The organism is Cricetibacter osteomyelitidis (assembly GCF_004340985.1).
GTDB lineage: Bacteria > Pseudomonadota > Gammaproteobacteria > Enterobacterales > Pasteurellaceae > Cricetibacter > Cricetibacter osteomyelitidis.
Genome location: NZ_SLYB01000002.1, coordinates 115344 through 167775, shown reverse-complemented (window position 1 = coordinate 167775; position 52432 = coordinate 115344). Strand labels below are relative to the sequence as shown.

At 40.7% G+C, this 52432-nt stretch carries 52 protein-coding genes and 3 pseudogenes (1 of these 55 running past the window's edge); 21 read left to right on the top strand and 34 right to left on the bottom strand.

Features of this window, described 5'->3' with window-relative positions; genetic code table 11:
- The 18 genes and pseudogenes from EDC44_RS01950 to EDC44_RS01865 form a co-directional block, all read right to left on the bottom strand.
- Positions 1–708: 1-deoxy-D-xylulose-5-phosphate synthase N-terminal domain-containing protein (locus EDC44_RS01950; protein WP_243647877.1), on the bottom strand; the 708-nt coding region annotated here is incomplete at its 3' end.
- 16 nt (positions 709–724) lie between these two features.
- Positions 725–784 (bottom strand): annotated as a pseudogene (locus EDC44_RS13135) (hypothetical protein); the annotation flags it as partial.
- Positions 785–789: 5 nt separating this feature from the next.
- Positions 790–1590: a triose-phosphate isomerase gene (tpiA, locus tag EDC44_RS01940; RefSeq protein WP_131974834.1), complete on the bottom strand. Its 801-nt coding sequence runs from the start codon at positions 1588–1590 to the stop codon at positions 790–792.
- 13 nt (positions 1591–1603) lie between these two features.
- On the bottom strand, positions 1604–2278 hold the full coding sequence (locus EDC44_RS01935; protein WP_131974832.1) for a cyclase family protein: 675 nt from the start codon (positions 2276–2278) through the stop codon (positions 1604–1606).
- 10 nt (positions 2279–2288) lie between these two features.
- Positions 2289–3581, bottom strand: a complete 1293-nt coding sequence (locus EDC44_RS01930) for a TRAP transporter large permease (RefSeq protein ID WP_131974830.1) — start codon at positions 3579–3581, stop codon at positions 2289–2291.
- The gene (locus EDC44_RS01925) at positions 3581–4057 is read right to left on the bottom strand and encodes a TRAP transporter small permease (RefSeq protein WP_131974828.1); all 477 of its coding nucleotides are present in this window, start codon (positions 4055–4057) and stop codon (positions 3581–3583) included. Before EDC44_RS01925 ends, EDC44_RS01930 begins: the two co-directional genes overlap by 1 nt.
- Before the next feature lie 35 nt (positions 4058–4092).
- Complete coding sequence (locus tag EDC44_RS01920; protein ID WP_131974826.1) at positions 4093–5070, bottom strand: TRAP transporter substrate-binding protein; 978 nt, start codon at positions 5068–5070, stop codon at positions 4093–4095.
- A gap of 35 nt (positions 5071–5105) precedes the next feature.
- The gene (gene rpiB / locus EDC44_RS01915) at positions 5106–5543 is read right to left on the bottom strand and encodes a ribose 5-phosphate isomerase B (RefSeq protein WP_131974846.1); all 438 of its coding nucleotides are present in this window, start codon (positions 5541–5543) and stop codon (positions 5106–5108) included.
- A gap of 26 nt (positions 5544–5569) precedes the next feature.
- Positions 5570–6523 carry a sugar-binding transcriptional regulator gene (locus EDC44_RS01910; RefSeq protein WP_131974824.1) on the bottom strand — a complete coding sequence of 318 codons (954 nt, stop codon included), beginning with the start codon at positions 6521–6523 and terminating at the stop codon, positions 5570–5572.
- 16 nt (positions 6524–6539) lie between these two features.
- On the bottom strand, positions 6540–7376 hold the full coding sequence (locus EDC44_RS01905; protein WP_131974822.1) for a sugar phosphate isomerase/epimerase family protein: 837 nt from the start codon (positions 7374–7376) through the stop codon (positions 6540–6542).
- 28 nt (positions 7377–7404) lie between these two features.
- Positions 7405–8325 (bottom strand): amidohydrolase family protein, encoded by a 921-nt coding sequence (locus EDC44_RS01900; RefSeq protein ID WP_131974820.1) that lies wholly within the window; start codon positions 8323–8325, stop codon positions 7405–7407.
- Between the two features lie 10 nt (positions 8326–8335).
- Complete coding sequence (locus EDC44_RS01895; protein WP_131974818.1) at positions 8336–9598, bottom strand: MFS transporter; 1263 nt, start codon at positions 9596–9598, stop codon at positions 8336–8338.
- A 62-nt stretch (positions 9599–9660) separates the two neighbouring features.
- Positions 9661–10293 (bottom strand): dihydroxyacetone kinase subunit DhaL, encoded by a 633-nt coding sequence (gene dhaL / locus EDC44_RS01890; protein WP_131974816.1) that lies wholly within the window; start codon positions 10291–10293, stop codon positions 9661–9663.
- Between the two features lies 1 nt (position 10294).
- Positions 10295–11299: a dihydroxyacetone kinase subunit DhaK gene (locus tag EDC44_RS01885; protein ID WP_131974814.1), complete on the bottom strand. Its 1005-nt coding sequence runs from the start codon at positions 11297–11299 to the stop codon at positions 10295–10297.
- A 3-nt stretch (positions 11300–11302) separates the two neighbouring features.
- On the bottom strand, positions 11303–12325 hold the full coding sequence (locus EDC44_RS01880; protein WP_131974812.1) for a 4-hydroxythreonine-4-phosphate dehydrogenase PdxA: 1023 nt from the start codon (positions 12323–12325) through the stop codon (positions 11303–11305).
- 327 nt (positions 12326–12652) lie between these two features.
- Positions 12653–13933, bottom strand: a complete 1281-nt coding sequence (locus EDC44_RS01875; RefSeq protein WP_131974810.1) for a TRAP transporter large permease — start codon at positions 13931–13933, stop codon at positions 12653–12655.
- Positions 13930–14490 carry a TRAP transporter small permease gene (locus EDC44_RS01870; RefSeq protein WP_131974809.1) on the bottom strand — a complete coding sequence of 187 codons (561 nt, stop codon included), beginning with the start codon at positions 14488–14490 and terminating at the stop codon, positions 13930–13932. Before EDC44_RS01870 ends, EDC44_RS01875 begins: the two co-directional genes overlap by 4 nt.
- A 29-nt stretch (positions 14491–14519) precedes the next feature.
- A complete protein-coding gene (locus tag EDC44_RS01865) occupies positions 14520–15512 on the bottom strand; it encodes a TRAP transporter substrate-binding protein (protein ID WP_131974807.1) in 993 nt (330 codons plus the stop codon).
- Between the two features lie 365 nt (positions 15513–15877).
- On the opposite strand from EDC44_RS01865, the pseudogene EDC44_RS01860 reads away from it, so the two are divergent.
- From EDC44_RS01860 to EDC44_RS01835, 6 genes and pseudogenes are all read left to right on the top strand, one after another.
- Positions 15878–16098: pseudogene (locus tag EDC44_RS01860) on the top strand (transposase); the annotation flags it as partial.
- 35 nt (positions 16099–16133) lie between these two features.
- Positions 16134–16236 (top strand): annotated as a pseudogene (locus EDC44_RS01855) (IS3 family transposase); the annotation flags it as partial.
- 170 nt (positions 16237–16406) lie between these two features.
- Positions 16407–16859, top strand: a complete 453-nt coding sequence (gene rpiB, locus EDC44_RS01850; RefSeq protein ID WP_131974805.1) for a ribose 5-phosphate isomerase B — start codon at positions 16407–16409, stop codon at positions 16857–16859.
- Positions 16860–17109: 250 nt separating this feature from the next.
- Positions 17110–17751: a YagU family protein gene (locus tag EDC44_RS01845; RefSeq protein WP_131974803.1), complete on the top strand. Its 642-nt coding sequence runs from the start codon at positions 17110–17112 to the stop codon at positions 17749–17751.
- Between the two features lie 113 nt (positions 17752–17864).
- A complete protein-coding gene (locus EDC44_RS01840; RefSeq protein WP_131974801.1) occupies positions 17865–18500 on the top strand; it encodes a hypothetical protein in 636 nt (211 codons plus the stop codon).
- A 101-nt stretch (positions 18501–18601) separates the two neighbouring features.
- Complete coding sequence (locus EDC44_RS01835; protein ID WP_131974799.1) at positions 18602–20206, top strand: DNA recombination protein RmuC; 1605 nt, start codon at positions 18602–18604, stop codon at positions 20204–20206.
- Positions 20207–20242: 36 nt separating this feature from the next.
- Here EDC44_RS01835 and ruvX read toward each other — a convergent pair whose 3' ends face one another.
- The 4 genes from ruvX to EDC44_RS01815 form a co-directional block, all read right to left on the bottom strand.
- Complete coding sequence (gene ruvX / locus EDC44_RS01830) at positions 20243–20668, bottom strand: Holliday junction resolvase RuvX (protein ID WP_131974797.1); 426 nt, start codon at positions 20666–20668, stop codon at positions 20243–20245.
- The gene (locus EDC44_RS01825; protein ID WP_131974844.1) at positions 20668–21228 is read right to left on the bottom strand and encodes a YqgE/AlgH family protein; all 561 of its coding nucleotides are present in this window, start codon (positions 21226–21228) and stop codon (positions 20668–20670) included. Before EDC44_RS01825 ends, ruvX begins: the two co-directional genes overlap by 1 nt.
- 30 nt (positions 21229–21258) lie before the next feature.
- Complete coding sequence (gene rsmE, locus EDC44_RS01820) at positions 21259–21993, bottom strand: 16S rRNA (uracil(1498)-N(3))-methyltransferase (protein ID WP_131974795.1); 735 nt, start codon at positions 21991–21993, stop codon at positions 21259–21261.
- 105 nt (positions 21994–22098) lie between these two features.
- Positions 22099–22959, bottom strand: a complete 861-nt coding sequence (locus EDC44_RS01815) for a rhomboid family intramembrane serine protease (protein WP_131974793.1) — start codon at positions 22957–22959, stop codon at positions 22099–22101.
- A gap of 56 nt (positions 22960–23015) precedes the next feature.
- Here EDC44_RS01815 and EDC44_RS01810 point away from each other — a divergent pair, with 56 nt between their 5' ends.
- Entirely contained in the window at positions 23016–23327 is a 312-nt protein-coding gene (locus tag EDC44_RS01810; protein ID WP_131974791.1) for a DUF5389 family protein, read from the top strand.
- Here the strand turns inward: EDC44_RS01810 and EDC44_RS01805 are convergent.
- Positions 23324–24862 (bottom strand): YifB family Mg chelatase-like AAA ATPase, encoded by a 1539-nt coding sequence (locus tag EDC44_RS01805; RefSeq protein ID WP_131974789.1) that lies wholly within the window; start codon positions 24860–24862, stop codon positions 23324–23326. The genes EDC44_RS01810 and EDC44_RS01805 overlap by 4 nt on opposite strands.
- A gap of 208 nt (positions 24863–25070) precedes the next feature.
- On the opposite strand from EDC44_RS01805, the gene EDC44_RS01800 reads away from it, so the two are divergent.
- A complete protein-coding gene (locus EDC44_RS01800; RefSeq protein WP_131974787.1) occupies positions 25071–25715 on the top strand; it encodes a TfoX/Sxy family protein in 645 nt (214 codons plus the stop codon).
- A gap of 91 nt (positions 25716–25806) precedes the next feature.
- Here the strand turns inward: EDC44_RS01800 and mutS are convergent, their stop codons facing one another.
- The 3 genes from mutS to zapB form a co-directional block, all read right to left on the bottom strand.
- On the bottom strand, positions 25807–28386 hold the full coding sequence (mutS, locus tag EDC44_RS01795) for a DNA mismatch repair protein MutS (protein ID WP_131974785.1): 2580 nt from the start codon (positions 28384–28386) through the stop codon (positions 25807–25809).
- Positions 28387–28483: 97 nt separating this feature from the next.
- Entirely contained in the window at positions 28484–29362 is an 879-nt protein-coding gene (gene ilvY / locus EDC44_RS01790) for an HTH-type transcriptional activator IlvY (RefSeq protein ID WP_131974783.1), read from the bottom strand.
- Between the two features lie 68 nt (positions 29363–29430).
- Positions 29431–29670 carry a cell division protein ZapB gene (gene zapB / locus EDC44_RS01785; protein WP_131974781.1) on the bottom strand — a complete coding sequence of 80 codons (240 nt, stop codon included), beginning with the start codon at positions 29668–29670 and terminating at the stop codon, positions 29431–29433.
- Positions 29671–29855: 185 nt separating this feature from the next.
- Here zapB and glpX point away from each other — a divergent pair, with 185 nt between their 5' ends.
- A complete protein-coding gene (glpX, locus tag EDC44_RS01780) occupies positions 29856–30881 on the top strand; it encodes a class II fructose-bisphosphatase (protein ID WP_131974779.1) in 1026 nt (341 codons plus the stop codon).
- A gap of 56 nt (positions 30882–30937) precedes the next feature.
- On the opposite strand, the gene EDC44_RS01775 is transcribed toward glpX, so the two are convergent.
- Positions 30938–31444 (bottom strand): DUF2301 domain-containing membrane protein, encoded by a 507-nt coding sequence (locus EDC44_RS01775; protein ID WP_131974777.1) that lies wholly within the window; start codon positions 31442–31444, stop codon positions 30938–30940.
- A gap of 238 nt (positions 31445–31682) precedes the next feature.
- Between EDC44_RS01775 and asd the strand changes: the two genes are divergently transcribed.
- The 3 genes from asd (at position 31683) to menH (ending at position 36176) form a co-directional block, all read left to right on the top strand.
- Positions 31683–32795: an aspartate-semialdehyde dehydrogenase gene (gene asd, locus EDC44_RS01770; RefSeq protein WP_131974775.1), complete on the top strand. Its 1113-nt coding sequence runs from the start codon at positions 31683–31685 to the stop codon at positions 32793–32795.
- Between the two features lie 162 nt (positions 32796–32957).
- On the top strand, positions 32958–35387 hold the full coding sequence (gene gyrB / locus EDC44_RS01765; RefSeq protein ID WP_131974773.1) for a DNA topoisomerase (ATP-hydrolyzing) subunit B: 2430 nt from the start codon (positions 32958–32960) through the stop codon (positions 35385–35387).
- 51 nt (positions 35388–35438) lie between these two features.
- Entirely contained in the window at positions 35439–36176 is a 738-nt protein-coding gene (menH, locus tag EDC44_RS01760) for a 2-succinyl-6-hydroxy-2,4-cyclohexadiene-1-carboxylate synthase (protein ID WP_131974771.1), read from the top strand.
- Here the strand turns inward: menH and yihA are convergent.
- Entirely contained in the window at positions 36151–36762 is a 612-nt protein-coding gene (yihA, locus tag EDC44_RS01755; protein ID WP_131974770.1) for a ribosome biogenesis GTP-binding protein YihA/YsxC, read from the bottom strand. The genes menH and yihA overlap by 26 nt on opposite strands.
- A gap of 98 nt (positions 36763–36860) precedes the next feature.
- Between yihA and EDC44_RS01750 the strand changes: the two genes are divergently transcribed.
- Together EDC44_RS01750 and EDC44_RS01745 are read left to right on the top strand one after the other, a co-directional pair.
- Positions 36861–39596, top strand: a complete 2736-nt coding sequence (locus EDC44_RS01750) for a M16 family metallopeptidase (protein ID WP_243647876.1) — start codon at positions 36861–36863, stop codon at positions 39594–39596.
- Between the two features lie 263 nt (positions 39597–39859).
- Positions 39860–42481: a TonB-dependent receptor plug domain-containing protein gene (locus EDC44_RS01745; RefSeq protein WP_165870212.1), complete on the top strand. Its 2622-nt coding sequence runs from the start codon at positions 39860–39862 to the stop codon at positions 42479–42481.
- A gap of 200 nt (positions 42482–42681) precedes the next feature.
- On the opposite strand, the gene EDC44_RS01740 is transcribed toward EDC44_RS01745, so the two are convergent.
- The gene (locus EDC44_RS01740; RefSeq protein WP_131974766.1) at positions 42682–43299 is read right to left on the bottom strand and encodes a cation efflux transmembrane domain-containing protein; all 618 of its coding nucleotides are present in this window, start codon (positions 43297–43299) and stop codon (positions 42682–42684) included.
- Positions 43300–43369: 70 nt separating this feature from the next.
- Here EDC44_RS01740 and EDC44_RS01735 point away from each other — a divergent pair, with 70 nt between their 5' ends.
- On the top strand, positions 43370–43765 hold the full coding sequence (locus tag EDC44_RS01735; protein ID WP_131974764.1) for a MerR family DNA-binding protein: 396 nt from the start codon (positions 43370–43372) through the stop codon (positions 43763–43765).
- A gap of 69 nt (positions 43766–43834) precedes the next feature.
- On the opposite strand, the gene EDC44_RS01730 is transcribed toward EDC44_RS01735, so the two are convergent.
- The 3 genes from EDC44_RS01730 to EDC44_RS01720 form a co-directional block, all read right to left on the bottom strand.
- The gene (locus EDC44_RS01730) at positions 43835–44581 is read right to left on the bottom strand and encodes an SDR family NAD(P)-dependent oxidoreductase (RefSeq protein WP_131974762.1); all 747 of its coding nucleotides are present in this window, start codon (positions 44579–44581) and stop codon (positions 43835–43837) included.
- Between the two features lie 15 nt (positions 44582–44596).
- A complete protein-coding gene (locus EDC44_RS01725; protein ID WP_131974760.1) occupies positions 44597–44884 on the bottom strand; it encodes a YciI family protein in 288 nt (95 codons plus the stop codon).
- 65 nt (positions 44885–44949) lie between these two features.
- Positions 44950–45504 carry an NAD(P)H-dependent oxidoreductase gene (locus EDC44_RS01720; protein WP_131974758.1) on the bottom strand — a complete coding sequence of 185 codons (555 nt, stop codon included), beginning with the start codon at positions 45502–45504 and terminating at the stop codon, positions 44950–44952.
- Between the two features lie 122 nt (positions 45505–45626).
- Between EDC44_RS01720 and EDC44_RS13130 the strand changes: the two genes are divergently transcribed.
- Complete coding sequence (locus EDC44_RS13130) at positions 45627–45920, top strand: LysR family transcriptional regulator (protein WP_243647875.1); 294 nt, start codon at positions 45627–45629, stop codon at positions 45918–45920.
- Positions 45911–46531 carry a LysR substrate-binding domain-containing protein gene (locus EDC44_RS01715; protein WP_243647874.1) on the top strand — a complete coding sequence of 207 codons (621 nt, stop codon included), beginning with the start codon at positions 45911–45913 and terminating at the stop codon, positions 46529–46531. The genes EDC44_RS13130 and EDC44_RS01715 overlap by 10 nt, the downstream gene beginning before the upstream one ends.
- Positions 46532–46566: 35 nt before the next feature.
- On the opposite strand, the gene EDC44_RS01710 is transcribed toward EDC44_RS01715, so the two are convergent.
- A complete protein-coding gene (locus EDC44_RS01710) occupies positions 46567–47187 on the bottom strand; it encodes a LysE family translocator (RefSeq protein WP_131974756.1) in 621 nt (206 codons plus the stop codon).
- A 111-nt stretch (positions 47188–47298) separates the two neighbouring features.
- On the opposite strand from EDC44_RS01710, the gene EDC44_RS01705 reads away from it, so the two are divergent.
- The gene (locus EDC44_RS01705) at positions 47299–47754 is read left to right on the top strand and encodes an Lrp/AsnC family transcriptional regulator (RefSeq protein ID WP_131974754.1); all 456 of its coding nucleotides are present in this window, start codon (positions 47299–47301) and stop codon (positions 47752–47754) included.
- Positions 47755–47867: 113 nt separating this feature from the next.
- On the opposite strand, the gene EDC44_RS01700 is transcribed toward EDC44_RS01705, so the two are convergent.
- Complete coding sequence (locus tag EDC44_RS01700; protein WP_131974752.1) at positions 47868–48947, bottom strand: alkene reductase; 1080 nt, start codon at positions 48945–48947, stop codon at positions 47868–47870.
- Positions 48948–49083: 136 nt separating this feature from the next.
- On the opposite strand from EDC44_RS01700, the gene EDC44_RS01695 reads away from it, so the two are divergent.
- From EDC44_RS01695 to EDC44_RS01685, 3 genes are all read left to right on the top strand, one after another.
- Entirely contained in the window at positions 49084–49953 is an 870-nt protein-coding gene (locus tag EDC44_RS01695; RefSeq protein WP_131974750.1) for a LysR family transcriptional regulator, read from the top strand.
- 132 nt (positions 49954–50085) lie between these two features.
- Positions 50086–51087, top strand: a complete 1002-nt coding sequence (locus EDC44_RS01690; RefSeq protein ID WP_131974748.1) for a virulence RhuM family protein — start codon at positions 50086–50088, stop codon at positions 51085–51087.
- Between the two features lie 25 nt (positions 51088–51112).
- A protein-coding gene (locus EDC44_RS01685) for an MFS transporter (RefSeq protein ID WP_131974746.1) crosses the window boundary here: on the top strand, positions 51113–52432 show its 5' portion. 102 nt of this gene lie beyond the right edge of the window; the window shows 1320 of its 1422 coding nt (coding positions 1–1320); it begins with the start codon at positions 51113–51115; the stop codon falls past the right edge of the window.

Genomic DNA, 52432 nt, shown 5'->3' with positions numbered 1-52432 from the left:
CGGTGAACCGAAACCGATAATGGTTTTGCAGATAATTAAGGTCGGTTTATTGGTTTCTGCCTGCGCTTGTTTTACCGCGGCTTCAATAGCTGTACTGTCGTGACCGTCAATTGCCGGAATCACCTGCCAGCCGTAGGCTTCAAAGCGTTTTTGCGTATCATCGGTAAACCAACCATCTACATGACCGTCAATTGAAATGTTGTTGTCATCGTAGAATGCGATTAATTTGCCTAAACTTAAGGTTCCCGCCAATGAGCAGGCTTCGTGAGAAACGCCTTCCATTAAACAGCCGTCACCCAAGAACACATAAGTGTAATGGTCAACAATATCGTGACCCGGGCGATTAAATTGTGCAGCCAAGGTTTTTTCTGCAATGGCCATCCCCACAGCGTTCGTGATTCCCTGACCCAAGGGACCTGTCGTAGTTTCCACACCCGGTGCATAACCGTATTCCGGATGGCCCGGCGTTTTGGAATGAAGTTGACGGAACTGTTTTAAATCTTCGATAGACAAATCATAGCCGGTTAGATGTAACAAGCTATAAATTAACATTGAGCCATGACCGTTTGAAAGCACAAAGCGGTCACGGTCCGCCCATTTCGGGTTGGTTGGATTATGTTTTAAAAAAACGCGCCATAACACTTCGGCGATATCCGCCATGCCCATAGGCGCACCCGGGTGTCCTGATTTTGCTTTTACGAGTTGCACAGTGAGTTAACGCATTAATATTATTCTTACCTCCTAATTTTTCAATTAGTTGGCTCGCTATAATAGAATAATCCATGGTATTTATTTTCCTATATTCTCAGCTACTTGTAATGCATCTGTAATTAGTAAATGAAAATTACTTGCATCCCAAGCACTACGTCCTACAAATAATCCATCAATACACTCTTTAGAAATTAATTCATTTGAATTATCCCGGTTAACACTCCCTCCATATAGAACCGGTATTTTCTTACTCTCTTCACCGAATAATTCAAATAAGCACTCTTTAATTACTGCGTGTTTTTCATTCGCATAGTCTGCTGTTGCAGGAATACCTCCAGTTCCAATAGCCCAAACCGGCTCATATGCAATTCGTAGCAATGGCAATTGCTCAGGTCGCACATCAAATAGACCTATTTTCAACTGCATTCTCAAGATTTCATCTGAAATATTGTAATTCTTCTGCTCTAATGTTTCACCGATACATAATAATGTAATAAATTTATGTTGTAGGGAAGATAAAACCTTAGCATTTTCTTCTTGATCTGTTTCTTTCATAATATGACGCCGCTCAGAATGACCAATCATCACTAACTGAACACCTAATTCTTTTAGCATTAAGGGGGATATTTCACCTGTAAATTGCCCACTATCATTCGGATTCATATTTTGTGCGCCGATTTTAATAGATGGGATACTTGCTTTGGTTTCAGCAAGTTCAATTGCATCTTTTAATGTAGTATAAGAAGGGATTACAAACAACTCTATATCATATTGAGACTTAAATTTATTAGCAAAGCTACTAAGTTCAGTAAGATACTTAGTTACATCAGAATTTCCTTTATACATCTTCAAATTTGTACCAAAATAAATCTTCTTCATTATTTTTTCCTTATTATTTGTTTTTAATTAAGACCCTGCATGGAGAACCATCAGTATTTTCTATTGCAATAGGAACCATTACGGCTTCAATAATAGAACTAGTAATCTTATTCGTATTACAAATATATTCGACTAAAGTAACTCCCTTCATTAATAAATGTTGATGCGTAACATGTTTACTTAGCGGTTTTTCCATTGTGTTTGTGAGCCAACCTCGGATAGGATAATCTTGTGGAAAATCAAAGGCTATAATGTCAATATGTTGTGATGCTAAATAAGCAGCCCCATCATCCGTGATATAAGGCGAATTACCCCAAAATTCTTGAGAGTTATAGCTATAATGAGTATCCCAACATGTTTTAAAAATGAATTTGGTATATTGTTGCTGTTTAGGCCAAATTATTTTAAGCACTTCTGCACTAATAGCAAAATTATCGGTGACAATATCAGCTAAATCCAACACATGAAAATCACCGATAAAGACTTCCGGTGCAATATCTAATATGTTATATGCGCCTTTCTGAATATGGCTCAATGCATCCATATGTGTAAAAGCATGACAGGAAACTTGCAGCTGCGTCGCTTCAAATAAATCTCCATCATCAAAATTACCTTTTTTTTCTACCGCACTTTTCCAACGAACATGGTTTGTTGAAATAGGCATAGATAAATCAATCCATTTACTCATTATTCAGCTCCTATTGAAAAAGAAGATTTGGTAGGAATGTACTGAATGCCGGCACCATAATTAGTAAAATTAACAATGCAAAGAGAGAAAGCAAAAATGGTACGCTATCTTTAAGCACTCTCATCGGTTCGCATTCAGCAATATTAGCTGACAGAAATATTAGGTAGCCTACCGGAGGCGTAACCAACCCAATCATTAAATTTAAAATAATTACTAAGCCAAAATGAATAGGATCAATACCGAACTGATTGACAATCGGCATAAATACAGGAACCAAAATTGTCAATGCCGCTGTCGGATCCATAACCATACCGATAAACAGGACAATAATATTAATCAATATCAATGCTTCAATAGGACTGTCGCATACTGAAGATATCCAAGCCGCAACCTGATGGCTGATTTGCAAGCGGGCGATCATCCATGCGAAGATAGAAGATGCTCCTACAATCAGCATAACGGTAATTGTTCCTTTGAGAGATGAAATTAATGCTTTTTTCAATCGCTCGATACTGAGTTCTTTATAAATAAAAGTACCGACTAAATAAGCATATACGACAGATACCGCACCAGCTTCCGTTGCCGTAAATACACCCGAGATAATACCGTAGAGAATAATAATCGGACAAAGTAATGCCCAAACAGCATCTTTTGCACTGTCTTTAACTTCTTTTAAATTAAAAGCAACTGATTTATTGCCGTATTTATAAATTTTGCTCAAAATAAATGTAACTAAAATTAATACCAAGGCAATCATAATGCCCGGAATAATACCCGACATAAACATCTTGCCTACTGAAACTCCGGCACCGGCTAAAGCCGCAAATACGATCATAGGAACACTGGGCGGAATAATAGGCCCAATAATTGAAGCTGATTGTGTCAGTGCTGCGGCAAATGGAGCCGGGTATCCATTCTTTTTCATTTCAGGAATTAAAGAACTGCCGATAGCGGCTGTTGATGCAACTGCAGATCCGCTAATAGAACCGAAAAACAAACTGGAAAAAATATTAATATATGCCAATGATCCTTTCCATCTGCCGATTAATGAAGTAACAAAACGGATAATTCTGACTGTAATACCTCCGACACTCATCAGTTCTCCGGCTAAAAAAAAGAATGCCAATGCCTGTAAGGCATTTGTATCTAATCCCTGCATAACTTGTTGTGCCACAATAGTTACTGGTACATAAGGTAAAAATGTAAATAATGTTACGATAGAAGCAAAGATAATGCTGTAAAATAGTGGCAGTCCTAATACAGTGAAAATAAACATGACACCGAGCAATACGATAAATGACATTATAACTCCCTCACTTTTCTTGTTTTAGCTAAAGATACAAATGCAATAACTATTCTTATCATTTCAAGAGTAAGGCAAAGAATAAATGGAACATAGACCCATGAAATAGAAATCTTAAATGCAGAATAATAACTATTTATATTCATCTCATAGAGTTTAAGACCACCTTTTACTAATAAAAACAAGCAAAACAACATGATAATATATAATACAGATGATAACAGCCAACCGTATTTGAATTTTTCAAATATCATTATTCTCAATAAAGGAACCTGTATCTGAGTAGTTGTCAGTATTCCGAATAAAATCATCCATGTGTAGCAGAAGCGCAAAAATTCTTCTGCCCATGGAAAAGATATATTGATAACATATCTTGTGATTACTTGAACAAATGTCATGATGACAATAATAAGAAAAAAGAGACATCCTAAGGATAAAAACGTCTTACTAATAAATTTTTCATAATTATCGACCATAAATTTGTCTCCTTTTTCTTATATGTCAATATTAGCTACTTGATATCAATAACTTTATTGATGATATCATTGCCGAATTTTTTAGCGTAATCGTCCCACGCTTTTTTTGCACCTGCTTTAAATGAAGCTGTATCTGGATTTTCTTCAACCTCCATACCTTGTTCTTTTAATTTGCCAAGGTAGATTTTATTTTCTTCCATATTGAGTTTTTTCTCTAATTCAGCACCTTCTTTTGCAGCCTGTAATAGAATCTCCTGATCTTCTTTATCCATATAATTGAAACGATCTAAATTCATTGTCATTGGTGCGGCTGTATATGCATGGTTGGTCAGAGATAAATATTTTTGTACTTCCTGCAAATTATTATTATAAATATGATGAACGGGGTTTTCTTGCCCATCAATAACGCCTGTTTTTAAAGAAAAATAAACTTCATTAAACGGCATTGGAGTCGGATTTGCTCCCCATTCTTTAAATGCGGCAATATGTGCTGGATTTGGCGTGGTTCGCAATTTTAAACCGGATAAATCAGCAACAGTTTTTATTTGTTTTTTACTATTTGTAATATCTCTAAATCCAATTTCATAAAACGCCAATCCCTTCAATCCTGATTTTTCTAAGGATCTTAGAAGATTATCACCCACATCACTGTTCAATACGTTTTCTACATGAGATTCATCTCTAAATAAAAATGGTAAATCCAGCAAATTCAATTCTTCATTAAAAGTGGTGTAATAAGGGTTTCCTACAACGACAATATCGATTGTTCCCATCCGAGTTCCGTCAATTTGCGTGCCTGATGGACCCAATTCGCTATTAGGATGCAATTTAATAGTAATTCGACCATTAGAAAGTTCGCTGGCTCGTTTGGCCATAAACTCCGTTGCTTTAGTCACTGTATCACTCGGAGAACCGTAATGGCTGAGAGCTAAAGTATGTTCCCCTGCTGCAAAAACAGTTCCTGAAATTATTGTGAGTAAAATTGTCGTTGAAATAACATTTAGTTTCTTCATAATTACACCTCTTTGAAAATTATAGGGTTAATAAATTATTTATGATATTTAGCCTCTATTTCATTAATTCTGGCTACTTTTCGGGTAGATCCGCCGCCAGAAAAATCTGAGTTTAACCATACATTTAAAATAGATTTCGCTAATTCAACACCAATAACACGTTCTCCAAAACAAAGAATCTGAGCATCATTACTTTTTCTGGCACGTTCCGCTGAAAAGACATCATGGCAAACTGCCGCTCGGATGCCAGGTATTTTATTGGCCGTGATACACATTCCAATACCGGTACCGCACATTAAAATCCCACGATCATATTTACCTTCGGCAATAGCCTCAGCAATAGGTGCGGCAACATCCGGATATAATTCAACATTACCAAAATCATCATATTCAATTCCTAATGAATCTAAATGTTTCATTATTTCTAGTTTTAAACCATATGCAGCTTCATCACATCCTAATGCAATTTTCATCATTTCTCTCCTATATTTTATGATTATTACCCTTTGGAAAAATTCAGTATCATATTGATATTACTGGCACTGGTTGCAATAACATCAATAATACCTGTACGTAAAGCACCAAGAATTGCCATTGCTTTTGTATTTTCGGAAGCAATTCCGATAACGCAGGGAATTGCTTTTAAATCTTCCAGACTTAAGCCAATTACTCTATTATTCATTACAGTATCAACAGGTTCACCTTGGATGTTAAAAAAACCATATCCGGCAATATCTCCGATAACACCCAAATTTATTTTGGCTTCCGTTACCTCTTTAGCGGTAAACCAACCTAATCGAACCATGTAGCTATCTTCATTCATATCACCAATACCTACTAGAGCAATATCCGCCTTACGAGCTCTATCTAGTGTTTCTTTAATCACTCTATTACCCATGAATACATCTCTAAAATCTTTATTTTCTAAGTAAGCTGGAGCATATAAAGTTTCGTTCGTACCATGAAATTTATTTGCCAAATTTTTACAAATATTATCGGCATCCACAGGTTCTCCAATACGTTGAACGCCACCAATGCCACAAATAAATTTACAATTCTTCTCTGATGGTATACCGACATACTCTCCTATTGCTGCGACATTACGTCCTTGCCCAACCGCAACTGTCATGCCATCTTTTAAAGTATTTGAAAGATATGAACTCACTAAAGAAGCTACTTGTTTTCTTTGTTCTTTTTCATTATGTTCGTCTATTGCTATTAAGGCTCGCTGAATACCAAATTCTTCAATTAATCGTTGTTCTAGCTGAGAGGTAAAAACAGGATGATACTTCACATTTATTTCAACAACCCCTTCTTGTCTTGCTTTTTTTAATAAACGTCCTACCTTAATTCTAGAAATATTGAACTTGTTGGCGATATCTTCTTGAGTAAGTTCATGTTCATAATATGCAATAGCGATTTCAGTTAATAAATTACCTTCCTTATAATTCATGTTTTACCTCTTAATATTATATAGACTCAATATATTTTCTTGACTTTACCAATGTCTCTTCAATCACTTCTAAAGGTACTCGTTCATTATATCTCCTTGGTGTAGAATCAATTTCTCTATATATTCTTAATGGAATTTCTAAACTACTAGGTATACGTTTATTTTTTAATTTTAATATTATATCTTTATAATTTATTAACCCCTTACCTTCAATAGGTATAAACTTAAATTTATTATTTAAAATACAAACATCCTTAATATGAAAATATTTTGAATAATCTAATGCAATTAAGGATTGAGATAATACATCTAATTCTTTTTTATAAGTTACCATATTACCCGGATCAAAATTTATTGAATAAACATCGGAATCTAATTCTTTAAGTAATTCTAAACCATCATCAATAGTGACAAATGCATTAAAATTATAATCACCACCATTTTCTAAACAAAGAATACATCCCGCATTTTTTAAAAGAGGTTTTAATAAACATAGATTATTAATCATTTTGAGTTTATTTTCTAATTTAGTTGTACAAATATTTATATATTTAGCACCAATTAAATTTGCAAAATAAATACGAGGAGTAAAAATTTCCAAAAAGTTATCAATAGAAAGATCCATAGTACATCCAAGTGCATTTATATTTAATCCGTATTTTTCTTTAAGATTATTAACAGTATTTGCATTATCAATACTGAATAGATCTTTATTTATATTTCCTACATATCCTTGATTGTACGCTAGTTCAAAATATTTAAAACCACATTTTTTAATAGAACTCAAAGTAGTATCTAAATCATATCCATCATAGATAGACGTATTAACAGATAGCTTTGTTAGGTTAGTCATTTTTACTCCTATCATTTATATAACATTATTAAATATCAATTTTGTAGTATTTTTTAGCATTCGCAAAAAATAATTTATATTGATCCTCATAACAATAGTCTTTTACTGCCTCTTTAAATCCAGTAAAAATAGTTTGCAGCTCTCCACATAAACTATCTACGGGGAAATTACTAGCAAACATAGCACGATTCACACCAAATATTTTTACTGTTTCTTGTATAATCCATCGATTATCCTCAATATTCCATTGTTTTTCGGGTAAACCAATTCCTGAAATTTTTACAACAATATTAGGAATATCAGATAATTGGCTCATTGCTTTATGCCAGGTTGCCAGTCCTTCAGGAGAACGATCTGATGGTAACCCAGTGTGATTTAGAATAATAAGTGTGTTTGGAAAATCTAAAGCTAATTGTTTTGCCTCATGCAAATTCCACCAAGGAGTTTGCAAATCAAAATTTAAATTAAATTTTTCTAATAACTCATAACCTTCACGCCATTTCTCATTACTCATCAAAGTTCTTACACCTTGTTGAGCTTCTTGTGGAGATAATGCCCCTTCTGGTTTATGACGAACACTTCTTACCAGTGGAAATGCCGATTGTTCTCTTAGTACAGACTCAACATCATCAGCTTGTAACCATGCCTGTGCAACAACAGCATTAGGCATTCCATATTTTTCTGCAACAGTATGAATGTAAGTTGTTTCTCCTATTGGATCTTTAGGATCCCACTCAGCATCAACATAAACAGTTGCAACAACATTATGCTTAGAAGTAACATCTTTTAAATAATCCGGTGGTAAATATTCTTTCTTGATAGATGTATAATCGCCATATCTAAACGGAATTAACACATCGGGAGCTAACCATGGATGTGGATTGATTTGTGGTTGCCAAAAATGCTGATGTGCATCAATCATTGGGCCATCATATAATTTATGTTCCATATATTTTCCCTTATTTATCTTGTTTACTTAGTTGAATACTTAATGTGCCTAAAATATATACAACAGAACACCCGGCAAAAAAGAATAGTACATTATTGTAGTTATCTGTTTTTTGTAAAATAAAGCCAACTAAAATCGGTACAATAATTCCTCCTAAACTACCAGCCATATTCATAATACCGCCGACAAAACCGACTTTGTTCTTTGGAGCAAGTAGTGCAGGGAAACTCCAATACAGACTTCCCCACATCAAGAAAAAAGCTGCGATAGAAAGTACCGCAATAGCAATAACAGGAACATTCATATTCGGCAAAAGGGAAAACGCAATTAACGTACTGATTCCTGAGATTGTCAGAACCCCTTTAATTGCAATACGCTGTGCAATTCCCCGCTTGACTAAGAAATCAGTGAAAAAACCACCGCACAATGAACCTAAAGAACCAAACAAGAAAATGATAAATGTTGCGTTCCCTACACCTTTAATATCAAACCCTCTTGCTTGTGCCAAATAACTCGGCCCCCAAGTTAGTAATCCGAAGAACATCATTGCCCAAGCCGCCCGACCAAACAAAATAGCGATCAATGAAACTTTTGAAACGCCTGTACCTGTAGAAATATCTTCTTTTATTACCGCACTTTGTGAATTATCAGCTTCAATAAGTTTTAATTCTTCTTCATTCACAAATGTATGCTCTTGCGGTGTATCACGCAGATATTTCCAAGTAATAATACCCAGCAGCATAGTAATAATACCGATAATGGCAAATACTGCCCGCCAAGATCCAACAACAGCAATCATATAGGCAATAATAATGCCCCCAAGTGCAGCACCTAGAGGTCCGCCGCAATCCATAATAACCGCACCGCGACCGCGCTCTTTAGAAGACAGCCATGTCGAATTTAATTTACCGCCGGCCGGAAAAAGCGGAGCTTCGCCGGCTCCAAGCATAAAACGCAAGAATAAAAGCGATATACCGCCGGTTGAAAATGCGGCAAGCGTTTGAAATACTCCCCACAATACTGTAGAACCTGTAATCATCTTGCGGGGGCCGTATTTATCTATTAACCATCCTCCCGGAATCTGTAAAAGAGCATAAGCCCAAAAGAAACTGCTCAAAATAATTCCTTGCATTGTGGGAGATAAATCAAATTCTTTAGCGATGGTCGGCATTGCAATAGAAAGCGATATTCGGTCAATCAAATTAACTACAACCAATAAAAAGATAATACCAAAGACAAACCAACGGACATGAGACGCTTTATTCTGTTTCATAGTATTTCCCTCTTCATCAAAATAAGGCCTAGTCTGTGCCAAGCCTTATTTTTAGTTAGCGGTTACTGATTATTTTTTGTGAATTCCGACATATATTTAAGAATAAATGACATAGAAACCGCCCCCGGATCGACATAACCCAAAGAGCGCTCACCCAGACTCTTAGCTCGGCCGAAAACAGCAATTTGATCTTTTGTATTTTCAGCACCTTGTTCTGCTGCCGTGGCCACCGCATCAAGAGCAATCATCAGACTTTCATTTTGTACAGCAATAGCATGATCTGCTGCGGCTGCCAGAGCATCCATCATTGTTTTGTCGCCAGGTTTTGCCCCCCCTCGATTAAATACACCTTCTTTACCAGCAGATAAAAACTGAGCCAAAACTTTTGCATTAAAGGTCTCTTCACCAATGATAGCTTTTCCGCCAGCTCTGAATAATGTTCCAAAAATAGCACCTGAAGCTCCGCCCATACTGGACATCATTTTTGTTCCTGAGGTCAAAAATAATTCACCAATATCTTTTGGTTGAAAGGTATCCGTGTTTAATAAGTCTCTTACAGCTGCAAAACCGCGCTGCATACCTAAACCATGATCACCATCGCCGATTTTCAGATCCAGCTCGGTTAAAATAGGTTCGCTTTCAACCATTTTTTCTGCAGTGTAAAGCAATAAGTTTCTAGTTTCTGATACATTCATATTATTTTCTCCAAGCAAAGCTATCACAAGGCATATCATAAAGTTTTTGTAATTCATCATCTAAACGGAATATCGTGACCGAATATCCGGCCATTTCCTGCGAAGTGCAATACCCACCAATCAATGTGTCATAAATCTGTATGTTACGGGCGCTCAATTCTTGATATATTTTTCTATTTGCTATTAATAATTCGGTATATGTAGAACTACCTAGATTATTTATAGTTACACATACTTTATCTCCGGCCTGCAAGCTGATATCAGCACATAAGCTATTGATAATTTCTCCGTTTATTTCATCTGCAGATGCCATTTTTTGTCTTCTGACACCTGGTTCCCCATGAATCCCCATACCTAACTCGAGTTCATCATCAGCCAATTCAAAATTAAATTTTCCCGTTTGGGGAATGGAACAGGCGCCTAAGGCAACTCCCATTGTCCGCGTATTAAAGTTGGCTTTTGCTGTGACTTCGTACAGTTTATCTAGGTCATATCCGGATTCAACAGCGGCACCTGCAATTTTCAGAACATACATATCTCCGGCAACCCCTCGGCGATCGCTCATTTTTGATAATGGTGCTGCTGAAATATCATCAGTTACACGAACAGTTTTAACCTGAATACCTTCTTCTTCCAATAATTCAGCTGCAATATCAAAATTCATATTGTCACCGGCATAATTGCCGTAGACAAACAGAACACCTTTACCTTTTTGTGCGGCTTTAGTTGTTTCAATAATGATATCCGGAGATGGAGAGGCAAATATTTCTCCAAGTGCGGCGGCATCAGCTAAGCCCTTGCCCACATAACCGGCAAACATTGGTTCATGACCACTTCCCCCTCCGGTTACAACAACAACCTGATCTGATTTAATATCATTACGGACTACGCCACTATATCCGTCGATTTTTGTCAATTTTCCACCACATGCATATAGCAAGCCTTCTAATTGTTCAGCCGGAACGTCACTTGGGTTATTTAATAATTTTTTAGGTTTTCTGCTCATAGTTTAATTTCCTTTATTTAACGATAAAACCCCTGTTCCCATACGGACAGCAATATTAAACGCAGCTTCAAACGCCGTAGGAATGGCTACATTTTTACCATATAAATCAAATGCAGTGCCGTGATTCGCAGTAGTAATAGGAATAGGAATACCACCTTGCACCGTAACACCACGTTCGAAACCAAGCAATTTAAGTGCGGTAGAAAATTGATCATGATACATTGAAAGTACACCATCAATTCCTAAACGTTCTACTTCGCGCATTGTTGTATCACCTGGAAATGGTCCATATACATCAATACCATATTCACGAGCCTTTTCAATTCCCGGAGTAATAATGGTAAGTTCTTCATCACCAAACACACCACCTTCTCCGCCATGCGGATTAAGTGCCTGAACCGCAATTTTAGGATTCTCTATACCTGCCTGAGTCAGTGCTTTATATAAAAGACAAACTCCGTCAACGATACCTTGAATAGATAGACTAGGTACAATATCTTTGAATGGAATATGAGAAGTTACACGTCCTGCCCAAATATTATCAACAACATTTAGCTCACATACAAAATCATGATAATTTGTTTGATCTGCGAACCAATGTAACTCATCGCGGTATTGTAAACCGCCTTTATGCATAGCCTGTTTATTAAGAGGAGCAAAACAAATCGAATGGATATATCCAGCTTGTGCAAGGTCAACTGCCCGCTTCAGTGTCTCTAATATATACACACCACTTTGAGCCGTTGATTTACCATATTCAAAAGGTAGTGGATGAGAACCTTTATGTATAATTAAGGCAGGTATACCATCTTTAAAAGCATAACTTGGTAATTGTGCTTCTGTAATTTCTTCATATTTAAAATCAACTTGAGCAATAGCCATACCTTTATGCAGCTCATCAGGATCTGCGATTAATAAAACATTTGCTTTTTGTATCTGTTCGTCTTGAATTAATAATTTAGCAACTAATTCCGGGCCAATACCTGCCGGATCACCCAATACCATTGCAACTGTAGGTTTCTGCATATTAATATCCTCATAAAAAGATAACTATTCTGAGATTAAATCTGGCCACACAAAAGAACATTGATATAACTTTTGTACATCTATTAAAACAAATTTATCAAGAAAAAAAAGTGATACTCGTCACAAAATAGAATTTCATATGAATTTAATTATAAATTTGTGATCTATATCACATCTCTAATAGAAAATATTATTTCTTCAAATTTAATAAAATAAACTTTATAAAATATAGCAATAAAATTGCTATCAATACCTAGAAAAGAAAAAAGGCGATTAAGGGGTTATAATTTAAATTCCCCCTAGCTGGAGGAATTTATCATTGGATAATTAATACAATAGGTTAACCATTCCTACTGTTAATGCGGGAATATACGTAACAGCCATAAGTGTTACAAATAATACTAAAATAAACCATAAATTGTCCTTAGTAACACTCCAAATATCTTTTTTGGCAATTGAGGAAGCTGTAATTAACACACTTGCTACCGGGGGAGTCTGCTGTCCTACAGCGATATTTAGTGTCAAAATTATACCAAAATGCACGGGATCGATGCCCAATTGAGTAATTAACGGCATAACAATAGGAACAACCAAAATAATTGCTGCTGCACCATGTAAAAACATACCGATAATAAACAGCATAAGATTGAGCATCATTAGCACAATATATTTATTATCTGATACGCCCAAAATGGCGGATGCCATATGCTGCGGTACTTCTTGTTCGGTTAGAAACAGCCCTAACACGGCTGAAGTCGCGACTAAAAGCATTACAACAGAAGTACCATTTACACTTTCAACCAAAGCTTTAGATAAAGATAAAATACTCAACTCTTTATAGATAAAAAAGCCAATGAGAAAAGCCAATAATACCGCCAAACCCGCAGCTTCAGTCGCAGTAGTAAACCCAGAGATAATTCCACCTAAAATAATAGCAGGTAATGTCAACGCCCAAAACGCTTCTTTAAAAGCAGTACATAATTTACGTAAGCTAAACGATTCTTCTCTGGGTAAATTATATTTGACCGCATAATAGTAACAAACTGCAAACATACCCAAAGATGCAATACCTCCGGCAGCTAATCCTGCAACAAATAGTTTGGAGATAGATACATCAGCCATAGCACCATAAATAATCATTGGTAATGATGGAGGAATAATAACAGCTAATGAAGCGGAAGAAGATGTAACAGCAGCTGAAAAACTACCGCTATACCCGCGTTTTTTCATTGCTGGAATCAAAATTGATCCTAATGCTGCTACATCAGCTACAGATGAACCTGATATTTCAGCAAAAATCATTGATACTCCTACATTCACCATTGCCAGTCCACCTTTAACAAAACCAATAAGAGCATTTACAAAGTTAATTAAACGAACTGAAATCCCCCCCGTATTCATTAATGAACCAGCTAAAATAAAGAGGGGAATAGCCAACAATGAAAAATTAGATGCACCATCAAATACAGATAATGCCACATTATATACGGCATCAAAACTATTAGTAACTAACATCCCAACCAAAGACACGACGCCAATAGCAACCGCAATAGGAACATTAATCATCACTAGCAATATTAAACCGAGCAATACGAAAAATGCTATCATGATAATTTCTCCTTAGCCATTTGCATATCCACACTATTGTCAACATCACGCAAAGCCTGTTCTATCTCTTCATCATCTTGTGTTTTACCCTCTAAAATAGATTTAAGAGCTTTGGGCATTGAAAGTATCTCCGCGATGATAAATAAAACACAGCCAATTGGTAATGCAGACTGTGCTGTTGCCTGAGTAATAAAACTTAAACTAGTCAAAGTTTCATCACCGAATATAGATAATACATAAAAACCGGCCCATGCAAGAATCACAAAAAAGCAGATTACAATAACTTCATTTAAGAAAAAAACATATTTCTTAATATGATAGGGCATTGAAGCAACAAGATTACCAAACCCCATATGGTTACGGTTTAATGCACATAAAGCGGCACCATAGAAAGTCAACCAAGCCAACAAAATCGACGATATTTCATCGTACCAATACAAAGACATGCCAGCAAAGCGGGTAAATATTGACACAATAATAATAGTAGCTAATGCTGCTAATATTACGGATGATATTATTGTCAATATTTTCTTTACTAAATTAAACAACACATCCATAAGATATCCCTCCGACGAAAGTTCATATTTTACGGTTTAATTGCTTCTTGCGTTTTCTCTAATAATAATTTCCCGTCAGGCACTGATGATATAAACTCTTCGTAAATCGGTTTACTTGCTTCAATAAATGCTGGGATATCCGCCTCATTTAATTGCATCCCATTCGCAACTAATTTTTTAGCCAACTCTACATCTGATTTTTCCGCTTCTATATATGCCCAACTTTGAGCTTCTTTAGAGGATAACTCAATAAGTTCTTTCACTTCTTGAGGTAATTTCTTATATGAATTAACACCCACAGTTAAATATGAAGGCGAATACACATGATTCGTAATACTTAGGTATTTTTGAACCTCCTGTAATTTAGCGGCATAAATATTGGTTAATGGGTTTTCTTGACCATCAATCACTCCCGTTCTTAAACCAATAAATACATCACCAAATGGGATTGGTGTCGGGTTTGCTCCCCATTCTTTAAACATTTTTAAGCGCCAAGAACTGTTTGGAGTGCGAATTTTTAATCCCTTCAAATCTTCAGGTTTATTTATAGGCCTAACATTATTTGTTATATTTCTAAAACCGTTTTCCCATAGACCAATAATTTTATATCCTTTCTTTTCTGCTTCAGGAGCAATGTACGGATAAAAAATTTGTTCTTCAACTTTAGCTAGTTGCTCTCGGTTAGTAATTAAGAAAGGCAGTTCAAAAATAGCCATTTGTGGAATATTTGTTGCAAGCGTAGAAGATAATAATGCAATATCGATAGTGCCTAATTTTAATTTCTGTTGTGTATCCTTATCTGAACCGAGCTGTCCCGCACCAAAAAATTTTAATTGATAGTCTAACTTTGCCGCTAATAGTTTTTCGTTAGTTATATCGACAAAATGTTTAGTTGTATCATATTGCAATGACCCCATACTTGCTGAAGTTGATACAATCAAATCTTTAGCTTGTATGGAAAAACTCGTAACGGATAAAACAATAGTTGTAATTGCAAGTTTTTTGCATGATTGAATATTCATCTTGAAAATCTCCCCGTATTTATGAACATTATTAAGTAAATAAAAAATAACATATGGAAATTTAATTGATGAGAACAAAATAACCAAGCAAGATCTTTTGTTCAAGCTACATTTTATTAATATGTGATTCACATCACAATTATTTAAAAATAATTCTTTAATTTGTGACATAAATCACAAAATATCTTAAACTATTTTAAGATACATATGTATAAAGCAATAAAAATAATATTACATATGTTCATATTAAATATATCTGATCAATATATCTAACAGAAAAAAGTCAAAAATAAAGAGTTAAACAACCCCTAAGACCACTGACAAACCTCTAGACCAAAAACATCTGATCTAATAAGCATACACCTATGCTCAAAAATCCTCCCACATCTCAATACGAGCTTGAAATGGTTAGCCTCGAAATACTCATTTCTAAAGAACACCTTTGTTCGTAAAATTACGAAAGCAATTGACTTTGAATTTATTTGCGAAGAAACCGCACACTTATACTGTTCCGATAACGGCCGCCCGGCGGTTGATCCGGTGCGTCTATTTAAAAATGCTGTTGGGCTATTTATTTGGCATCAAAAGAGTATGCATTTTAAAACCTATGCAGAACTAAAAAAAACGATTCACGACTATAATTGCTTATTACAACAATGAACGTATTCAGATAAAATTAAAAGGACTGAGTCTGGTACAATACCGAAATCAGTCCTGTAATTAGCGTCTAACTTTTTGGGGTCAGATTCCACAAGCAGATGTGGGGCGTTTAGTCGGTAACTATAACGGTATGAGATGGATTAACAGGTAATGAAAATACCGCATGTAAAATTGTAGATCGTTTATTTTTTAGAAGTATGTCGTGATGTAAATCACTAGACTAGGGAGCGAAAAATGAAAATTGCTATTGGTTGCGATGAGGCAGCATATAGATTAAAAGTTGAGTTAATTAAACATTTAGATTCATTGGGTATTGAATATAAAGATTTTGGTGCCGGTGAAGGCGATGTAGTACTTTATCCAGATGTTGCCGAAGCGGTTGCTGTGGCGGTTGCGGAAGGTAAATTTGACCGTGGTATTTTAACTTGTGGTACAGGTATTGGTATGAGTATTACAGCCAACAAAATACCAGGTATTCGTGCGGCAGTTTGCCATGATAGTTTTTCTGCAGAACGTGCAAGAAAAAGTAATAATGCACAAATAATCTGTTTTGGTGAACGTGTTATCGGTGTTGAGTTAGCTAAATCAGTTTTAGACGTTTGGTTAGAGTCCGACTTTGCCAGTGGTGGATCTGCACCCAAAGTGGCTCGTATTAATGAAATTGATGCTAAATATAATAAAAAATAATTTATCAGAGTAAACCATTTTATTTTACATAAAGTGGTTTATCTATAGGAGAACTATTATGACACTGCGTAACGAAGATGTTGTTATGATTAAGGGGTTTCTATTACCTTCAAATCAAATATAGTTAGTAAAATGTTTCCATTGTTAACATTAAGTAAAATAACTCGTTAGAGTTAACATTTTGCTTGACTATTCGATTCAGTAGAATAAAATTTGTACTCCTTTTAATCAATAATACTCGGAGTATTTTATGTCTGGCATTTTCGCTCAAACAGAACCAAACCGCCGTCGTTATGGCTTAGCGGTATTCATCGGTATCATCGCAGGTATCATTTCAGCCTTTGTTAAATGGGGCGCAGAACATCCGTTCCCACCACGCAGCCCAATCGATTTATTCACTGCCGCCTGTCCACAACCGGTTTTAGATGCATTAAATAGTGGTGCGGCAACCATGCAGATCACATTGGAACAATGTTCTCGTGCATTTTTAAACCCACCGCATGTTTTCTTACGCGACTACATTGGTATCGACCCGACCGAAGCAGCATTCACTTTTGCTGATCATGCTTTCAACTGGATCGGTGTAACTCACATGATTTTCTCTTTAGTATTTGCTATCGGTTACTGCATCGTTGCCGAACGTTTCCCGAAAATCAAATTCTGGCAAGGTATCGGTGCGGGTATCATCGCTAACATCTGTGTTCACTACATCGCATTCCCTGTATTAGGTTTAACCCCGTCGGTTGCTGAATGGCCATTATATGAACATATTTCCGAATTAGTCGGTCATATCTTCTGGTTCTGGACTATTGAGGTTATTCGTCGCGATTTACGCAACCGTATCACGCACGAACCAGATGCAGAAATACCGTTTGATGCGAAGTTCCGTTAATAGGAAACTTCAAATATTCAATATCCCCTTGATAAAAGTCAGGGGGATTTTTTGTCTAAAACTTTTTCGCCAGTATAATGTCTAACAACGTACGTGATAAAAAAGGAAAGAGTATGAATTTATTGAAAACATTATTTGTGGGCGCTTTAGCATTAATTTCCGTCACTGCATTTGCCGAAAATTTTAACATTAAATACAGTTCTAATTATTTAATGCCAGCTTATATCAATTTTAATATTGATAACGGGCAATATTTCGTGGAATCTAAAATCAATGTACCACTGTATAATATCCGCTTCTTAGCAAAAGGTTATATGCGTAACAACCAATTTAATATGTTAAATTATTCTGATACCCGCAATGGCAAAGCTTATGCTACGGCAAAAATTGATATGAATAACATCACATACGGTAAGGTGAAAGATCAAAAAACGGAAACTTTTACCTTGCCGACAATGGATTTATTTACCATGGCATTTCAGTTAAGTTATTACGATCAGTTACCGACGAGCTTTCAAATCACCAACGGGAAAAAATTATATCCCATGGAAAATGTGAAAATTCAAAAATCACAAAAAGCGGTGGAAAGGGATAACGGGCAAAGTGTGCAAGAAATCACCTATAAATTTAAAACCGGTAACAAAGATATCATGGTTAAAAAACATGCAAATGAAAAATTCCCGCGTTATATTTCATATAGCCGTGACGGCGATGAATATGAGCTCACCTTTGATTCTTTTGTAAAATAATATTCCCATAAGGCACGGTTCTCGTGCCTTAAATTTTTCTATAAAACAACCGCACTTTCCGTTATAATACTGTATATAAATATAGATTTGGAAACGTCGTAATGTTAGAAAATATCACACAAGATCAATTAATTATCTCACTGGCAGTATTATCGGTGATTTGTCTGATTTTATTGTTCCGCAATTTTCGCCATAAACGGGATGTCGCGGAACTACAACACGATCTGGATAAAAATATTTTAGATTTTAATGAATTATTGGCTAAATTTGAAACCCTATCACAAATAAAAAATCAATTAGATCAACAAATTGTTAAAGCTCAAACAATGGCTGAAGGTCTGCAAGTGCGTTTAGTCGAACGGGATGAAAAAATCCAATATTTACAAACGGAGCTTAATGAGGAACAAGCCCGCAATGAATCGGCTTCGCAAAATATCAATGCCACAAAAGAGCGTTTGGGAATTGCATCCGCTCAAGCGGATAGCCTGCAACAGCAATTGAATCAAAGCCAGCATAACCTATCCTGTAAAGAACGGGATTTGCAAAATTTAACGGAAAAATTCACCGCACTTTCGCAAGAATTAACGGAATTAAAAACTACTTTATCGGAAAAAGAAAAGCATTTCGCAGAGCAACAAGAGACTTTTAACCAAAGCAAACAACTGTTAAGTGTCGAATTCCAAAATCTTGCCAATCGTATTTTAGAGGAAAAAAGTCAGTCTTTCAGTCGGAGTAATCAAACCGCATTGGATGCTTTGCTCAAACCGTTCCGCGAACAAATCGACGGCTTTCAAAAACGGGTAAACGAAATTCACACCGAATCACTCAAAGGCAATGCGGGATTGGAAGCAGAAATCAAAAAAGTGTTGGAAATCGGCTTAAATATGTCGCAAGAAGCCAATAATCTCACATCTGCGTTGAAAGGCGAAAAGAAAACTGTGGGCAATTGGGGCGAAATACAGTTGGAAAACGCTTTGCAATCTGCGGGTCTGCAAGAAGGGGAAAATTACACCGCCCAAGCGCATTTTAAAGATGAAAGCGGTAAAAATAATTATCCTGATTTCGTGGTGCATTTGCCTGATAACAAACATCTGATTATTGACAGCAAAATGTCCTTAAACGCTTATGAAAGTGCGGTCAGTGCAGAGCAAGAATCAGATATGGAACGCTTTTTGCGGGAACATGTGCGAGCCATTAAAAACCATATTGATGATTTATCCCGCAAGGATTACAGCAATTTGATCGGAATGCGAAGTCCGGATTTTGTGCTTATGTTTATAGCCATCGAACCGGCCTATATTGAAGCGATGAAGCAGGATAAAGGATTATTTAATTACGGTTACGAACGCAATGTGATCTTGGTTTCCCATACCACCTTAATGCCGATTTTACGCACCGTGGCAAATTTATGGCGGATTGAACGGGGTAATTTGGAAGCCCGCGAAATCAGCGAAAAAGCCGGTGAAATTTATAATCAAATCTGTGTGGTGGCAGAACGTTTAGGAAAATTAGGCACTACGCTTTCCACTGTCAGCACTCACTATAACAGCACCGTCACCGCATTGGCCGGTCAGCAAGGTTTGGCAGGCAAAGTAGAACGCTTTAAAACGTTATCGACAAAAGCTAATAAAACAATGCCGGAATTGGCATTGTTGCATAATGATATTGAAGTGGGAAAATTAAAGACAATTGAAAAATCGGAATAAAATGACCGCACTTCATTCCGTTTATGCGGGCAGAATTTATTCAGATTGTGGATTGGAGTCAAACCAGCTTTCTAAAATCAAACAAGCGGAAATACCGTCCACTTTGCTTTTATTTAACGCTCGATAACCGCCGCGATCAAAAATTTCCGTTCGGGCTTCCGTGGTGGTTAAGCGTTCGTCTTGCAATGCAATTTTGACACCGAATCTGCCTTGCAAACGATTGGCGAATTTTCTGGCCTGCACCGTAAGTTCTTGTTCCGTGCCGTCCATATTCAAGGGTAATCCCACCACCACAATATGCGGCTGCCATTCTTTCAAACAGCGTTCAACGGCATCCCAATTCGGGATACCGTCTTGAGCTTTAAAAGCGGGTAAAGATTGCGCTGTACCGGTTATACTTTGCCCCACCGCACAACCGATGCTTTTTGTGCCAAAATCAAAAGCAAGAGCCGTAAATCCCATTAGCAATGTCCGATTTGTTGATATACAAAATTGCCGTTTTGAATGCCCAATAAAGAATTTGCAGCTAACCAACGTTCTGTGGCGGGCACATCAAACAGAGTATATTCATCCGCCGGTACTACAAGCCAGAAGTTATCCGCAATTTCCGCTTCCAATTGACCGGGCGCCCAGCTGGCACAACCTAAAGCCACAATAAATTTTTCCGGTTGTTGCATGGTACCGAACGTTTGCACAATATCCGCGGATGTGGTTAATTGAATAGAATCCGTGATTTTATAGCTGTGTTGAAAATCCAGCTTAGTTTTCCGATGCAAAATAAAACCGTTTTCCACACTCACCGGGCCGCCCGCCAATACAACATCATCAGGATATTGACGGTTGTCCGCCATCATAAAATTCATTTTTGCTACTAATTCTGCTACGCTTAAGTCTGTAGGCTGAGTTAACACCAAGCCCATACTGCCTTGCTCGTTGTGATCACATATATAGATCACTGCCTGTTTAAAATAATCATCTTGCTGCATCGGCATCGCAATCAGAAAATGATTCTTTAATTGCATAAATGTCGGTGCTGTTTTTTTGCTTTCCATCTAACCTAAATCTCCGAAACAAATTTGTAATGCACTGATTGCCGCCAATGCTGCAGTTTCCGTTCGTAGCACCCGCTTGCCGAGCAGAATTTCAGTAAAACCCTGTTGTTCTGTTTGAACAATTTCTTGCGGCGATAATCCACCTTCAGAACCGATCAATAATCGCACGCCTTTTGCCGGAATGCGGGGCAGAGTACGAATGGAATATTTCGCTCGCGGGTGCAAATTCAGTTTTAACGCGCCGTCTTGTTCGGCACACCAGTCTTGCAATTTCATCATTGGACGGATTTCCGGAATCACATTCCGACCGCATTGTTCGCACGCGGCAATGGCAATTTTCTGCCATTGTTGAATTTTCTTATCCAATCGCTCACCGTCCAGCTTCACTCCGCAACGCTCAGACCATAACGGTGTGATCACATTTACTCCCAATTCTACGGATTTTTGAATAGTAAATTCCATCCGTTCGCCGCGTGAAATCACCTGCCCGAGATGAATCAACAAATTGGATTCACGATCATCAAACTTGCGGGATTGAATGGTCACATCCACCTGTTTTCTACCGGCTTGCGTAATTATCGCTTGGTAAATATGGTTACTACCGTCAAACAATTCAAGAGTATCTCCCGCCTGCATCCGCAACACCCGCCCAACATGGTTGGCGGCATCATCAGAAAGCTGACATTCCGCAATATGTTCAAGGTTTTCAGGGTGATAAATTCTAGGGATTCTCATAGCTATACAAATAAAGTGCGGTTGGTTTTGAAATAGTTTTCTATTATAACGATTATAGAAAATTTTGCGATAGTCAAAAAATCACATGGTTGACAATTAAGATCGCTAAAAAACCTGATTTTTCTTATAGCTATCCACCAACGCCACAAACGCTCCTAATACCAACCCCGTAATATGGGCGGTGTTGCCGATAGAAATGCCCCATAACGGACCGGCAAAGCCGATTAAAATTCCCACAATCAGCATTGTGGCAAAACCTTGCGGCAGTTTGAAGCAGTTTTGTCTGGTGATGTAATCGGCGGTGAATACATAAGCTAACACACCGTAAACTACACCGGATAAACCAAAGAAATGCGGGCCAGAGATGATGTTTTGTGCCACACCGGAACCAATACCGGCCAACAGATAAATTAAAATTAACTTGCTCGTACCGCATTGTTTTTCAATGGCATTGCCGAAAATCCACCACCAGGTTAAGTTAAATGCCAGGTGCCAGAAGGATAAATGCACCAAAGTATGACTGAAATATCGCCAGATTTCTGCTTGTTCACCCAGATATTCCGGATAGCCGAACCATTCGCGGATTGGGAACAGTTCTAAAAAATCCAAAGCATACACAATCAAGCAAAGTGCGGTGATAAAAAGGGTAAATTTTCCATTATTGGATAAAAATTTTTTCGCAGAGAAATTTTTTATTTTTTCACCGCTCTTTTTTGCTATCGTGTCAGTGGTTTTAGTATCTCCCGCTTCCCAGCTGGAGTTCTGATAGCGGCTATTGAACGGGTCTTGCAAAAATGCGTTTTTTTCCTGTTCGATACGGGCGAAATCCGGATGTGTTTCATCAATATAAACAGCGATTCCGTCATTATTGTTTTCCAATATCAACTCCGCATTGTATTTCGCTCGAATGTAATCGCGAAACCACCACGCAAACTGAGCTATTTCAGACTTAAATAATAAATGCATTTTATTTCCTTTTTTATGCTAATATCTCCCGACATTGTACTCATTTAGGAATAAAAATGGAAAAAGAATATTCGCAAGGTTTCAGCCCGTTTTTCTGGGGCATAGCCGCGTTTTGTCTGCCGATTTTTTTATGGCCGCTGGCGTTGGTGACATCCACTGCATTGTTGGAAAATCCTAATTTGCCTAAAAATCATGGCCTATTTATGGCTTATGTGTTTTGGTTTTATCCCTTTGTACTGGGCATTATTGCTCGTTTTGCAGTGAAATGGCATCCGGCTAAACCACAAGCTGCCAAACTCTTATTAATTACCTGTGCCATCATTTTTTATGCACTGACTGCCTATATTATTATGGTGGGATTTCACTAACTTTCCATATTGGATAGCCGCTGCAACAGACGATCCATTGCCCGATAACCCAAGGCTTCCGCCAGATGTTGTCGGGTAATTTTGGGATCGCCGTTGAGATCCGCAATGGTACGGGAAACCTTTAAAATACGATGGTAAGCCCGCACTGACAACCCCAATTTAGCCAAGGCATTTTCTAAAAACACCGCATCATCCGTATTGAGTCTGCAATCCCGTTCAATTTCTTTACTGCTTAAATGTGCATTTACCTTGCCCGCTCTGGCAAGTTGCAGTTCACGAATTTTCAATACTTTTGACCGCACTTTATCGCTAGATTCACCACGATCGCCACTGTTTTGTAATGCACCTTGCGGCAATAACGGCACTTCGATAGATAAATCAAAACGATCTAAAAACGGGCCGGATAAACGGTTTAAATACCGCATAACCTGTTGCGGTGATACCCGATTATGATTGCCTTGATAATGCCCGGTAGGGCTGGGATTCATTGCTGCCACTAGCTGAAAACGGGCAGGAAATTCCACTTTAGCGTTCGCCCGCGAAATCACAATATTGCCGGATTCCAAAGGTTGCCGCAAAGAGTCTAAGACTTTACGTTCAAATTCCGGCAGTTCGTCTAAAAAAAGTACGCCATTGTTGGCTAAAGATATTTCGCCGGGTTTAGGAATTGAGCCTCCACCCACTAAAGCTGCTAAAGATGCACTGTGGTGCGGTGCCCTAAAAGGGCGCTGTTTCCAATTGCTGTAATTCAGTTCGTTGTGTACCAAACTGGTGATTGCTGCGGTCTCAATGGCTTCTTGTTCCGTCATTTCCGGCAATAACGCGGTTAAACGGCTGGCCAACATAGTTTTGCCGGTGCCGGGCGGGCCTAAAAATAACAGATTATGCTGACCTGCGGCGGCAATTATTAATGCCCGTTTGGCGTGCTGTTGACCGATGATATCCGTTAAATCCAAGGTTGAAACTTTCGCAAAATCCACCGCACTTTGTTGCTGTTGCAGTTCATTGGCCAATGACAAACCGTCTTCATTATTTAAAAATCCCACCACATCTAACAAAGTTTGAGCAAAATAGGTTTCGGCATCCGACACCAGCGATGCTTCATTGGCATTTTGTTCCGCAATGATAAGTCTGCGTTTCGCCTGCTGTGCCGCCAAAATCGCGGGAATTACCCCGTGCACGCCGCGAAGCTGTCCTGTGAGTGCTAATTCACCCACAAATTCAAATTGTTGCAGGCGATCTGCATCCATTTGTCCGGAAGCCGCTAAAATTGCCAAGGCAATCGGCAAATCAAAACGACCGCCTTCCTTCGGCAGATCTGCCGGGGCGAGATTAACCGTGATCCGCTTAGCAGGATATTTAAACCCCACACTCATCAAGGCACTGCGTACCCGATCACGGGCTTCTTTTACCGTAGTCTCCGGCAATCCCACCAAAGTAAATGTAGGTTTTCCGTTACTTAAATGCACTTCAATAGACACCAAGGGAGCCTGCACGCCCATTGATGCCCGACTATATACAATCGCTAAACTCATTTTGCTTCCTCTGCGTAATAAACATGCTAAAGAAATTAAAATAAAAATACAGCTAATCGTGAGTATTAACTGTATTTTTTAATAAAATTTGGAAGCAAGTTCACAAAATAAAGAAAAAATTTCTTTTTTTCTTTATATTCCTTCTGGTTATATGTTATAAACATTTATTCTAATAATCTATATATGCATAAGGAAATGTATAAAAATTATGATGAAAGAAATTCTTGATCTTCAAAATGAATTAACTGAATTATTAGGACCAATTACAGTTAAAAAACTATTTACAGGATATGGCTTCTTTTCTGAAGAACACATGTTTGGCATTTGGTGCAATGGTCATTTTTATGTGCGAGCCGAGAATGATTTGGCTGATTATCTTTGTTCTATGGGAGCAACTCATTGGATTGAGGATTGTAAAATGAAATTAGCTATCAGCCATTACTATTTAATTTTAGATGATTTAAAGACAGATAAAGACAATTATCAAAAACTGTTGATTTCCTCTATTCAACAAATAAAGTCGAATAAGACAAAGTTTATAATGAAAAATACAGAAAGAATTAGGAATCTTCCAAATTTATCCCTTAAACATGAGAGATTACTAGGAAAGATAAATATCCATTCTGCCTCAGAATTGTACATCGTTGGTGCCGAAGTGGCATTTGCCCGGTTAAAAAAGTATTATGCTTCTAATATTACATTAAATATCTATTGGGCGTTGTTAGGTGCATTAAAACGTAAGTATGTCGATACTCTTACTCAAGTAGAAAAGATGAATGCATTGACTAAGTTAAATAAAGTTTTGGCAAATATGGGATTGAAAGAAATTAATATTAACTATTATATCAATTAATTAACAATCAAATGATAAACCGCTTATTGTAGGAAACGCTTCAGACCATTGACAAACCCACCTAATTTCTAAAATCAGGTGGGTTTGTTTTTTACACCAGCTTTTTCAACTGATACAAATACGCCAACGCCTGTTTCGGGCTGAGTTCATCCGGATCAAGCTGTTCTAACATTTCCCAGACAGCGGTTTTACTGTCGTCTTCCGCCATTAAAGTAAGTTCGCCTTGTTGTTGATTGAATGTTCGCAGATCTTGTACCGTTTGATTATTATTTTGCTGGGAAAGTTTTTCCAGCTGATGCAATTTTTGTTTTGCCAGCTTAATCACATTTTGCGGCACACCGGCCAGTGCAGCCACGGCTAAACCGTAGCTGCGGCTGGCTGCTCCGTCTTGTACGGCGTGCATAAAGGCAATGGTGTTATCGTGTTCCAAGGCATCCAAATGCACATTTGCCGTGCCCGCAAGCTGTTCCGGCAACACGGTGAGTTCAAAATAATGAGTGGCAAACAAGGTGAGCGAACGCAGTTTTTTCGCTAACCATTCCGCACAAGCCCAAGCCAAAGATAAACCGTCATAAGTGGATGTGCCGCGACCGATTTCATCAATCAGCACTAAACTTTGATAGGTCGCTTGATGCAAAATGTTCGCCATTTCCGTCATTTCCACCATAAAGGTAGAACGGCCGGAAGCCAAATCATCCGATGCACCGATACGGGTAAAAATGCGGTCAACAGGGCCGATCACCGCTTTTTCCGCCGGTACAAAACTGCCGATATAAGCCATTAAAACAATCAATGCCGTTTGTCGCATATAGGTACTTTTACCGCCCATATTCGGGCCGGTGATAATAAGTAAATGCCTTTGCGGATTAAGCAACAAGGGATTAGCGATAAACGGCTCTTTCAACACTCGCTCTACCACAGGGTGACGACCGTTTTCAATGTCGAGCCCGATTTCATCGGAAAACTCCGGACATACATAATTCAAACAGTCCGCCCGCTCTGCCAGGTTGGCCAAAGCATCTAATTCTGCCAAAGCAATACCCGCTAACTGTAATGCCCCTAAGTGCGGTAATAATTGATCGAAAATTTCATCATACAACTGCTTTTCCAGAGCCAGACTGGCACCCTTGGCTTTTAGCACTTTGTCTTCATAGGTTTTCAGTTCGGGAATAATATAGCGTTCCGCATTTTTCAATGTCTGACGGCGAACATAATGAATAGGGGCTTTGTGTGCCTGCCCTTGGCTGATTTGAATGTAATAGCCGTGCACCGCATTGAAACCTATTTTTAAGGTATCGATACCTGTGGCCTCTCGTTCACGCAATTCCAAATCATCTAAATACTGCGTCGCTCCATCCGCCAGGCTACGCCATTCGTCTAATTCTACGTGATAGCCCGGTGCAATGACACCGCCGTCACGGATCAATAGCGGTGGGCTGTCGATAATCGCCCGTTGCAATAAATCGCAAAGCTCGGGAAATTCATTAATTTGTTGTGAAAGAGCGGTTAAATTCGGCGAAATTTTGATAATTTGCTGAATAGCCGGAATTTGTTCTAAGGCAGAGCGTAATCTTGTTAAATCCCGCGGTCGCGCGGTGCGTAATGCCACGCGAGCCAAAATTCGCTCCATATCACCCACTTGATGCAATAAAGGCTGCAGTTCATTAACCAGCTCATTTTGCAAAATAGATTGAATGGCTTGCTGGCGTTGTTGTAATTTTTCCACATTGCGGATAGGCTGATGGATCCATCGTTTTAATAAACGGCTACCCATTGGGGTTACGCAATGATCCAGCACCGATGCTAAAGTATTCTCTGTGCCGCCCGCTAAATTTACCGTCAATTCCAAATTACGGCGGGTTGCGGCATCTAACAGCACATTGTCGCTATTTTGCAACAAGCTGATGCTTTGAATATGCGGCAGTGCAGTGCGTTGGGTTTCTTTGGCATATTGCAGCAAACAGCCCGCCGCACACAATCCCAGCACCGCTTTTTCTACCCCGAATGCTCGCAGATCTTTGGTACCGAATTGAGTATTTAACAACTTAATGGCGGTAGTGAGTTCAAACTCCCACACCGGACGGCGGCGTAGGCTTTTCACCTGTTCAATTACGCGACGATCATCCATTTCTTCGCAATACAGCAATTCCACCGGAGCGATACGCTGCAATTCTGCCTGCAAACTCACCGCACTTTCTTGTTCGCTCAACTGAAAACGACCGGACGTCATATCCAGCGTTGCCAAGCCGAAACGGTCTTTTTCCTGATACACGGCGGCGATCAAGTTATCCTGCCGTTCCGGCAGCAACGCTTCATCGCTTACGGTTCCCGGCGTAACCACCCGCACAATCTTACGCTCCACCGGCCCTTTGCTGGTGGCAGGATCGCCCACCTGTTCACAAATAGCCACAGGCTCCCCCAACTGCACTAGCTTCGCCAAGTAGCCTTCTACTGCGTGATAAGGCACGCCGGCCATAGGAATCGGCTGCCCTGCCGACTGCCCGCGTTTTGTTAAGGAAATATCCAACAAGGCAGATGCTTTTTTCGCATCATCATAAAACAGCTCGTAAAAATCCCCCATTCTGTAAAACAACAGAATATCGGGATTTTCCGCTTTGAGTTTGAGATATTGTGCCATCATCGGCGTATGCTGTTGAAGGTTATTGTCCATAAGAATTGCTTTTTTGACTGATTGAAATTGAAGGATATTATAGCGGAAAGCAGGGCGTTGCAAAAGTGCGGTCAAAATCACCGCACTTTTTCGTTTTTTATTCCAAACTCTGCCAGAATGCCTTGATCAACGGATCATTTAAACGCTTTTTTTGTACGCAAATGCCAAGCTCAAACGGCTCTATCGGAATATCCGTTTCCAAGTAAGATACCTGGGTATTCATCGGACTATGTTTAATCACCACATCCGGCAACATGGCTAAACCAAAGCCTAGTGCCACCATCGGTACAATACCTTCGTGACCACTGACCGTAGCATAAATTTTCGGGTGTTTGATTTTCTTCTGCTTAAACCATTGGTCGATACGTTGACGGGCCGGACCTTCCACCGGCAGAATAAACGGCACTTGCTGCCAATCAATCGGTGATTGCTGCAATAATTGGGTGGACACGCAAGCCACTCGCGGAGCGATTAATGCCAAATCAATATCATCAATATAATGAAATTCCACGCCGGAGGGCAAATTCAATGGTCGACCGGATAAGGCCACATCCGATTGCTGTGTTTGAATATTATGCAATGCCATAGCAGGATCGCCGGTAGTAAGCTGAATTTCCACTTTCGGATAGCGGCTGCGAAAATGGCTGAGAATTTGCGGTAAATGACTATATGACGCGGTGACCGAGCAGAACAAATGCAGTTCACCGGAAAGCTCTGTTTGTTCCGATTGAAAATCATGTTTAAACTGCTGCCATTGTTGCCATTGAGCTTGAGCGAAAGGCAAAAATCGTTCACCTGCTTCCGTGAGTTCCACTTGTCGGTTATCACGAAAAAACAAGGTTTGCCCCAACTCCTCTTCCAACCGTTGAATTTGCCGAGTAAAAGTGGACGGCGACATGTGATTTTGCACTGCACTTTTGCTGAAATTACGGCTTTCGACTAAATGTAAAAACAGCTTAAAATCGTTAAAATCCATAATATTTCGGAGAAATTTGATAAAAAACCCGCTATTTTTCAATAACGGGTTTAAAAATTAACGATAAATTAAACGTTATCAATTTTACCTAACAATGAACGTAAACGTTCCTGCCAGTTATTATGTTCATTGCGTAATTGCTCGTTTTCGTTACGTAATGTATCACGTTCCTGACACACGTTATTTTTTTCAGCGTCTAACTGATTGATGCGTTCGTTTTTTTCTTCAAGTTCTAATTGAAGCAATTCGATGGTTTCAACCGCTTGTTTAATTTTTGCTTCTAATTGATCTAAAATTTCAAAAGACATTTGCCACTTCCTTTAATTGGGTTCGAATTATCAATATTGCATTATTCTAGCCTAGTTACCACGATTATTAAACAGCAAATCCAAATAAATTAGAAAATTTACCTATTTTCGAGTAATTCCATTACTTAACGGATTTTGTGGTGGTAGAATAAACTAATTTTATTTTTCTAATTAAGGATCAAAAAATGAACAGAGCATTAGCCATTGAATTTTCAAGAGTGACCGAAGCCGCCGCTTTAGCGGGATTTGCCTGGTTAGGACGTGGGAATAAAAATGCGGCGGACGATGCCGCCGTGAGTGCAATGCGATTTATGTTGAACAAAATCGAAATGCAAGGCGAAATTGTGATCGGCGAAGGTGAAATCGACAAAGCACCGATGTTATATATCGGTGAAAAAGTGGGTAGCGGTGTTGAATCCGGTATCGGAGAGAAAGTCACTATCGCCGTTGATCCTATCGACGGTACTCGCATGACCGCAATGGGACAAGCCAATGCTATTGCCGTATTAGCCGCAGGTGGCGAAAATACCTTCTTGCAGGCACCCGATATGTATATGGAAAAATTAGTCGTCGGTCCGCAAGCCAAGGGGATGATTGACTTAAACCTATCCTTAGAGCAAAACCTACGCCGCGTAGCATCTAAAATGGGCAAACTGCTTTCTCAACTCACCGTGGCAACGCTGGATAAACCCCGTCACACCGAAGTGATTAAACAAATGCAAAATCTTGGTGTGCGAGTGATGGCAATTCCTGACGGCGATGTTGCGGCTTCCGTATTATGCTGCCTGCCCGATGGTGAAGTGGATATGCTTTACGGCATCGGCGGCGCACCGGAAGGAGTGGTTGCCGCGGCGGCAATTCGTGCTTTAGGCGGTGAAATGCAAGCCCGCTTAATTCCCCGTAATCAAGTGAAAGGCGATAGTGAAGAAAACCAACGATTAGCCGCTGATGAAATCCGTCGCTGCAAAGAAATGGGCGTGGAAGTAAATAGCGTATTACAACTCACCGACTTAGTGCGTGACGACAATATCGTGTTCTCTGCCACCGGCATCACCAACGGCGATTTGCTCAAAGGCATCCATCGCAAAGGCAACCTGGCATCCACTGAAACCTTAGTGATCCGTGGACGTTCCCGCACCATTCGTCGCATCCAATCAATGCACTATTTAGACCGAAAAGACACCGCACTTTATCGTTTGATTGGGGCGTAATATATCACTCAAACTAAAACCCTTTATTGCTTACACAATAAAGGGTTGTTTTTTATTTATACCTGATACTTCGTCTTATCGCCAATATCAAAATGCAGTGGCATTCGCCATTTTTGAATACTCAATACTAACAGCAATAATCCTGCGATGGCAGAAAAAATCTGTACGCCGAGAGATAATCGAAAAGCTAAAGAAAACCATAGTCCTGCCACAAAAATCGGTTGGAAGTTTAAGCCAAATACGCGGAAGCAGAAATATTCTTTAAAACATAACCCGCCGATAGTAAGCAATGCACCGCCGAGAGCAATAAGCGGGAATCCCAGCAGATAAAATACCAATGCGATCCAAGTCGCCATTTGCAGTAATAAGCGGAAATTTTTCAGATAAATATGCAGTGATGAAGCACAGCAAATTGCTGAAATTAAGATGCCAATTTTGGCGATTTCCGGTTGGAAAGGCAAAAGTGCGGTGAAAATTGCGGCTAAAACAAAGCCTGAGCGGTAAATAATCACAGTAAGATTATCTAACGCATCCATCGGTGATTGAATATGCGGATCAGCCATTTTATATCCTTTTTTCAGTGAATTTATGGAATTATTGTATAACGTTCGGCAATTTTTGTTCAACCGTTGTAAGCAAAAGAAATTTAATCAATCTTGTTTATTTTGTAAAAAATCTTAACGTTTATTTATTTTTATTAAAAAACAACAAAAAAACACTTGATTTTATCGGGGTGATCTTGTAATTAATTAACCTATTCAAACACAACAAATCTAACTTTAACAATTAAGGAAAACAATTATGAAAAATGTCGGTTTTATCGGTTGGCGCGGTATGGTCGGTTCAGTATTGATGGACCGTATGAAAGATGAAAATGACTTCGCCAATATCAACCCAACGTTCTTTACCACATCGCAAGTAGGTCAAAAAGCCCCGACTTTTGCCGATAAAGATACAGGCGTATTATTAGATGCAAACGATGTTGAGGCGTTAAAAACCCAAGATATTATCGTAACCTGTCAAGGCGGCGATTACACGAATGAAGTGTATCCTAAATTACGTGCGGCCGGCTGGAAGGGTTATTGGGTGGATGCAGCTTCTGCATTACGCATGGAAAAAGATGCCATCATCGTATTAGATCCGGTAAACCAACACGTAATTTCCGATGGTTTGAAAAACGGCATTAAAACTTTCGTAGGCGGCAACTGTACTGTAAGCCTAATGTTAATGGCATTAGGCGGTTTGTTTGAACGTGATTTGGTTGAATGGGTTTCGGTCGCGACCTATCAGGCGGCATCCGGTGCCGGTGCGAAAAACATGCGTGAATTAGTGTCGCAAATGGGGTTATTAGAACAATCTGTTTCTGCTGATCTTACAAATCCGGCATCATCAATCTTAGATATTGAACGTAAAGTTACAGCACGTATGCGTGCTGACGACTTCCCGATCGATAACTTCGGCGCGGCATTAGCAGGTTCATTAATTCCTTGGATCGACAAATTATTACCAAGCGGTCAAACCAAAGAAGAATGGAAAGGTTATGCGGAAACTAATAAAATTTTAGGTCTAAGCGACAACCCGATTCCGGTTGACGGTTTATGCGTGCGTATCGGTGCATTGCGTTGCCACAGCCAAGCCTTCACCATCAAATTAAAACAAGATGTGCCGTTAGATGAAATTGAGAAAATCCTGGCATCTCACAACGAATGGGTGAAAGTGATTCCAAACGACAAAGAAACCACTTTACGCGAACTCACGCCAGCGAAAGTTACCGGTACATTAAGCATACCGGTAGGTCGTTTACGTAAATTGGCAATGGGCCCTGAATATTTAGCGGCATTTACCGTGGGCGACCAATTATTATGGGGGGCGGCAGAGCCAATCCGCCGTATCTTAAAACAATTAGTGGCGTAATCCCCTAAAACCTTCTTAAACCGAACCACACTTTAGCTGTGAATAACCGCTGAAGTGCGGTTGTTTTTCGTTTAATTTTCACCGTGCTAATCTGTTGAAAATCTGCTATAATCTTTCAAATTCTTTACAAATAAAAATCCTTATAAAAATAAGAGAAAAACTATGTCAAATAACACTGAAAATACGGAATATGGTGCATCCAGCATCAAAGTTTTAAAAGGGCTTGATGCGGTGCGTAAACGTCCCGGTATGTACATCGGCGATACCGATGACGGCACCGGTTTACATCATATGGTTTTTGAAGTGGTGGATAATGCCATCGACGAAGCGTTAGCAGGCTATTGTAAAGATATTATCGTAACGATCCACGCCGATAACTCCGTTTCCGTGCAAGACGATGGCCGCGGTATTCCTGTCGGGATTCACGAAGAAGAAGGCGTGTCTGCGGCACAAGTTATTATGACAGTATTACACGCCGGCGGTAAATTTGACGATAACTCTTATAAAGTTTCCGGCGGTTTGCACGGCGTGGGTGTATCAGTAGTGAACGCCTTATCCGATAAATTGCAACTGACAATTTACCGCGAAGGCAAAGTGCACGAACAAATTTATCATTTGGGTGAACCGGAAGCACCGTTAGAATCAAAAGGTTCGACGGATAAAACCGGTACTACTGTGCGTTTCTGGCCAAGTCCGCAAATCTTTACTATTACCGAATTTGAATACGATATTTTAGCCAAACGCTTGCGTGAATTGTCATTTTTAAATTCCGGCGTTTCCATTAAATTAATCGACAAACGCAATGACCGCCAAGATCATTTCCATTACGAGGGCGGTATTCAGGCATTCGTAGAATATTTAAATAAAAATAAAACTCCGATTCACGAAAAAGCCTTTTATTTCAGCACTGAAAAAGATGATATCGGCGTGGAAGTGGCGTTACAGTGGAATGACGGCTATCAAGAAAATGTGTATTGTTTTACCAATAACATCCCGCAACGGGACGGCGGTACACACTTAGCCGGTTTCCGCGGTGCGTTAACCCGTGTGTTAAATAAATATATGGAAGACAACGCCAGCAAAGCCAATAAAAAAGACAAAGTGGCCACATCCGGTGACGATGCCCGCGAAGGTCTAGTGGCGATTGTTTCCGTGAAAGTGCCGGATCCCAAATTCTCATCACAAACCAAAGAAAAATTGGTATCGTCAGAAGTGAAAGGCGCGGTGGAATCTGCAATGGGCGAACGTTTGCAGGATTATTTATTGGAAAATCCGAATGATGCGAAAATCATTGTGAGCAAAATCCAAGAAGCGGCTCGTGCCCGTGAGGCGGCACGTAAAGCCCGCGAAATGACACGCCGCAAAAGCGTATTGGAAATCGGCGGTTTGCCGGGTAAATTAGCGGACTGCCAAGAACGGGATCCGGCACTTTCCGAGTTATATATCGTGGAAGGGGACTCTGCGGGCGGTTCGGCAAAACAAGGACGAAACCGCAAAAACCAAGCGATTTTACCGCTCAAAGGAAAAATTCTGAACGTAGAAAAAGCCCGTTTTGACAAGATGCTATCATCGCAAGAAGTAGGCACATTGATCACCGCCTTGGGCTGCGGTATCGGTCGTGACGAATACAATCCGGACAAACTGCGTTATCACAACATCATTATTATGACCGATGCGGACGTGGACGGTTCTCATATTCGTACGTTATTACTGACATTTTTCTATCGTCAAATGCCGGAATTAATCGAACGCGGTTACGTATATATTGCTCAACCTCCGCTTTATAAAGTGAAAAAAGGCAAACAGGAACAATATATTAAAGATGATGAAGCAATGACTCAATACGAGTTGGCTATTGCCTTAGACGGCGCATCTTTATATGTAAATGAAAATGCCCCGGCAATGAGCGGCCTGGCGTTGGAAAATTTGGTGTCCGAATATAACGGCGTACAAAAAATGATTGACCGTTTATCCCACCGTTATCCGACCGCTATTTTAAACGAATTGATTTATCACCCGGAATTAACGGAAACCTTAATGCAAGATGAAAGTGCGGTGGATTCTTGGGCAAAATCTTTAGTAGAAAAACTCACTGCAAAAGAAAGCAGCGGCAATCATTACAGCTATCGCATTCAATTTAACAACGAACGTAGTTCTTATGATACGGTGGTCACTGTGCGTACGCACGGTATTGATACGGATTATTTCCTAGACTATCACTTTGCCAAAGGTAACGAATATGCCCGTATTGTGAAATTGGCGAAACAATTGGATAACCTGTTAGATGAAACAGCTTTCATTATGCGTGGTGAACGCAAAGTGCCGGTGAAATCTTTTGCCGAAGCCATTGATTGGTTGGTGAAAGAATCCCGCCGCGGTCTCTCCGTGCAGCGTTATAAAGGATTAGGCGAAATGAACGCGGAACAATTATGGGAAACCACAATGGATCCGAACGCCCGCCGTATGTTGAAAGTGTCCATTAAAGATGCGGTAGCGGCAGACCAGCTATTCACTACCTTAATGGGTGACGAAGTAGAACCCCGTCGCGAGTTTATCGAAACCAACGCATTACACGCGAATTTAGATATTTAATCGTAGAGTGGGCATAATATGCTCACTTTTTTATTTCCCTGCAAAAAATCTATGTATATCATCTTTCTCCACGGCTTGCTTGGCACAAAATCCGATTGGCAAAAAGTCATTGAAAAACTACCGCACTTTTATTGTATGGCGTTGGATTTACCGTTACACGGTGAGGCTAAATCAATGAATGTGCAGAATTTTGACGATATTTGCGACTATCTTGCCGATAAAATTCAAAAATTGGTTAATGAAGAACCTTATTATTTAGTAGGTTATTCTTTGGGCGGACGTATTGCATTGTATTATGCGTTACAACATCAAAAAACAAGTAATTTAAAAGGTTTGATTTTAGAAGGAGCTAATCTTGGTTTGCTAACGGATGCGGAAAAACAAGCCCGCCGGCAAAATGATTTGGCTTGGGCAACACGTTTTGCTCAAGAACCCGCAGAAACCGTGCTGGATGATTGGTATCAACAACCGGTGTTTGCTCATTTAACGCTTGAACAGCGACAAAGTTTAATTCATCAACGTAAAGGCAATTGCGGAGCTAATATAGCTCAAATGCTGCAAGCCACATCCCTTGCGGTACAACCGGATTTTCGCGAAAAAGTGCGGTCGATTTTACTGCCGATTTATTATTTTTGCGGAGAAAAAGATCAAAAATTCCGCCAAATGGCACTAGCCAATCAACTGAATTTAACCTTGATTTCCAACGCCGGACATAACGCACACAGCGAAAATCCGGCGGAATTTGCACAAAAGTTAGAACAAATTATTCTTGCGAAAAATTCCCGCTAAACCACTCGTCCAATTTAGCCGAAAGTTTATCAATACCGATTCGATTTAATGCCGAGTAGGCTTCCACTTGAATATTCCCTTGAAACGGTAAAATTGCTTCACGTACCATTTTCACCTGCTTACTGCGGGCACTTTGGCTGAGTTTATCCGCTTTGGTCAATAGCAATAACACCGGCAAATCCGACGATACCACCCATTCAATCATTTGCTGATCCAAATCTTTTAAAGGGTGGCGGATATCCATTAAAATTACCACGCCTTGCAGACATTCGCGTTTTTGCAAATATTCGCCCAGTGCTTTTTGCCATTTAATTTTCATCTGTTCCGGCACGGCGGCATAGCCATAACCCGGCAAATCCACCAGCTTACAATTGGGTTCCACTTCAAATAAATTGATCAACTGCGTACGCCCCGGTGTTTTAGAGGTGCGGGCTAAGTTTTTTTGATTGGTCAATGCGTTTAAAGAAGTGGATTTTCCCGCATTGGAACGACCTGCGAAGGCAATTTCAATACCCGTGTCCTCAGGTAAATGGCGGATATCCGGTGCACTGGTGAGAAAATGGGTTTTATGGTAATTCAGTTTCATTTTTGCTTCTCAATCTAATAAAAAATTTGCTTAAGGATAGCATAAAATACGCTATAATCCGACATTTGGATTTATCTTCAACAAACTTGGAGCCAAAAGTGCGGTTATTTTTCGGATTATTTTTAGCTGTTTTTTCCGTTTCTGCCATGGCAGAAGTGAGCCAGCCTATTCAGGGTAAATTGGATAACGGTTTTCGCTATACTATTTTACCTCTGCATAAAGACAAAGGTCGTTTGGAAGTTCGGATCAAAGTGGATGCCGGATCGGTGGATCAAAAAGATCACCAACACGGCGTTGCTCATATGGTCGAGCATATGGTATTCCGTGCTACGCAAGCCTTTCCGCAAGGGGTAATGGATTATTTGCACGCCAACAAATGGGTGCGGGCAAAAAATTATAATGCTGTAACTAATGCCGTTTCAACCACTTACATGTACACGCCTCCACAAGGTGCCGACTTAGATCAAGTCTTGCAAGTAGCATCTCAAATGCTATTACACGCCAACCTGACACAAGCAGATTTGGATAAAGAACGCAAAATCATCACTGAGGAATGGCGTTCCGGTCAAGGTGTAGGCTCAAGAATGGCGGAAATGCGAAATAATTCCGTACGTTATAATTCCCGCTATACCCGCAGTCCGGTAATCGGTACACAACAAGCCATTGAACAAATGCCGGCAACGGAATTGCAAGATTTCTATCATATTTGGTATGTGCCGAATAATATGCAAGCCTTGATTATGGGGGATGTGGATGAAAAAAGTGCGGTAGCATTATTGCAAAAATATTTCGGCAATACACCAAACAAAGCGGTACCAAATCGTGATTATATCGACCCGCAGCTCACCAATAATTTACGTATCAACAAACTGCAAGACCCACGCTGTGGCGTAAGCCAAGTGGCATATATTTGGCGGTTCGATGAAAGCGCCGGCAAAGGGACAGGTGAACAATCATCGCGTAACCGTTTGATTGATCGCCTCACATTGGCAATGCTGACCCAGCGCGTTCGCAATCAACAAGAAAACCTGCCGAAAGATGTGAAGGCCTTGATGGTGCGTAAATCGGAACTCGGCAATCACACAGGAATTTTGGGTATTTTTGCCGCCGTAGAAAACCAAGCTCATTCGCTTGCATTGCAACAAATTTTATTGGAAATCGAACGGGTTAAACAATATCCGTTCACTCAAGCCGAATTGGATAAGCAAATCGCACCAATTCAAGAACAACTGGATTTTGCGAAAAAACGTAATAACGATCGAAATTTTGATAGTTGGATGCAGGTAATGATGAATACGGTGATGTTGGATAAACCGTATAAGACCCAAACGGAACTAGGACATTTCAACGATCCATTACTGAAAAGCATCACGCTTGCAGATGTGCAACAGCGGTTAAATGAATGGTTTAACGCTCAAGATCGTATCGTGCAATATCAGCCGCCACGTGACAGCCAAATTGAACCAATCACGCAAGAAATGGTGAATCAATGGGTGAAAAATGCTCAAACAGCCAAGCTCGAAGCACCGCAACAAGAGAAAGAAATTGTGCCGATGACCTTATTGCCATTGAAACAACAAGGCAAAATAATCAACGAAACGCAATTTGCAGAACAAAATGTCATTCACTGGATGCTATCAAACGGCGATAAAGTGGTTTGGTTGAAATCACCATTAGCGAAAGATAAAACCTATCTTAACGCTCAAAGTTCGGCTGGTTTCCAAGCCAAAGAATTGAATAACTGGCAAAGCCAAGTAGCATCGCAATTAATTGCTCAAAATGCACCGTTAGACTGGCGGATTGAACAGCTAAATTTGTGGAAAAAAACCAATAAAGTGAATTTAAACATCAGTCAAAAAGCCCGTATTTTAAGTTTATCCGGTCAAAGCGATAACGAACATTTTGCGGATTTATTGCGTTTATATGTGGCAACACAGCGGGAAACACAAGTAAAAGACGGTGTGGATGAAATAAAAAACGAGCTGACAAAACAAATTAATTTACAGCAGGAAAACAGCCTTGAATTGCAAAAAATCAAAGCTATCTCTGAGTTTCGTTTCGGCAAATATGAAAACGACAGTTTACCAAAAGACAAAGCGGATTTAGACAGATTAACCGCTCAGGATTTGAATCGACAATGGCAGATAATGACTTCCGCACCGGTAACCTATTATATTGTCAACAATCTCACCGCAGAGCAAATGCAAGAGCAGATTGTGCGTAATCTGGCGAGTATTCCGCGCCAACAAACCTTAACGGTAGAGCCCTTATTGCCGTTGGCAGGCAGTGCAGAACAGCAATTTGCCTTTAATTTAGAACCAAAAGATGATGTGGATATTTGGTGGTTCACACCGCAACAATGGCAAGGCAAAGATGCCGTCGTGGTGTCTTTACTGCAAAATATTGCATCGAATAAATTAAAATTGGCGTTGCGGGATAACAAATCCGGCGTTTACAGTTTGCGTTTTGAAAGCCGTTTAAATCCGGAAACCCAGCGGATTGAAAGCGGATTGAAATTTACTGCCAATCCGGAAAACACCCAAATATTAGTAGATGAAGCGAAAAAAGTCCTAGCAACCTTTGCCAAAGACATCACCGAGCAAGACGTCAAACAGGCAAAAACCGTTTTTATGGAAAGCGAAAAGAACCGTTTGGAATCGGTGGATACTTGGATGAATCGCTTGATTTTAAGCGAAAATAAATACCAAACTCCGCAATATCTCAGTGAGATGCAACATTTAGCGGACAATATCACCTTAGAGAATCTTAAAACTATGGCAGAAAAACTGTCATCAGATAATGTGAAAGTGTTTGTAACCACTCAAAAGAAGTAAACGAGCAAAATTTAAGAACTATCTAAAAACCTTAGATATTTTATTTTTACTATAAAATAACCTATATTTCGGTATGAAAAAAATAATTTCATGTGATAAAATAATAAACAATAATAATTCTTATTAAATTTTATTAATCCAAATGAAGTTTTTATTGATGCTCTGTTTTTTGAGTGATATGTCGTTTTAGCACATAAATTAATATAAAGTGCGGTCATTTTGACCGTACTTTTTTGGTCTGAATCTAATATCTATATGTAGGAATCATCTATGCAAAAAACAAAAATTGCATTATTTATTACAACTGTCATGCTTGGCAATATGACTTTTTTGGCATATGCCGAGGAAAACACAACACAACACAGGATAACTTAGCTGAAGACGATAGCACAACTGAATCTTCGGAAAACTTCTCATCTGAAACTCTTGAAACTATTGTTGTTTCAAGCACTCCATTCAGTCAACAAGTTGGCACGCAAAAAATTACGGAAGAACAGATCAAAAACCGCCCTACCGGTAATGGCAATGTCACAGAATTATTAAAAAACAATCCTTCTGTTCGTTTCGCCAATCGTGCCGACAGTTCTAATACTGCCGGCGAAATTGCACCAAATGAAGTTTCCATTCATGGTGAAAAATTCTATAACAATAATTACACTATTGATGGTTTATCTAACAATGATAATATCAATCCGGGGGCAAATAATGGTCAGTTAAGCGCTATTTCTCCTGATGGATACAGTCCAAATGATTTGCCTGCCGGTGGTACTCAATCTTTTTGGTTAGACACCGGTTTGTTAAAAAATGTGGAGGTCTTTGACAGTAATATTTCTGCAAAATACGGTAATTTTACCGGTGGTGTGATTAATGCAGAAATTAAAGATCCTAGTTTTGATCGTCATAAAGGACGAGTATTCTATCGTACCAGTCGTGATGCGTGGGCTCATTATTTTATTGATGAAGCAGATAAAGAAGAGTTTTACCAAGCAACAAAAATTTATAACCAACCGCAATTTAAAAAAGAGCAATATGGTATTGAAGTCAACCAACCATTAAATGAAAAAGCGGCACTTTTATTTTCTTACAATCGCACCGAATCAAAAATGCCTTTTTATGATACGGGTCTTCAAGAGTGGCAAAATCAAAGCCGTATGAGTGAAACCTATTTATTAAAAGGAATTTATTTGCCTGAAAACGGTGATTTATGGCGTGCAACCTTAATGTATTCACCACATGAGTCTAAATATCCAAAACAATATATTAAAAACGGGTATTTCACAAATACCGGCGGCGGTATCAGCTTTAATTTAGACTGGGAGCGCGATCTTTCTTGGGCAAAAATGAAAACCCAATTTGGTTACAAAAGAACAGGTAATGAAATAGAACATGAAGGCGGAACGACTTATCACGACTACCATAAAACAGCAAGTATTGATTGGTGTAGTGTAAGAAATTCTAGTGGTACTTGTATACGTAGCCGTATTGGTGGATATGGTACATATAGCACAAAAAAAGAAACATATAGCGTTAAACAAGATTATGAAGTTAATGCCTTTGATACCGGTAGCATAGAACATAAAATCGGCTTTGGATGGCAAGTTGATTTAGCTAATGCAAAATATAAGCGCGATAGTGATGTTTATACTTATTCTAAGTATTCAACCACCAATGCGGCAAATGTAACAAACTGCACTGAATGCATTGCCGGTGAGCAATATGCAACAACAAGAACATGGTTTCCCGCACGTAATGTGAAAGCTCAAGATAATGTTTATTCTTTCTATTTGGAAGACAGTATGCAATGGAAGCGCTTAAATGTAATTTTTGGTTTACGCTTTGATCGCAGCCAATTCTTAAGTAATAACGACATTGCACCGCGTTTTTCCACATCTTATGATGTGTTTGGGAATAAGAAAACACATATTTTTGCCGGTTTAAACCGTTATTATGCGAGTTCTATTTTGGCATATAAATTACGCAATGGTATTGGCACTCAGATTACACAGAAAAGAACTTTAAGTGGTACAAGCCTAACTGATTGGACAACAACGGCTTCTACAACGGGAAGTGTTTCAAACTCCTATGATGTATCCGGTTTAAAAACACCTTATAGTGATGAAATATTACTTGGTTTTTCACAAAAAATCGGAAATTCTCTTTGGACATTAAAATGGGTACACCGTAAAGGGCGTGATCAATTTACTCGTTCTACGGAATATGATTCAAATGGTAAACCACGATATCGAAAATTAGTAAACGGTGGTGGTAGTGAAAACCACAGCTTTACATTGTCCGCTTCCTCACTTAAACCGATAGAATTTAAATATGCAAAAATTGATTGGGAATTAGGTGCTTCCGTTACTCGCAGTAAATCAAATAATATGTATTATGATGCTACCTCTCTTGATCATAACGGTGTAACCAAAGCTATTTATGACAATAAGTGGTATGATATTGATGGCTTACCTTCCCTTGACTATAACACGCCTTGGGATACATTTTTATCTATTAATACTTATTTTCCCGGCTTACGTTTAAATTGGAATCAGCGTTTTAGTTACACAGCGGCATATACCGGATATACGCGCTCAACATTATATTGTGCGGATACAACATCTTCTAGAAATGCACTATGTGGCAACTATTATGACGGTGATGTATATAATTATGTTACTAAAAAATATTCTAACGCTTTTATCTTGGATTGGCGTTTTTCATATAAACAGCTAACATTTAAAGAGCAATTCTTAGAAATTACCGTAGATATTAATAATGTATTAAACCGGAAAGTGGCTATTTCCAGTCCGACCGGAACAACCGCCACATCCGGTACCAGTTATAAACTAGGCCGTAACTTCTGGCTGGGTGTAAGCTATAACTGGTAATCCCGATTCATTATAAAACATCAATATTCCTAGTCTTTGTGGCTGTAGCGGTTGTCTTAGCATACCAAACCGGATATTAAGACAACCGCTACCAGCTCAGTATACAATATGAAGAAATAGTTGAGCCGGTAGAGACAAGTTCTTTTAGTATTGCAAAGATACGTTGAGAAATTTCCTCAAAACTAACCGCACTTTTCCCTTCAACATTCACCTTTCAACTCCCCCAATGCCTGTTGAATAACGGTTTTACTTGCGCTCAAGGATAGCCAGACCATTATCAACGCTACCAATAAATCGGGGAATCTGGATTGGGTGAAATAAACCGCTACGGCGGCGGCAATAACAGCGAGGTTGCCGATGGCGTCATTGCGTGAGCAAAGCCACACACTTTGCATATTGCTATCGCCTTCGCGAAAGCGATAAAGCAGCCATGCCGAAAGCAGGTTGGCAAGGCAGGCTAATGTGCCAATCACGCCCATTTCACCATAGCTTGGCATTTCTCCCTGCAGTAAGTGGTAAAGCGTGGTAACAAGCACCCAAATGCCCACAACACCCATTGACAGCCCTTTGAATAAGGCGGCTTTGGCACGCAGTTGCAGTGCCTTGCCCAGCACAATAAGGCTGATAAGATAATTGGCGCTATCGCCTAAAAAATCGAGGCTATCTGCCAGCAGGGAAACCGAATTTGCCCGCCAGCCGGCAGCAATTTCAACCAAAAACATTGCCGCATTTAAGCCGAATACAATCCATAATATACGACGATAAGCACCGGAAAATTCGCCATCGGTTGATGTGGCGCAATGATGATGACAAGCCATAAAAATGTTCCTTTTCCAATCAAACAGATTTATACTCTAAACCCTGTTGTTAGCACAAGGTCAAGATAAAATGACAGAAAAATTTAATATTAAGGCACTCACCCAGCGTACCGGTCTCTCCCTTGAGACGATTCGTTATTATGAAAAAGTGGGACTAATCCGCTCGGAACGGGCGGTAAATGGCTATCGACTATTTGATCAGGCGGCAGTCGAACGGCTGCAATTTATCAAAAACTGCCGCTCCCTCGGCTTTTCTGTGGCAGAAACCCAAGCCCTTGTTCAATTAAAGCAGCAACCACAAAATGATTGCGAAAATGCCAATTTATTATTGGCGGAACATTTGAGTAAAATCGATGACAAGATCGCCCAACTGCAACAGATTCGGGCGGCATTGAGCGATTTACAAGATTGCGAAGCACATCGCATAAGCCAGTGCAAAGTGATGAAAGGGCTGGCGGAGTTATAAAAACCAGCGGTCGGGGTGGTAATGTTTTCTGCAAAATCGCCCCAAAAACCGACCGCTCTTTTTAAAGGCTTAAATCCCAAAGCCGCCATCCACGGCAATATCCGCACCGGTAATATAGGCGGATTGTTCGCCGCTCAAGAAAGCCACGACATCGGCAATATCTTTCGGTTGTCCGAAATAACCGAGTGGAATTAACGCCGTTACCCGATCTTTGTGAGCCTGTGCCTGCTCCGGTGTTAAGTCGGTTTTTTCATAAATCGGCGTTTCAATCGGGCCGACCGCCACGGAATTTACCCGAATGCCGTCTTTTGCCAGCTCTTTTGCCCACACAGCCGTCAAGGTTTTCAGTGCCGCTTTGCTGGCGGAATAGACCGACATATTCGGTAACGGTTGATTTGCCACCGCAGACGAAATATTGATAATCCGTCCTTTTGATGCTTTCAGCATTGGCAGGGCTTGACGGGTTAAATCCACCACCGCCCGTACATTGATGTTAAATACGCGATCAAATTCTTCTAAAGTTTGCTCGCCAATCGGGGTAACCGGTGCCATTCCGGCATTATTGACGATAATATCCAGCCGCCCAAAACGGTGCGCCACTTCACCCAACAGGGTCTTCACGCCGTCTGTATTGCCCACATCCACCGCAAGTGCGGTCAGATTTTGGTGTGCTTTTGCCGCTTCATTTAAGGTTTCGGCATTTCTGCCGGTAATGATGACATTCGCCCCTAATTCGGCTAAACGCACCGCTATCGCCAAGCCGATACCGCTTGCCGCACCGGTTACAATCGCGGTTTGGTTGGTTAATGTTGTCATTTTGTTCTCCTTATTTTATACCGCATAATCACTGATATTGGCGGCGATTTTTGCCGCATTAAATTCTTCAATTTTAATCGTCATACAGCCGTGCTGAATATAGGGATCTTGGGCAAAAGCCTGCTCCAGTGCAGCTTGGCTTTCTGCTCTGGCGATGATTACCGCTTGATTTTCATAGGTTTTACTGCGACCAAAAATTAAAAATGTGCCGTTTTCATATTGAGCATTCAGGAATTGAACGTGCTGTTCGTGCCATTTTTCGGCTAATTCGCTTGGGGTTACGGTTACATTCACAACAAACATATTTTCTCCTAATGGGTTGATTTTGCTATAAAAAAGGGGCTTTCGCCCCACATTATTTTCTACGATTAAGCAGCCTGAATTGCCGCAATTAAGCGTTGGGCGTGCTCACGGGCGGCTTGGCGTTGTACTTCAATCAATTCTTCGGTTTGACGGGCGGAATAGCTGACACCGTTGGTGTAAATCGGGGCTTGCAGTTCCAAACCGCACAAGATTGCGGTGCTTTCAAATTGGCACATATAGTCTTCCACATCGTGCTTCATTACGGCATCTTTGGCGTAAGCGGCTTTGGGTGCGCCGGTGGTAAAGGAAACGATCAATTTTTTACCGCCTAATTGCCCTTTTGAACCGTGGGAAAAACCGTGCAGGAACACTTCTTCCAGCCATAATTTCATCAAGCCCGGCAGGCTGTACCACGAAAACGGAAATTGAAAGACGATCACATCGGCGTTTAATAATGCCGCTTGCTCGGCAGCGATGTCGAATTGTTTGGTCGGGTAAAGCTGATCCAGTTTGCGAATTTCTACGTTTTTCAGACCGCTTGCCAGCTCGTCTAAAATCACGCTATTCGCCACGGATTCGCTTAAATTAGGGTGTCCGGAAATCACTAATACATTTTTCATTTTCTTCTCCTGATGTTGAATAAAAATGGGCGTTACCCTGAAAACGCTGTGTATTTTAGTGGATTTCATTATGTAGAAAAAGCTAGAATAACCTAATTGATTATTAGTTAAAAACAAAGAATATGCAGAGTTCAACCTTTGGGCAGTTAAACATTTTCCACGCTATTGTGGCGGCAGGCAGCATAATCGGGGCAAGCCGTTTGCTCGGCATTGCATCGCCCAGTATCAGCCAAGCCTTGAAATTATTGGAGCAGCATATCGGCTTGCCGCTGTTTCAACGCAGCACCCGAAAAATGACGCTAACGGAAGCGGGGCAACGGCTATATGACGACACCAAATATTTGGTCAGCTCGCTGGATTATGCTTTGGAAGGGGTCAAAGCCCTTAAAGAGCAACCACCGGTGCGGTGCGGATAAGCGTTGCCCGTTTCGCTTATTATCTGATTTTACGGCCGCACTTTGCCGACTTTTACCGCCGCTATCCCGATATTCAGCTGGAAATCGACATCAGTGAAAATCTTGACGATATGATCACAGACGGTTTCGATGTGGGGATTCGCTTTGGCGACAGGCTTGGTGAACAGTACATCGCCCGTCAGTTGCTGCCGCCAATGCAACTCGGTTTATATGCCGCAGCCGATTATCTGGCACAGCACGGTACGCCGCAAAGCCTGCAAGATTTAACCGCCCACCGCTTAATCGGCTACCGTTTTACCACCGCTAACCAAGTCGCCCAACTTACCCTGCAAAACAACGGGCAACCATTGACGATCACAATGCCAATGCCGTTGATTACCAATGATATTGACGTAGTGGCGGACGGCATTAAACAAGCGGTCGGCTTAGGGCGATTATTCACAAAAGTTGCCGAGCAGCGAGCCGACTACGCCGAATTAGTACCGGTGCTGCCGCAGCATTGGCTCAACTCGCCGCCGCTTTATCTCTACTACGCTAAAGGCAGTCAAAAAGCGAAACGGGTCGGGGTGTTGATTGATTTTTTAGTAGAGAAATGTGGGAAAGCCGAGTGATTAGTCTTGGTTTATATATCGCATTATTACTGAGGCTATCCCATTTGATATTGCAACAGGTTTTCTGTTATCAAAGACACTGCCAGCAACAGCATTGCCGCACCGGCGAAACGGGTGATCCATCTTGCATACTGTGGACGGCGGCGTAAGGTTAGCCCAATACCGACAGCCACCAAGGGATAAACCAAAGCACAGTTAGCAATATGGATAAGCCCTAACAACAAAATTTGAACCGGAATAGAAAGTGCCGCCTGTGAGCTTAAAAACGGTGGCATTAAGGCGATAAACATTAACAACACTTTCGGATTTAAACCGCTGACGGCAATGCCTTTGGCGATCCATTGCCGCGGCGTTTGTTGTGCCGCCGTATTTTCGCCAACGGTTGCCGGCGTTTTTAACACCTGCCAACTTAGCCACAACAGATATGCCGCCCCGAGAAACGTTAATCCATTTAATAGTAAAGGTTCGGCGGCAATTAACGCACCAATACCGGTCATCACGCAAAAGATCACCAGTAAATAGCCCAATAACATTCCTAACAATGCCCAACGAACCTTGCCTGCGACACCGGCGGTCAGCAAATATGCCCAATCCGCCCCCGGTACTAAAACCAATGTAAACGATAAAACCCAAAAGCCCATCATTAATGTTGTCATTCTCTTTCCCCTATTTTTGCACCTGTTGATGAGCCTATTATAAAAAACCGGCATTGAAATAGGTTTGCGGATTTTGCTAAAATTTGCTTTATTTTGAGAATATTTTTAACGATGGATAGCTTTGATCGAAAAATTCTTGCTGAATTACAACAAAATGGGCGAATTTCTCTCACAGAACTAAGCGATAAAATCGGCATTAGCTTATCGCCTTGCCAACGCCGATTAAAATTATTGGAACAAAATGGCGTTATCTGTGATTATCAAGCCAATGTTAATCCCGAAAAAGTCGGGCTGCATTTTTCAGCGATTGTGTTTGTAGAAATTCGGGAAGTAACGTTGCCCCAATTACAAGCCTTTGAGAATGCATTGCACGATATTCCGCAAATCATTCAGGCACAACGATTATTCGGCAAGCCCGATTATATGCTACAAATCGTCTGTGAAAATTTAGCCGCCTTTCAAACACTCTATGATAAAAAACTTGCTACACTGCCGAATATCCTACGACTGAGTTCTACCTTAGTGATGAAAGAAATTGTGGCAAAACGTGGGTTGCCTTTGGGTTAGTGCCGTTGTTCTTAACCGATTGTTCAACCTTTCATATTTTTACCCGTACTCAACCGTACGGGGTTACCCCTACATTGCAAAATTTTCTGTAAAATCAACCGCTTGATCTTCGTTTAAGCTAAGGTTGGATAATCAATATACCCCTGTTCGCCGCCGCCGAACATTGTGGCACGGTCGGGAGCGTTGAGCGGGGCATTTTGGGCAAAGCGGTGTGGTAAATCGGGGTTGGCAAGGTAGCTTGAGCCGAAAGAAACGAATGTCGCAATGCCTTTTTGCAGCTCGGCTTCGGCAGTGTCCCGCAGATAGCCGGTATTGGCGATAAGTGTTTTGTTGGTCATTTTGCCGAAAAGCTCAATTTCATCATCTTGCGGATAATGCGGCAGTAATGGGAACATTGGGGCGCGTTTCATTAGTTCGACAAAGGCGAAATCCAAGCGGTTAAGTTCGTTAAACAGGGCTTGATAAGTGGCAATCGGGTCATCAAAGGCAATGCCGGCGTAAGGGTGCAACGGCCCAAGTTTAATGCCGACTTTCTCGCCGCCCACCGCTGCAATAATCGCCTGCATCGCTTCCACCACAAAGCGAATGTTATTTTCAATTGAACCGCCGTATTCATCATCACGGCGGTTGCTGCTTTCGGCTAAAAATTGATTCGGTAAATACCCGTTTGCGGCGTGAAACTCTACGCCGTCAAAGCCGGCGGCAATGGCATTTTTTGCAGCTTGGGCATAGTCCGCAATGGTTTGCTTAATCTCCGCCACGCTCAAGGCTTTTGGCGTTTCAAAATCCTGCATTCCTTGTGAAGTAAAATGCTGCATTCCTTCAATTTTAACGGCAGACGGTGCAACCGGCAGCTCGCCGCTACGCTCGATAGAATGAGCCACTCGTCCGGTGTGCCAGAGTTGAGCGAAAATCAAGCCGCCGTTGGCGTGAACCGCATCGGTAACCTTTTTCCAGCCGGCAATTTGTGCTTCCGTATAAAGCCCCGGCGTGAGCGGGCTGCCTTTTGCTGCCGAAGAAATATTGATCGCTTCCGATAAAATCAGCCCTGCCGATGCCCGTTGAGCGTAATATTCCGCCATTATCGCCGTTGGCACGCCTTGTGCATCGGCACGGCTACGGGTCATCGCCGCCATAGTCATTCGGTTTTTTAAGGTTAAGTTGCCTAATTTGGCAGATTCAAATAATTTCATTGTGTTGTCCTTTTGTGAGTAAAGTGCGGTCATTATAATTAGTGTTATTTTTGGGATAAAGATAGAAAAATTGGAAAGATTGTTTGCTATTTGGGATAATGGCTACCTAGGCAAGCAGTTAAAAAAGGGGGAAATTTTGCAATTTTTAAATGAAATGGGCTGGTTTGTGGAAGTGGTCAAAGCCAAAAGTTTTACCAAAGTGGCGGAAACTTGTGGCGTGCCGAAATCCACTCTTTCCCATAAAATCAATCAGTTAGAACAACATTTAGGGCTGCGGCTGCTTAATCGCACCACCCGCAAACTGGAGCTTACCGAAGCCGGACAAATCTATTTTGAACGGGCGGCGAAAATTGTCGAAGAAGCCCGTCTTGCCCATCAGCAACTGGGCGATCTGCTGGAAAATTTAAGCAGCGTATTGCGAATGTCGCTACCGGTGGACTTTGCCAACCGTTTTATCGTGCCGCTGCTGCCCGAATTTCAACGCCGCTATCCGCAGTTGCAGATTGAATTTGATGTAACGCCCCGCAATGTCGATCTCATTAGCGAGCCGTTCGATTTGGTGATTCGCATCGGCGAGCAGCCAAATTCCAACCTTATCAGCCGCAAGCTAACAACATTTGACGGCGGTTTGTATGCTTCCCCAAGTTATATCGCCAAACGGGGCGAACCGCAAACACCAAGGGAGCTGCCCGATCATCAGGTATTACTGTTCCGCACGGCAGAATGGCAGCTGTCAAACGGCAATGAAAGCCACAGCCTGCAACTGCAAGGGCAATACCGCACCAACAGTTTGGGAATGCTGGAACAGCTTGCCATACAAGGCTTAGGCATTGCCCTATTGCCCCATCGCACCGCCCGATTTTATACCGAGCAAGCCCAACTCTGCCCCCTGCTCCCCGACTGGCACAGCCCGCCCGTACCGGTTTATATTTTAACCGCCACCCGATTACTGCCGGCAAAAGTCGAAGCCTTTATCGGTTTTTTGAAAGAGCAATTTGCCGACTAGCAAGCGGTTGGTTTAGGGAAGTTATTTACATATGACAAAAACCGCCTGAAAATAAAAGTGATTCTAGCAAAAAGACTTCATTCATCATTTTTGCTAAAATCGTTGAAAAATCAAACGATAATAAGGAAAACAATGCGTAGTCAAATGATCATTTACAATACCGAAGACGGCAAAGCAGCGATTGAATTACATTTGCAGGACGGCACGGTATGGTTGAATCAGGCGGAAATTGCCACCTTGTTTCAAACCAGCAAGCAGAATATCAGTAAGCATATTAAGGCGATATTTGATGATGGCGAGCTACAGCCTGAAGTGGTTGTCAACTATCAGTTGACAACCACGCGGCACGGGGCAATAAAAGAAAAAACGCAAACAAAACCGGTCACTTACTATAATTTGGATATGATTTTAGCCATCGGCTATCGGGTACGTTCAGTGCGTGGTGCGCAATTTCGCCACTATGCCGGCAACGTGCTGAAAGAGTATCTGATTAAAGGCTTTGCGATGGATGACAGCCGTCTGAAAAACTTGGGCGGCGGTGGATATTTTAAAGAACTGCTGGAGCGGATTCGAGATATTCGCAGCAGTGAAAAGGTTTTTTACCGTCAGCTACTCGATCTCTTTGCTACCAGTCAGGATTACGACGGCAGCAGCCAAGCTGCCAAACAGTTTTTTGCCACGGTACAAAACAAAATGCATTATGCTATTCATCAGCATACCGCCGCAGAATTGGTCTATGAACGGGTCGATAGCGAGCAGGATTTTATGGGGCTGACCACCTTCAAAGGCGAACTGCCTACTCTGCAAGAAGCTAAGACTGCAAAGAACTATCTCTCTGAAAAAGAGCTGAAAGGCTTGAATCAGCTGGTTTCCGGTTATCTTGATTTTGCCGAACGCCAAGCCGAGCGGGAAACTCCAATGACTATGCAGGATTGGATTAACCATATAGATGGTATCCTGACCGCCACAGGAGAACAGCTACTCACGCATACGGGCAGCATTTCTCTCCGGCAGATGAGCGATAAAGTCGAAACCGAATATCGAAAATACCAAAGCAAAACACTGACTCAAGTAGAACGAGATTATCTAGCCAGCGTGCGAGCTTTGGTGAAATCAGAGAGTTTATTGAAATAGAAAAATCGATAAAAGGAAAGCAATAATGAACCAACCCCACTATTTTTCCCAACAGTCCGATTTTCCGACCAAAACCGTGGTGGCTGCCCTGTTTATTACGGCATTTTTAGGTTATCTGAACGAAACCTTGCTCAATGTAGCGTTAAGCACGCTGATGACGGAATTTACCGTTTCCAAGCAGGATATTCAGTGGCTTGCCACCGGTTTTTTGTTGGTAATGGGGGCGTTTTCGCCGCTGACGGCAGCGGTGCTGCAATGGTTTAAAACCAAAACGATGACCTTGCTGACACTGGGCATTTTCCTGCTGGGATCGCTGATTTGTGCGGCGGCAGTGAATTTTCCGATGTTGCTCGGCGGGCGACTGATTCAGGCGTTAGCCGCCGCCCTATCGATGCCGTTGCTGATTAACGCTATTTTGGTAATCTTCCCGCCGCAACAACGGGGGCGGGCGATGAGTTTAGTGGCGGTGATTTTCACCGTTGCCCCTGCCATCGGCCCAACGTTATCAGGGGTGATTGTCGATCAACTCGGCTGGCGGTATCTGTTTTTAGCGACTGTGCCGTTGGTGTTGGCGGCGATGCTGATGATCGTCCTCACCTTAAAACATAATTTAATGGAGATTACCCGCCCGCCGATAGATAGCCTGTCCGCTCTGCTTTCCATTCTCGGCTTTGGCGGCTTGGTTTATGCCGCCAGTCAATTTGCCGAGCTGCCACCGGTAGTATTTGCCACGTTGCTGGCGATCTCTATCGGCTTAATCGCCCTGTTTGTCCGCCGCCAATATCGTTTAAAAACGCCGTTGTTGGACTTATCGGTGCTTGGCGTGAAGCAATTCCGCTATGCGATTATCATCTTGTTTATCGCTTATTTTCTGTTCTTAGGCTTGGAATTGCTGTTGCCGATGTACAGCCAACAAGTGCTGCTGCTTTCGGCAACGATAACCGGCTTAGTGCTGTTGCCTGCCAGCATTGCCGAAGCGGCTTTCGCCCCCATTTTTGGCGTGATTTTGGATAAAAAAGGCGGTCGCCCGATTTTATTATTGGGGGCAGCGATAATGGCAGGATCAATGGCGGGGCTATGGTGGCTGATCGGGGCGGAAACGTCGCCTTATTGGCTCGCCGCCGTCTTCGCCTTGTTTGCGGTGTCCGTGTCAGCGGCGGTAACGGGCGAAACCCACGGACTGAACCATTTATCCACCACACAAAACCCGCACGGCACGGCAATTATCGGTATGCTAATGCCGATTGCCGGGGCATTGGGCGTGGCGTTTTTTATCGGTATCACCCAACTTGGCGAGCAACTTTCCGCCGCCGATCCGCAATCGGCAATGTTGAATGGCTTTAAA

What these genes read in the sequence shown, in the direction of transcription:
- tpiA (WP_131974834.1), bottom strand. Translation starts at nt 1,590, where the DNA reads ATGAAGAAGATTTATTTTGGTACAAATTTGAAGATGTATAAAGGAAAT.
- EDC44_RS01935 (WP_131974832.1), bottom strand. Translation starts at nt 2,278, where the DNA reads ATGAGTAAATGGATTGATTTATCTATGCCTATTTCAACAAACCATGTT.
- EDC44_RS01930 (WP_131974830.1), bottom strand. Translation starts at nt 3,581, where the DNA reads ATGTCATTTATCGTATTGCTCGGTGTCATGTTTATTTTCACTGTATTA.
- EDC44_RS01925 (WP_131974828.1), bottom strand. Translation starts at nt 4,057, where the DNA reads ATGGTCGATAATTATGAAAAATTTATTAGTAAGACGTTTTTATCCTTA.
- EDC44_RS01920 (WP_131974826.1), bottom strand. Translation starts at nt 5,070, where the DNA reads ATGAAGAAACTAAATGTTATTTCAACGACAATTTTACTCACAATAATT.
- rpiB (WP_131974846.1), bottom strand. Translation starts at nt 5,543, where the DNA reads ATGAAAATTGCATTAGGATGTGATGAAGCTGCATATGGTTTAAAACTA.
- EDC44_RS01910 (WP_131974824.1), bottom strand. Translation starts at nt 6,523, where the DNA reads ATGAATTATAAGGAAGGTAATTTATTAACTGAAATCGCTATTGCATAT.
- EDC44_RS01905 (WP_131974822.1), bottom strand. Translation starts at nt 7,376, where the DNA reads ATGACTAACCTAACAAAGCTATCTGTTAATACGTCTATCTATGATGGA.
- EDC44_RS01900 (WP_131974820.1), bottom strand. Translation starts at nt 8,325, where the DNA reads ATGGAACATAAATTATATGATGGCCCAATGATTGATGCACATCAGCAT.
- EDC44_RS01895 (WP_131974818.1), bottom strand. Translation starts at nt 9,598, where the DNA reads ATGAAACAGAATAAAGCGTCTCATGTCCGTTGGTTTGTCTTTGGTATT.
- dhaL (WP_131974816.1), bottom strand. Translation starts at nt 10,293, where the DNA reads ATGAATGTATCAGAAACTAGAAACTTATTGCTTTACACTGCAGAAAAA.
- EDC44_RS01885 (WP_131974814.1), bottom strand. Translation starts at nt 11,299, where the DNA reads ATGAGCAGAAAACCTAAAAAATTATTAAATAACCCAAGTGACGTTCCG.
- EDC44_RS01880 (WP_131974812.1), bottom strand. Translation starts at nt 12,325, where the DNA reads ATGCAGAAACCTACAGTTGCAATGGTATTGGGTGATCCGGCAGGTATT.
- EDC44_RS01875 (WP_131974810.1), bottom strand. Translation starts at nt 13,933, where the DNA reads ATGATAGCATTTTTCGTATTGCTCGGTTTAATATTGCTAGTGATGATT.
- EDC44_RS01870 (WP_131974809.1), bottom strand. Translation starts at nt 14,490, where the DNA reads ATGGATGTGTTGTTTAATTTAGTAAAGAAAATATTGACAATAATATCA.
- EDC44_RS01865 (WP_131974807.1), bottom strand. Translation starts at nt 15,512, where the DNA reads ATGAATATTCAATCATGCAAAAAACTTGCAATTACAACTATTGTTTTA.
- rpiB (WP_131974805.1), top strand. Translation starts at nt 16,407, where the DNA reads ATGAAAATTGCTATTGGTTGCGATGAGGCAGCATATAGATTAAAAGTT.
- EDC44_RS01845 (WP_131974803.1), top strand. Translation starts at nt 17,110, where the DNA reads ATGTCTGGCATTTTCGCTCAAACAGAACCAAACCGCCGTCGTTATGGC.
- EDC44_RS01840 (WP_131974801.1), top strand. Translation starts at nt 17,865, where the DNA reads ATGAATTTATTGAAAACATTATTTGTGGGCGCTTTAGCATTAATTTCC.
- EDC44_RS01835 (WP_131974799.1), top strand. Translation starts at nt 18,602, where the DNA reads ATGTTAGAAAATATCACACAAGATCAATTAATTATCTCACTGGCAGTA.
- ruvX (WP_131974797.1), bottom strand. Translation starts at nt 20,668, where the DNA reads ATGGGATTTACGGCTCTTGCTTTTGATTTTGGCACAAAAAGCATCGGT.
- EDC44_RS01825 (WP_131974844.1), bottom strand. Translation starts at nt 21,228, where the DNA reads ATGCAATTAAAGAATCATTTTCTGATTGCGATGCCGATGCAGCAAGAT.
- rsmE (WP_131974795.1), bottom strand. Translation starts at nt 21,993, where the DNA reads ATGAGAATCCCTAGAATTTATCACCCTGAAAACCTTGAACATATTGCG.
- EDC44_RS01815 (WP_131974793.1), bottom strand. Translation starts at nt 22,959, where the DNA reads ATGCATTTATTATTTAAGTCTGAAATAGCTCAGTTTGCGTGGTGGTTT.
- EDC44_RS01810 (WP_131974791.1), top strand. Translation starts at nt 23,016, where the DNA reads ATGGAAAAAGAATATTCGCAAGGTTTCAGCCCGTTTTTCTGGGGCATA.
- EDC44_RS01805 (WP_131974789.1), bottom strand. Translation starts at nt 24,862, where the DNA reads ATGAGTTTAGCGATTGTATATAGTCGGGCATCAATGGGCGTGCAGGCT.
- EDC44_RS01800 (WP_131974787.1), top strand. Translation starts at nt 25,071, where the DNA reads ATGATGAAAGAAATTCTTGATCTTCAAAATGAATTAACTGAATTATTA.
- mutS (WP_131974785.1), bottom strand. Translation starts at nt 28,386, where the DNA reads ATGGACAATAACCTTCAACAGCATACGCCGATGATGGCACAATATCTC.
- ilvY (WP_131974783.1), bottom strand. Translation starts at nt 29,362, where the DNA reads ATGGATTTTAACGATTTTAAGCTGTTTTTACATTTAGTCGAAAGCCGT.
- zapB (WP_131974781.1), bottom strand. Translation starts at nt 29,670, where the DNA reads ATGTCTTTTGAAATTTTAGATCAATTAGAAGCAAAAATTAAACAAGCG.
- glpX (WP_131974779.1), top strand. Translation starts at nt 29,856, where the DNA reads ATGAACAGAGCATTAGCCATTGAATTTTCAAGAGTGACCGAAGCCGCC.
- EDC44_RS01775 (WP_131974777.1), bottom strand. Translation starts at nt 31,444, where the DNA reads ATGGCTGATCCGCATATTCAATCACCGATGGATGCGTTAGATAATCTT.
- asd (WP_131974775.1), top strand. Translation starts at nt 31,683, where the DNA reads ATGAAAAATGTCGGTTTTATCGGTTGGCGCGGTATGGTCGGTTCAGTA.
- gyrB (WP_131974773.1), top strand. Translation starts at nt 32,958, where the DNA reads ATGTCAAATAACACTGAAAATACGGAATATGGTGCATCCAGCATCAAA.
- menH (WP_131974771.1), top strand. Translation starts at nt 35,439, where the DNA reads ATGTATATCATCTTTCTCCACGGCTTGCTTGGCACAAAATCCGATTGG.
- yihA (WP_131974770.1), bottom strand. Translation starts at nt 36,762, where the DNA reads ATGAAACTGAATTACCATAAAACCCATTTTCTCACCAGTGCACCGGAT.
- EDC44_RS01740 (WP_131974766.1), bottom strand. Translation starts at nt 43,299, where the DNA reads ATGGCTTGTCATCATCATTGCGCCACATCAACCGATGGCGAATTTTCC.
- EDC44_RS01735 (WP_131974764.1), top strand. Translation starts at nt 43,370, where the DNA reads ATGACAGAAAAATTTAATATTAAGGCACTCACCCAGCGTACCGGTCTC.
- EDC44_RS01730 (WP_131974762.1), bottom strand. Translation starts at nt 44,581, where the DNA reads ATGACAACATTAACCAACCAAACCGCGATTGTAACCGGTGCGGCAAGC.
- EDC44_RS01725 (WP_131974760.1), bottom strand. Translation starts at nt 44,884, where the DNA reads ATGTTTGTTGTGAATGTAACCGTAACCCCAAGCGAATTAGCCGAAAAA.
- EDC44_RS01720 (WP_131974758.1), bottom strand. Translation starts at nt 45,504, where the DNA reads ATGAAAAATGTATTAGTGATTTCCGGACACCCTAATTTAAGCGAATCC.
- EDC44_RS13130 (WP_243647875.1), top strand. Translation starts at nt 45,627, where the DNA reads ATGCAGAGTTCAACCTTTGGGCAGTTAAACATTTTCCACGCTATTGTG.
- EDC44_RS01710 (WP_131974756.1), bottom strand. Translation starts at nt 47,187, where the DNA reads ATGACAACATTAATGATGGGCTTTTGGGTTTTATCGTTTACATTGGTT.
- EDC44_RS01705 (WP_131974754.1), top strand. Translation starts at nt 47,299, where the DNA reads ATGGATAGCTTTGATCGAAAAATTCTTGCTGAATTACAACAAAATGGG.
- EDC44_RS01700 (WP_131974752.1), bottom strand. Translation starts at nt 48,947, where the DNA reads ATGAAATTATTTGAATCTGCCAAATTAGGCAACTTAACCTTAAAAAAC.
- EDC44_RS01690 (WP_131974748.1), top strand. Translation starts at nt 50,086, where the DNA reads ATGCGTAGTCAAATGATCATTTACAATACCGAAGACGGCAAAGCAGCG.